The organism is Rhizobium sp. PP-CC-3G-465, from assembly GCF_004343445.1.
Taxonomy (GTDB): domain Bacteria; phylum Pseudomonadota; class Alphaproteobacteria; order Rhizobiales; family Rhizobiaceae; genus Ferranicluibacter; species Ferranicluibacter rubi.
Genome location: NZ_SLYH01000001.1, coordinates 452,961 through 510,631 on the forward strand (window position 1 = coordinate 452,961; position 57,671 = coordinate 510,631).

The 57,671-nt window shown below is 63.6% G+C and carries 48 protein-coding genes and 1 other RNA gene (2 of these 49 cut by a window edge); 36 read left to right on the top strand and 13 right to left on the bottom strand.

The window, feature by feature from the left end; genetic code table 11:
• Window positions 1–845 carry the 5' portion of a DMT family transporter gene (locus C8J33_RS02100; RefSeq protein WP_132662933.1) on the bottom strand. The gene continues 94 nt to the left of window position 1, outside the view, so only the first 845 of its 939 coding nucleotides appear in the window; its start codon is at window positions 843–845; the stop codon falls past the left edge of the window.
• 349 nt (window positions 846–1,194) lie between these two features.
• Between C8J33_RS02100 and C8J33_RS02105 the strand changes: the two genes are divergently transcribed.
• Window positions 1,195–2,487, top strand: coding sequence for a cation:proton antiporter (locus C8J33_RS02105; RefSeq protein WP_245507040.1), 1,293 nt, complete (start codon window positions 1,195–1,197; stop codon window positions 2,485–2,487).
• 68 nt (window positions 2,488–2,555) lie between these two features.
• Here C8J33_RS02105 and C8J33_RS02110 read toward each other — a convergent pair whose 3' ends face one another.
• From C8J33_RS02110 to C8J33_RS02125, 4 genes are all read right to left on the bottom strand, one after another.
• Window positions 2,556–3,815 (bottom strand): lytic murein transglycosylase, encoded by a 1,260-nt coding sequence (locus C8J33_RS02110; protein WP_132662935.1) that lies wholly within the window; start codon window positions 3,813–3,815, stop codon window positions 2,556–2,558.
• Window positions 3,816–3,959: 144 nt separating this feature from the next.
• Window positions 3,960–4,760: a GH25 family lysozyme gene (locus C8J33_RS02115; protein WP_092934446.1), complete on the bottom strand. Its 801-nt coding sequence runs from the start codon at window positions 4,758–4,760 to the stop codon at window positions 3,960–3,962.
• Between the two features lie 243 nt (window positions 4,761–5,003).
• A complete protein-coding gene (locus tag C8J33_RS02120) occupies window positions 5,004–5,654 on the bottom strand; it encodes a class I SAM-dependent methyltransferase (protein WP_132662936.1) in 651 nt (216 codons plus the stop codon).
• Between the two features lie 5 nt (window positions 5,655–5,659).
• Window positions 5,660–6,940, bottom strand: coding sequence for a DUF3419 family protein (locus tag C8J33_RS02125; RefSeq protein ID WP_132662938.1), 1,281 nt, complete (start codon window positions 6,938–6,940; stop codon window positions 5,660–5,662).
• Window positions 6,941–7,174: 234 nt separating this feature from the next.
• Here C8J33_RS02125 and C8J33_RS02130 point away from each other — a divergent pair, with 234 nt between their 5' ends.
• Window positions 7,175–8,578 carry a putative bifunctional diguanylate cyclase/phosphodiesterase gene (locus C8J33_RS02130; RefSeq protein WP_132662939.1) on the top strand — a complete coding sequence of 468 codons (1,404 nt, stop codon included), beginning with the start codon at window positions 7,175–7,177 and terminating at the stop codon, window positions 8,576–8,578.
• A gap of 225 nt (window positions 8,579–8,803) precedes the next feature.
• On the top strand, window positions 8,804–10,168 hold the full coding sequence (locus C8J33_RS02135) for a serine hydrolase domain-containing protein (RefSeq protein ID WP_165929711.1): 1,365 nt from the start codon (window positions 8,804–8,806) through the stop codon (window positions 10,166–10,168).
• Window positions 10,169–10,317: 149 nt separating this feature from the next.
• On the opposite strand, the gene C8J33_RS02140 is transcribed toward C8J33_RS02135, so the two are convergent.
• Together C8J33_RS02140 and C8J33_RS02145 are read right to left on the bottom strand one after the other, a co-directional pair.
• Window positions 10,318–11,352, bottom strand: a complete 1,035-nt coding sequence (locus tag C8J33_RS02140) for a lytic transglycosylase domain-containing protein (RefSeq protein ID WP_132662943.1) — start codon at window positions 11,350–11,352, stop codon at window positions 10,318–10,320.
• Window positions 11,353–11,631: 279 nt separating this feature from the next.
• Window positions 11,632–12,846: a pyrophosphate--fructose-6-phosphate 1-phosphotransferase gene (locus C8J33_RS02145; protein ID WP_110799211.1), complete on the bottom strand. Its 1,215-nt coding sequence runs from the start codon at window positions 12,844–12,846 to the stop codon at window positions 11,632–11,634.
• 336 nt (window positions 12,847–13,182) lie between these two features.
• Here C8J33_RS02145 and C8J33_RS02150 point away from each other — a divergent pair, with 336 nt between their 5' ends.
• The 17 genes from C8J33_RS02150 (at window position 13,183) to murB (ending at window position 31,812) form a co-directional block, all read left to right on the top strand.
• Complete coding sequence (locus C8J33_RS02150; RefSeq protein WP_110734637.1) at window positions 13,183–13,890, top strand: J domain-containing protein; 708 nt, start codon at window positions 13,183–13,185, stop codon at window positions 13,888–13,890.
• Window positions 13,887–14,651, top strand: a complete 765-nt coding sequence (locus tag C8J33_RS02155; protein ID WP_132662945.1) for an N-acetylmuramoyl-L-alanine amidase — start codon at window positions 13,887–13,889, stop codon at window positions 14,649–14,651. The genes C8J33_RS02150 and C8J33_RS02155 overlap by 4 nt, the downstream gene beginning before the upstream one ends.
• A gap of 205 nt (window positions 14,652–14,856) precedes the next feature.
• Window positions 14,857–15,489: a lytic transglycosylase domain-containing protein gene (locus C8J33_RS02160; protein ID WP_245507041.1), complete on the top strand. Its 633-nt coding sequence runs from the start codon at window positions 14,857–14,859 to the stop codon at window positions 15,487–15,489.
• Between the two features lie 55 nt (window positions 15,490–15,544).
• Window positions 15,545–16,726: an NAD(P)/FAD-dependent oxidoreductase gene (locus tag C8J33_RS02165; protein WP_132662948.1), complete on the top strand. Its 1,182-nt coding sequence runs from the start codon at window positions 15,545–15,547 to the stop codon at window positions 16,724–16,726.
• Between the two features lie 64 nt (window positions 16,727–16,790).
• An RNA gene (gene rnpB / locus C8J33_RS02170) (RNase P RNA component class A) lies at window positions 16,791–17,193 on the top strand.
• 439 nt (window positions 17,194–17,632) lie between these two features.
• Window positions 17,633–18,073: a division/cell wall cluster transcriptional repressor MraZ gene (mraZ, locus tag C8J33_RS02175; RefSeq protein WP_245417094.1), complete on the top strand. Its 441-nt coding sequence runs from the start codon at window positions 17,633–17,635 to the stop codon at window positions 18,071–18,073.
• A gap of 14 nt (window positions 18,074–18,087) precedes the next feature.
• On the top strand, window positions 18,088–19,113 hold the full coding sequence (gene rsmH / locus C8J33_RS02180; RefSeq protein WP_132662950.1) for a 16S rRNA (cytosine(1402)-N(4))-methyltransferase RsmH: 1,026 nt from the start codon (window positions 18,088–18,090) through the stop codon (window positions 19,111–19,113).
• A 3-nt stretch (window positions 19,114–19,116) separates the two neighbouring features.
• The gene (ftsL, locus tag C8J33_RS02185; protein WP_110799207.1) at window positions 19,117–19,521 is read left to right on the top strand and encodes a cell division protein FtsL; all 405 of its coding nucleotides are present in this window, start codon (window positions 19,117–19,119) and stop codon (window positions 19,519–19,521) included.
• The gene (locus C8J33_RS02190; RefSeq protein WP_110799206.1) at window positions 19,521–21,272 is read left to right on the top strand and encodes a peptidoglycan D,D-transpeptidase FtsI family protein; all 1,752 of its coding nucleotides are present in this window, start codon (window positions 19,521–19,523) and stop codon (window positions 21,270–21,272) included. Before ftsL ends, C8J33_RS02190 begins: the two co-directional genes overlap by 1 nt.
• 64 nt (window positions 21,273–21,336) lie before the next feature.
• The gene (locus C8J33_RS02195; RefSeq protein WP_132662951.1) at window positions 21,337–22,830 is read left to right on the top strand and encodes a UDP-N-acetylmuramoyl-L-alanyl-D-glutamate--2,6-diaminopimelate ligase; all 1,494 of its coding nucleotides are present in this window, start codon (window positions 21,337–21,339) and stop codon (window positions 22,828–22,830) included.
• Window positions 22,831–22,834: 4 nt separating this feature from the next.
• On the top strand, window positions 22,835–24,271 hold the full coding sequence (locus tag C8J33_RS02200) for a UDP-N-acetylmuramoylalanyl-D-glutamyl-2,6-diaminopimelate--D-alanyl-D-alanine ligase (RefSeq protein WP_132662953.1): 1,437 nt from the start codon (window positions 22,835–22,837) through the stop codon (window positions 24,269–24,271).
• Window positions 24,272–24,345: 74 nt separating this feature from the next.
• Window positions 24,346–25,446, top strand: a complete 1,101-nt coding sequence (gene mraY, locus C8J33_RS02205) for a phospho-N-acetylmuramoyl-pentapeptide-transferase (protein WP_110728203.1) — start codon at window positions 24,346–24,348, stop codon at window positions 25,444–25,446.
• A 4-nt stretch (window positions 25,447–25,450) separates the two neighbouring features.
• A complete protein-coding gene (gene murD, locus C8J33_RS02210) occupies window positions 25,451–26,839 on the top strand; it encodes a UDP-N-acetylmuramoyl-L-alanine--D-glutamate ligase (RefSeq protein WP_132662955.1) in 1,389 nt (462 codons plus the stop codon).
• Window positions 26,840–26,911: 72 nt separating this feature from the next.
• Window positions 26,912–28,066 (top strand): putative lipid II flippase FtsW, encoded by a 1,155-nt coding sequence (ftsW, locus tag C8J33_RS02215; protein WP_110728201.1) that lies wholly within the window; start codon window positions 26,912–26,914, stop codon window positions 28,064–28,066.
• Between the two features lie 226 nt (window positions 28,067–28,292).
• A complete protein-coding gene (gene murG / locus C8J33_RS02220) occupies window positions 28,293–29,417 on the top strand; it encodes an undecaprenyldiphospho-muramoylpentapeptide beta-N-acetylglucosaminyltransferase (protein ID WP_132662956.1) in 1,125 nt (374 codons plus the stop codon).
• Window positions 29,414–30,841: a UDP-N-acetylmuramate--L-alanine ligase gene (gene murC / locus C8J33_RS02225; protein ID WP_132662958.1), complete on the top strand. Its 1,428-nt coding sequence runs from the start codon at window positions 29,414–29,416 to the stop codon at window positions 30,839–30,841. Before murG ends, murC begins: the two co-directional genes overlap by 4 nt.
• Window positions 30,838–31,812 (top strand): UDP-N-acetylmuramate dehydrogenase, encoded by a 975-nt coding sequence (gene murB / locus C8J33_RS02230; RefSeq protein WP_110807538.1) that lies wholly within the window; start codon window positions 30,838–30,840, stop codon window positions 31,810–31,812. The genes murC and murB overlap by 4 nt, the downstream gene beginning before the upstream one ends.
• A 445-nt stretch (window positions 31,813–32,257) precedes the next feature.
• Here murB and C8J33_RS02235 read toward each other — a convergent pair whose 3' ends face one another.
• Window positions 32,258–33,562 (bottom strand): MFS transporter, encoded by a 1,305-nt coding sequence (locus tag C8J33_RS02235; RefSeq protein ID WP_110799199.1) that lies wholly within the window; start codon window positions 33,560–33,562, stop codon window positions 32,258–32,260.
• A 459-nt stretch (window positions 33,563–34,021) separates the two neighbouring features.
• On the opposite strand from C8J33_RS02235, the gene C8J33_RS02240 reads away from it, so the two are divergent.
• The 12 genes from C8J33_RS02240 to C8J33_RS02295 all read left to right on the top strand — a co-directional run bounded on the left by C8J33_RS02240 (window position 34,022) and on the right by C8J33_RS02295 (window position 48,317).
• Window positions 34,022–34,948: a D-alanine--D-alanine ligase gene (locus C8J33_RS02240; RefSeq protein ID WP_110728570.1), complete on the top strand. Its 927-nt coding sequence runs from the start codon at window positions 34,022–34,024 to the stop codon at window positions 34,946–34,948.
• A 47-nt stretch (window positions 34,949–34,995) separates the two neighbouring features.
• Window positions 34,996–35,871 (top strand): cell division protein FtsQ/DivIB, encoded by an 876-nt coding sequence (locus tag C8J33_RS02245; RefSeq protein WP_165906766.1) that lies wholly within the window; start codon window positions 34,996–34,998, stop codon window positions 35,869–35,871.
• Window positions 35,868–37,199: a cell division protein FtsA gene (ftsA, locus tag C8J33_RS02250; RefSeq protein WP_110728194.1), complete on the top strand. Its 1,332-nt coding sequence runs from the start codon at window positions 35,868–35,870 to the stop codon at window positions 37,197–37,199. The genes C8J33_RS02245 and ftsA overlap by 4 nt, the downstream gene beginning before the upstream one ends.
• 87 nt (window positions 37,200–37,286) lie before the next feature.
• Entirely contained in the window at window positions 37,287–39,059 is a 1,773-nt protein-coding gene (gene ftsZ / locus C8J33_RS02255; protein WP_132662960.1) for a cell division protein FtsZ, read from the top strand.
• Window positions 39,060–39,378: 319 nt separating this feature from the next.
• A complete protein-coding gene (gene lpxC / locus C8J33_RS02260; RefSeq protein WP_110728569.1) occupies window positions 39,379–40,326 on the top strand; it encodes a UDP-3-O-acyl-N-acetylglucosamine deacetylase in 948 nt (315 codons plus the stop codon).
• A 207-nt stretch (window positions 40,327–40,533) separates the two neighbouring features.
• Window positions 40,534–41,367 carry an outer membrane protein assembly factor BamD gene (locus C8J33_RS02265; protein WP_245419915.1) on the top strand — a complete coding sequence of 278 codons (834 nt, stop codon included), beginning with the start codon at window positions 40,534–40,536 and terminating at the stop codon, window positions 41,365–41,367.
• Between the two features lie 21 nt (window positions 41,368–41,388).
• Window positions 41,389–43,062, top strand: coding sequence for a DNA repair protein RecN (gene recN / locus C8J33_RS02270; RefSeq protein ID WP_132662961.1), 1,674 nt, complete (start codon window positions 41,389–41,391; stop codon window positions 43,060–43,062).
• Between the two features lie 132 nt (window positions 43,063–43,194).
• Complete coding sequence (gene ligA / locus C8J33_RS02275) at window positions 43,195–45,345, top strand: NAD-dependent DNA ligase LigA (protein ID WP_132662963.1); 2,151 nt, start codon at window positions 43,195–43,197, stop codon at window positions 45,343–45,345.
• 115 nt (window positions 45,346–45,460) lie between these two features.
• The gene (gene panC / locus C8J33_RS02280; protein ID WP_132662965.1) at window positions 45,461–46,336 is read left to right on the top strand and encodes a pantoate--beta-alanine ligase; all 876 of its coding nucleotides are present in this window, start codon (window positions 45,461–45,463) and stop codon (window positions 46,334–46,336) included.
• A complete protein-coding gene (gene panB, locus C8J33_RS02285; RefSeq protein WP_110799194.1) occupies window positions 46,333–47,163 on the top strand; it encodes a 3-methyl-2-oxobutanoate hydroxymethyltransferase in 831 nt (276 codons plus the stop codon). Before panC ends, panB begins: the two co-directional genes overlap by 4 nt.
• A 135-nt stretch (window positions 47,164–47,298) precedes the next feature.
• Complete coding sequence (locus tag C8J33_RS02290; protein WP_132662967.1) at window positions 47,299–47,994, top strand: AzlC family ABC transporter permease; 696 nt, start codon at window positions 47,299–47,301, stop codon at window positions 47,992–47,994.
• The gene (locus C8J33_RS02295; RefSeq protein WP_132662968.1) at window positions 47,991–48,317 is read left to right on the top strand and encodes an AzlD family protein; all 327 of its coding nucleotides are present in this window, start codon (window positions 47,991–47,993) and stop codon (window positions 48,315–48,317) included. Before C8J33_RS02290 ends, C8J33_RS02295 begins: the two co-directional genes overlap by 4 nt.
• A gap of 43 nt (window positions 48,318–48,360) precedes the next feature.
• On the opposite strand, the gene C8J33_RS02300 is transcribed toward C8J33_RS02295, so the two are convergent.
• From C8J33_RS02300 to C8J33_RS26880, 4 genes are all read right to left on the bottom strand, one after another.
• Complete coding sequence (locus C8J33_RS02300; RefSeq protein WP_132662969.1) at window positions 48,361–50,190, bottom strand: aminopeptidase P family protein; 1,830 nt, start codon at window positions 50,188–50,190, stop codon at window positions 48,361–48,363.
• Window positions 50,191–50,650: 460 nt separating this feature from the next.
• Entirely contained in the window at window positions 50,651–51,532 is an 882-nt protein-coding gene (locus tag C8J33_RS02305) for a 50S ribosomal protein L11 methyltransferase (protein ID WP_132662971.1), read from the bottom strand.
• 115 nt (window positions 51,533–51,647) lie between these two features.
• Window positions 51,648–52,247 (bottom strand): SCO family protein, encoded by a 600-nt coding sequence (locus tag C8J33_RS02310; RefSeq protein ID WP_132662972.1) that lies wholly within the window; start codon window positions 52,245–52,247, stop codon window positions 51,648–51,650.
• Between the two features lie 83 nt (window positions 52,248–52,330).
• On the bottom strand, window positions 52,331–52,480 hold the full coding sequence (locus tag C8J33_RS26880) for a hypothetical protein (RefSeq protein ID WP_165929712.1): 150 nt from the start codon (window positions 52,478–52,480) through the stop codon (window positions 52,331–52,333).
• 211 nt (window positions 52,481–52,691) lie between these two features.
• Here C8J33_RS26880 and C8J33_RS02315 point away from each other — a divergent pair, with 211 nt between their 5' ends.
• The 3 genes from C8J33_RS02315 to pncA all read left to right on the top strand — a co-directional run bounded on the left by C8J33_RS02315 (window position 52,692) and on the right by pncA (window position 56,019).
• Window positions 52,692–54,746 carry a methyl-accepting chemotaxis protein gene (locus tag C8J33_RS02315; RefSeq protein ID WP_132662974.1) on the top strand — a complete coding sequence of 685 codons (2,055 nt, stop codon included), beginning with the start codon at window positions 52,692–52,694 and terminating at the stop codon, window positions 54,744–54,746.
• A 2-nt stretch (window positions 54,747–54,748) separates the two neighbouring features.
• The gene (locus C8J33_RS02320; protein WP_092934375.1) at window positions 54,749–55,213 is read left to right on the top strand and encodes a chemotaxis protein CheW; all 465 of its coding nucleotides are present in this window, start codon (window positions 54,749–54,751) and stop codon (window positions 55,211–55,213) included.
• A 116-nt stretch (window positions 55,214–55,329) separates the two neighbouring features.
• Window positions 55,330–56,019 carry a bifunctional nicotinamidase/pyrazinamidase gene (pncA, locus tag C8J33_RS02325; RefSeq protein WP_132662975.1) on the top strand — a complete coding sequence of 230 codons (690 nt, stop codon included), beginning with the start codon at window positions 55,330–55,332 and terminating at the stop codon, window positions 56,017–56,019.
• On the opposite strand, the gene C8J33_RS02330 is transcribed toward pncA, so the two are convergent.
• Complete coding sequence (locus tag C8J33_RS02330; protein WP_132662977.1) at window positions 55,991–56,491, bottom strand: CreA family protein; 501 nt, start codon at window positions 56,489–56,491, stop codon at window positions 55,991–55,993. The genes pncA and C8J33_RS02330 overlap by 29 nt on opposite strands.
• Before the next feature lie 234 nt (window positions 56,492–56,725).
• Between C8J33_RS02330 and C8J33_RS02335 the strand changes: the two genes are divergently transcribed.
• A protein-coding gene (locus tag C8J33_RS02335; protein ID WP_132447522.1) for an SfnB family sulfur acquisition oxidoreductase crosses the window boundary here: on the top strand, window positions 56,726–57,671 show its 5' portion. Its footprint extends 323 nt past the window's final position; only the first 946 of its 1,269 coding nucleotides appear in the window; its start codon is at window positions 56,726–56,728; its stop codon lies beyond the right edge, outside the window.

Consider the following 57,671-nt stretch of genomic DNA (forward strand, 5'->3'; position numbering starts at 1 on the left):
CGCTCGCCGAGGAACACGAGCCCGAAGAGGAGGGCGCTCGGCGGCACCAGCAGGGTGACGAGCGAGGTATTCGTCGCGCCGGCCCGCGCCATGATCCGGAAGAACAGGATATAGCCGTAGGCGGTGGAGACGAGCGCCAGCGCGAGGATGGCGAGGATCGTCGTCATCGGCGGCATCGCCAGCGTCCAAGGATGATCCGCCAGCAGCGAGACGGGCAGCATGATCAGGCTCGAGGCGGTCAACTGCCCGGCGGCGGTGACCGGAGGCGCGAGCGCCCTGAAGCGGCGGCCATAAATGCCCGCAAGGCCATAGCTGATCGCGGCGCCGAGCGGCAGGAGCAAAGCCCAGAGCGGGATGCCGGCGGAGGTTGCGCCGAGATGGCCGAGAGCGCTCGGGCCGATGAGGAAGACCGTGCCGGCAAGGCCGAGTGCGGTGCCACCCAGTTTTCGCGGGCTCAGCTTTTCGTCGTCGGTCAGTGCGTGGGCAATCAGCACGGTCCAGATCGGCGTTGTCGCATTGAGGATGGAGGCGAGGCCGGCACCGATCTGCGTCTGCCCAAGGAAGATCAGGCTGTGCGGGATTGCATTGTTGATGAGCCCGAGGACGAGGAACGCACGCCACCGTGCGATGAGCTGGGCGTAGATGTCGAACCGGCCGCGAATGAAAAGATGGAGTGCTATCGCGGCAATGGAGACGCGCAGGAACACCAGCGTGAAGGCGGGAACGTGCTGAACGGCGATGCGGCCGAAGAAGAACGAGGCGCCCCAGATGAGCCCGAGCAGCGCCAAAAGGCCCCACGTAAGCGGCGTCATCCGCGTTTCCACCGGTGTCATCGCGATCGACATGCTGCTTTCCCCTGCCTCGCCTGAATGTCCGCTCCAGCATTCCTACCGAGGACACGATCCGGGCTGTAGCGCTTTGCGCGTGCGTCCTCCACCCGTTTCTTGCGTTGCTCAGCGTTGCTCGGCAGGAAGGGCAGGAGCATCGGGCCGCCGATGTCCCGATGGGTTGACCTTGCCGGCTTGATGTCGATCATGACGGCATGTTCGCATCGGTTGCCGTATACCGGTGGCGCGCTGAGTCGATGCGCATGGACCGAGGGAGACGACGCTGCAGCCATCATCCGCCGCACACACGGCCGCAGAGGCGGCCGGTCATGGACAGGATCTTGTCTCGATCGCGCTGGTCATCGCGGTGGCCGCCCTTATGGGGCTGGGCTTTTTGCGACTGCGCCAGCCGCCGCTCGTCGGGTTCATCCTGGCCGGCGTCGCGCTGGGGCCGACAGGTCTCGGGTTCATCGCCGATAGCGCCAATGTGACGCTGCTAGCGGAGATGGGCGTGATCGTGCTCCTGTTCTTCATCGGCATGGAGCTCTTCATTCGCGCCTTCATCCTCAGCCTCCGTCAGGCCTTGCTGGTTGCCGGCGGGCAGATCGGTGTTTCCGTCGGGGTGGCTCTGCTGGTCTCGGCGATATCCGGCACGCCGTTTGCCGAAGGGCTCATTCTCGGTTTCGTGGTTGCGCTGTCCTCCACCGTCGTTGCGATGAAGATGCTCGACGATCGCGGGGAACTGCGCAGCGAGACCGGCCGTATCGCCGTCGGCGTGCTGATCGCGCAGGATATCGCCGTCGTGCCCATGCTGATCCTCGTCACCAGCCTCGGCGGTGCGGATAGCGGCGAGATCGGGATGCTGCAGATCGCGGTCAAGATGCTGCTTGCGATCGGGCTGCTCGGCGGTTTGCTCTGGTGGCTCGGGCGTCGGGGCAAGCTGCGGCTACCGTTCAGCGCGGCTATCGAGGACAAGGTGGAGATTCTGGCGCTGGGCGCGCTTGCGGTCTGCTTTTCCGCGGCGGCGCTTTCGGGCGTTGCGGGCATGTCGCCGGCCTATGGCGCCTTTCTCGCCGGCATCGTCATTGGCAATTCGACGCTGCGGTCGCGGGTTATTCCGGTCATTGAGCCGATCCAGAGCGTGCTTCTCGTCGCCTTCTTCCTGTCGATCGGGCTCCTGATCGACCTGACCTTCATGGCCGAGCATCTGTTTCTGGTGCTCTCGCTGGCCATCGTGGTCATCGCGGCCAAGACGGTGTTGAACATCGCGCTGTTGCGCCGCACCGGTTCGCCGCCGCAGGTGGCGCTGGTAGCCGGGCTTTCGATGGCACAGATCGGCGAATTCTCGTTCGTGCTGGCGGCCGCAGGCCTGTCGGCCGGGGCGCTCGATCTCGATGCCTATCGCATCGCCATCGCTGTCACGGCCCTGTCTCTGCTCGTCTCTCCGCTCTGGGTATCGATCATGCATCGGTTGGACGGGCTGGCCGCCGAACACCGGGAGAGCTACCGCCACGCCTTTGCGATCGCCTATGCCCGGGAGCTTGCCGAGGTGTCGCGCGGCGGGGCGGCGCTTGTGGGGATAGGGCGGGCGCTTCGCGTCCGCTATCGCGCGCTGCGGCTTGCCCGGCAGCATCGGCGTGATCGAGCTGACGGGGCGTGATCGCATAACGCGAAACGCCGCGGTCGTTTCCAACACGCGGCGTTTAGTAGCCTCAGGATTGCAAGGGCTTACGGCAGGGCGTCGAGAACGGCCTGCGTCGCCCAGCCATCTGCGGGGATGCCGAGGCGCAGCTGTTCGCGCTGCAGCGCGGCACGGGTGCCGGAGCCGAGAATGCCGTCGATCTTGCCGACGTCATGGCCGATGGCATCGAGCTTGGTCTGCAGCACCTTCATCTGCTCGTCGTTCAGGCCCTGTTCCGGGTTGCGTGCCTCATAGGGCGGCGCGCCGGCGAGGCGGGTGGCGAAGTAGGCAGCCGAGGTCGTGTAGATGAACGACTGGTTCCACTCGAGATAGATGTTGAAGTTCGGGTAGGTCATGAACGCCACGCCCTTGCGGCCCTGCGGGATCACCACCGAGGCGGGGAGGTCGCCGAACTGCGTGTTGCCGTCGCGCGGCTTGACGCCGAGTGCGAACCACTGTCCCGTGGTCATGCCCGGCTGGAGGCCCGTCTTCTCCCAGGGCAGGTTTTCCGGCAGGGTGACTTCCTGGATCCAGGGCTGTCCGGCGGTGTAGCCGAGGCTCTTGATGAACTTTGCCGCCGTCAGGATGGCGTCGGCCGAGCTTTCCTTCAGATTGACGTGGCCGTCGCCATCGCCATCGACGCCCTGCGCGATGATGTCTTCCGGTAGCATCTGGACCTGGCCGATTTCGCCGGCCCAGGCACCCGTCGTCGTCGCCGGATCGAGGTCGCCATGCTGGACCATCTCGATGGCGGCGATCAGCTGCGGGCGGAACATTTCCGGTCGGCGGCAGTCATGGGCGAGCGTGACCAGTGCGTTGCGGGTGTTGAAGTTGCCCTGCACGGCGCCGAAGTCGGTTTCCATCGCCCAGAAGGCGGTGATGACAGGGGCGGGCACGCCGTATTCCTGCTCGGCGCGGGCAAAGACGCTGGCATATTCCTTCATCTTCTTCGCACCGATATCGAGCCGCGCCTTGCTGACGGTGCGGTTGGAGAATTCGGCGAAGGTCTGCTTGAAGACGCCCTGCGCCCGGTCGCGGCCAAGCACCTTCTCGTCGATGACGGCACCGGCCAGTGCGCGGTCGACCACGTCGGCCGGAATGCCCTTGGCGACGGCTTCCGTCTTCACGCCGCTGAGGAAGGCTGCGAGATCGCCACCGCAGGGTGCCGCCGGCGCCGCAGCGGCCGGAGCCGCGACCGGCGGTGTCGCGGTCTGTGCCGATGCCGTTCCCGAAACGGCAGCCGATGTCAGAAGCGCGAGCAAACTGGCGGTGACGAGGCGGGACGAGAGCGGGCGTGTGCTAGGCATAGGTGGGTCCTTAAAGACGGTTCGGGCGATATGACGGCAAACAGGGGCCGCCGATCACAGGACCGGCGGCGTCAGGCCGATTTCACACGGCAATAGGGCGGAATGAAGAGCGGCGGCCAACGAAAAGCAGCAGGCACAGGGCCGTCAGTTTCCGGCCACCTGCTTCGGCTCGGAAACGGCCTTCACCCACTTGCGCCAGTTCTTCTCGGAACCTGCGAAGACGTTGATGTCGGTGTTTCCGGAAATGCCGGGGATCTGGCCGGTGCTGGTATATTGCCAGAAGGCCCAGCGGCGATCCTTGTAGATTTCGACCGGGTGCTTGGCGACGGAGCGCACCCAGAAATGATGCTCGTTGAACTGCCCGACGAGATTGTCGCGGTGGAAATCGACAGAGGTATAGATGATCGGGCGCTTGCCGTAATAGGACTCGAGCCTGTCCATGAAACGCTTCATCTCGCTCTGGACGGTCAGCGGCGAGGGGCGGTAGCGGCAGGTCTTGGACTCGCCGTTCCACTCCACGTCCAGCACCGGCGGCAGGTGAACTGCGCTTCTGGGAACGTTGCGGATGAACCAGTCGGCTTGCTCGTCGGCTGTCGAGCAGAAGTAATAGAAATGATAGGGCGCGTAGGCGATGCCGGCCGCGCGGGCCTTCGGCCAGTATTCCGAGAAACGCGTGTCGACCACGTCCTTACCCTCGGTCGCCTTGATGAAGGCGAAGGACACGCCGGACTGCTTGACGGCTGCCCAGTCGATATCGCCCTGCCACTTGGACACGTCGATGCCGTGAATGCTGTGGTGCTGTGGCGTGCGATCGCCGAAATCCTGCGGGTCCTTGTCGTGGAAACGCGGCGGTATGGATGCCGTCTGTACGAGATCGTAGTCGGTGGACGTGCACGCGGACAGGAGCGTGACGATCGGCAGAAGAGCGAGGAGCAGCCGGCGCATGGAGTTCCCGTTCGTTGATGATGGAACGTTGTGCCTCACCCGTGACTGCCCATTCGTGCTGACCCCCCGGAGACCTTGAACCCCATTTTCATCATATCAACGTAAAAATTGGGTTAGTTTCAAGCCCTGATCGTAGCATAGCGTTCGTGGCTTGTGTCAGACGGCCCATTCGGGCGGCCTGATCCGGCGAGGTTTCCGGCCTTCAGGTGCGTTTTGCGCCGGTCCCGGCGGTTGGGAGAAATGTCATGTGCGCCGGCAGGTGATGAGCCAGGCATAGCCCCGGCCGATGGATCGGGTCTCCGTGATCATGCCGCGCGCATGAGCCTTCGCAGCGACGATCGACATAAGATGCGCCCGTGGCATGACGTGGAAACGGGTGAGCCAAGCCGTGAGGATGCGGCGGGCGATCGGCGGCAGGCCTTCCTGCTGACCGAAATCCGCGATGTGCAGGGCGCCACCCGGCGCGAGCGTGTCGAGCGCGGTCTCCACGGCCTTCTCCCAGTCGGGAATCATCGACAGGGCGTAGGAGATGACGACGTGGTCGAAACCCTCGACTCCGAAGGCGCGTGCGTCGAAATCCGTGGCATCGGCCGTCTTCAGGATCGCATTGCTGTCGGCGAGCGCCTTCTCGGCGGATATGAGCATTTCCGCCGAAATATCGAGGCCATAAAGCTTTGCACGGGGGTAGCGCTTGGCAATCAGCGCCAGATTTCGCCCGGTGCCACACCCCACTTCCAGCACGCGGGCACCGCTTGCGGCGCCCAGCTCTTCGATGAGCGTATCCCGCCCGAAGAGGTAGTATTTGCGCGTGGCGTCGTAGATGTGACGCTGGGTGCGGTACATCCGGTCCATGCGACCGGCATGCGCGCTGTCGGAAACCATGGCGTCGCGCATGCGGCTCACGCCTGCCTGCGGTAGATGTGGAAGCCGCCGTAGATTGCCGAGCGGTCCTTGACGTTCAGGGCGCCAGACCTCGTGCGGTCGTAGTGCCAGTGTGAAAGCAGGCTTTCCGACACGCGGCCTTCGAGGATGCTGCGTTCGGCCGCGGTGCGGAAGATGACGATGGCGCCCGGAGCGGCGGTGCGGGTGATCTCGGTCCAGAGGTCGTTGAGCTGCTGGTCCGTCATCCAGTCCTGCGCATCGAGAAGGACATAGCGATCCACCGTGCCCGACTGCTTGCGCGCGAGGAGATCGGTAAAGCTTTCGTGATGGACGTGCACCCGCTCCGCATTGTCGCGAATCGCCTCGTAGGTCTCCGGCTGGAGATGGAGCGGCAGCATGCCTTCGTGCGGCAAGGGGTAGCGGCGGCCGAAGGCCTGCCAGGCGAAGTAGTTGTGTCGAAGCGGGAAATGGCAGACGAGCTTTTCCAGCCGGTGGCGAAGCACCGGCGCCAGCGTCTTCTCGGTGCTGAGGCTTGCCAGCTCGTCGAACTGCTGCGGCGGGATGCCGAGGCCGAAGAGGGAACTCTTGCGGCCCGTCAGCCAGCGGATCAGCGGACGCTCGAACAGAGGCGCAAGGCGCTCGTCGAAGAACTGGCGTTGCTCGCGCAGGGAGCGGGTGGCGACAAGCTCGGAAGGATCGACGCCATGGGCGCGGGCCAGCATGTGGCTGAGCCAGATGAAGCGCCCGAGCAGGCCGGTGCGATAGAGATTGGCGCCGAAGACGGAGATGCGCCGGCGACCGTTCAGCTTGCGGCCTTCCCAGTAGCTGCGCGTGGACGCATCGAGATGCGGCGCGATGAAACGGTCGTAGGCGGCGACGTTGGACGTTAGCTGTTCGCGGGCAAGGAAGCGGACGAGGTCGCTATGCGCGGGAAGATGGCGGAAGGCGGCAAGCTTCAGCCGGTTCAGCGCCACATGATGCCTGTTCAGATCCACGACATCGATGCGCTCCGGCGTGGCGGAGAGATAGGCGAGCATATTGCAGCCGCCGGAGCCGATGGTAACGATGTGGTGCTCCGGGCGGATCTGCATCGCCTCCATGTCCACGGCGGGGTCTTCCCAGATCTGGGGATAGACGAGGCCGGAGAAGAGAAGACCGAAGAGACGCTCCGACAGTCCGGACGCCGTCAGCGGCTGGTGCTGGATCAGCGCCTTGCGAAGCTTCTGGTTCTTGCGCCCGCTGGGCGCATCCGCAACGCGCGGGGAGGAGACGAGATCGATGGGCGCCAGATCGGTCATGGTTAACAGCCGTTCGTTGAAGATGCGACGCTTCTAGGATGCTTGCGCAACACTTTCGTGACGCGGGCTGTGGACCTCCGTTGCAACGCCCGGATCGTTTACCAAACCTTCAGAGTCCGCTTGGCAGGCCGCTGCAGATCAACCAAAAGTATAGCTTGGCGACGTCTGCCGGTCGTCTAAACGGCTGCGGAGGGTGTGGCGCCCGCGAAGCAGGTGATTCCTTTTGGAAAGAACATGATGTTGACGTGGCTGCAGAAGAGACGATGCGAGCGCAAGAGCGTGAACGACGCACACGGCGACCGCGACACGGCGGCGGCCGGCAACCCGACGGCGTCACCGATCGCACCGATCCTGCACATCGATCATCTCACCGGCATTTCCAACCGTTTCGCGCTCGAACACGACCTGACGGCGGTGTTGAGCCGTCCGCAGGGTCAAGGGCGAGGTGCGCTGCTGCTGATCGACCTCGACAGGTTCAAGTTCATCAACGATGCGATGGACCATTCTGCCGGCGATGAAGTGTTGATCCGCATCGCCAAGCGTCTCTCCAATGTGCTGACCGGCGTCGGAACGATCTACCGGCTGGGCGCGGACGAATTCGCGGTCCACGTTGCCGGATCTCCGTCCCGTGGCAAGATCGAGGATATCTGCGCGACGATCAAAACCGTTCTGGGTACGCCCTTTGAGCTCACGGCCGGCGAGGTCTGGATCGTGGGGAGCATCGGCATCGCCGTGCCGGCCCCCGAGGACGTGTCGATGTCGGCGCTGTTGCGTCGCGCGGATCTCGCCGTGATGAAGGCGAAACAGATCGCCGGCAACAGCCATGTCTTCTACGAAGCCGGCATGTCGGCCGAGGCATCGGCCCGCTCCGAGTTGGAATACGATCTCTCGCGGGCGCTCGACCGGAACGAGTTCTTCCTCGAATACCAGCCGATCGTCTGCTCGGAAACGCGCATGATCAAGGCTTTCGAAGCGCTGATCCGGTGGCGGCATCCGCAGAAGGGCGTGATCGCGCCCGACCAGTTCATCTCCATCGCCGAGGCGACGGGCCTCATCCTGCCGATCGGCAATTGGGTCATTCGCACGGCCTGCGAGGAGGCCATGCGCTGGCCGTCGCCGATCGGCGTTGCCGTCAATGTGGCGGGCGATCAGTTCCGCGATCCGACCTTCCTGCCCTATGTCCGCGATTGCTTGCGCCAGTCGGATCTCGCGCCCGAGCGCCTGACGATCGAAGTGACCGAGTCGATCTTCTCGGTCGATCCTTCCATCATCTCCGACAGCCTGACGGAACTCCGGGCGGAGGGCGTGAAGATCGCGCTCGACGACTTCGGCATCGGCTTTTCCTCGATCAACAATCTGCGCCGGTTCCCTCTCGATCACCTGAAGATCGACCGGTCCTTCACCGCGGCCATGCTGGGCAGCAAGCGGGATGCGGAGCTTGTCGATATCATCCTGAAGCTCGGCTCCACCTTCGATGTGTCCACGACGGTCGAGGGCGTGGAAACGGAACCGCAGCTGGAATATGCGCGCTCGCGTGGCGCCAATGCCATACAAGGCTTCCTCATCTCGCGCCCCGTGGCGGCGGGCGATGTTTCGGCCATTCTGGACCGCAACCGCGTGCACCACGCGAAAGCCTGAGCCAAGCGACCATCGGTCCTGCGGGTTGCGCTCCCCCCGTCGAAACGGCCATAGTGGTAACGGCGTCAGCTTGGGCGCGGCGTCTTGCCGCCGCCCGGCTTCCGCCCGCGCACGTTACCGCTTCTGTCCTGCAGAACGTGACGTCGTGGCAGCTTCATTTGCTGCATGGCCTGCCGTCCTGCCGCTTTGGCCGACTGCGGGCGTGCAGTCATGCGGAACCGGATCATGCGCAGACGCACGTTTCTCATGTCGATGGCCGGCGGGCTGTTCACGCTCGTTGCCGGTGTCGGCACCTGGCTGACGGTCGCTCCCCCAGACCTCCTGAAGCTCGGCGACAGCTATGCGGCAAAGATGGTCTGTTCCAGCCTGTTCGTTGCCGGACGCAATGCGTCGGAGGTTCTCGCCGACGACGTGCAGGCGCCGGGCCATCCCTTGCTGCGCTTCATTCGCGTGTCCGTGGACGAGCAGCGCAAGACCGTGACGGCGCGGATGTTCGGTTTTGCCGCACCCGGGCACGCGATCTTTCGCGACGGCCTCGGCTGCTCCAACGTGACCGACGGGGCCTTTGCGGCCTTCCCCGGCAACCGGTCGCTGCGCCGTCGTAGCGTGGAGCCCGACACAGCGCAGCCCTGGCCGGATGGTGGCGCGCTGGTGGCGGATGCCGGCGTTCAGGCGCTGATCGAGGACGACCAGCGGGCAGGGCCCGGGCTGCGCGGGCTTGTCGTCATCCGCGGCGGGCGGATCATCGCCGAACGCTACGGACGCGGCTTCTATGCCTCCACCCCGCTTCTCGGTTGGTCCATGACGAAGACGGTGACGGCGGCGCTCATCGGCTTGCGCGTCCGAGACGGGCAGATGGCGCTCGACAAGGCCGACCTCCTGCCGCAATGGCGCAACGACGAGCGCAGCCGGATCACGCTGTCGGACCTGCTCGGCATGCAGAGCGGCCTCGGTTTCAACGAGAGCTATGGCAGCGTGACGGATGCCACCCGGATGCTTTTCCTCGAAAACGACATGGCGGCCTATGCCGCGTCGAAGACGCTCGACACGGCACCGGGCACGCAGTTCTCCTATTCCAGCGGCACGTCCGTCATCCTCTCGCGCCTTTGGATGAATTCGTTTGCCAGCCCCCGCGAGGCGCTGACGTTCCCACGCGCGTCCTTGTTCCGGCCGCTCGGCATGAGCAGCGCGATCCTCGAGCCGGATGCGCATGGCACCTTCGTCGGTTCGTCCTACATGTATGCGACGGCGCGGGACTGGGGGCGGTTCGCGCTCTTTCTGCTGCAGGATGGCGTCTGGAATAACGAACCGATCCTGCCGCCGGACTATGTCCGCCTGATGCGCACGGCGACCTCAGCCTCCAACGGCCGGTTCGGCTCCGGGCAGGTGTGGATGAAAACGGGGCCGGAGGCTCAAGGCTTTCCGAGCGACGCCTACTGGATGCGGGGGCATGACGGGCAGTCGATCCTGCTTGTGCCCTCGATGAAGCTTGCCGTGGTCAGGCTGGGCCTGACGCCGCGCCTGATGGGCTATGACGACAGCGTGCTCCATCGCGACATTATCGCCGCGCTCGCGAAGCCGCAACCTTGAGAGGGGCTGTGGCGTTCGGCGTTGACATGCAGGGAGTGAAGGGAGTGCCGAAAGGATCAAGCGGCTGAGCCTGAGATCCGGTGCGATGCTCAGGGGGACGGAAGCGTGAGCCAGCCGTCAACCGCAGGTCGGCCTTCCGGGACGTGCGATCAGCGCATGCCGAGGGTGTCGAGCAGGCCCTTGCGCTTGGCGTGGTAGTAATAGCCGCTGGCATAGAGCTTGACGGCATTGTCGTTCTGGTTTTCAGCCACGACCCAAGCGCCGCGCAGATACTGCGTCGCGTACTTCAGGTTGGTTTCCGCATCGAACAGGCCTTCCGGCGGGCCGTCATAGCCAAGGCCCTTGGCCGTGTTGTAGCGGATCTGCATGAGGCCGTAATTGCCATTGTGATAGGCGCGGGGATTGTAGGTGCTCTCGCGGCGGACGACGCGATGGACCAAGTCTTCCGGGACGCCGTTCAGCTTGGCATAATGTGTGATCAGCTTGTCGAGTTCGGGACGCGAGCTCGTCGGCTTTTCGCGGCCGAGGAGGACGCTGGCTGCCGATTCCATCTTGGAATAGGCGACGGAAATCAGCTGCGGCTTGGCGGCGGGAACGATCATGCGCTTGGCGACGAGCGTTTCCAAGCCGACCGGTTCGCCCGTGTCGAAATCCGAATCCATGGCGCCGGCGCTGGCGATGGTCGGCTGTACCGGAACCTTGCGCACGGTGATCATCGCGTTTGCGGTTTCCGGCAGGGCGTCGGTCGTGGTGCGGGCGAGAAGCGGGTTGGTAGCTGTCGTCGCTTTGGCCGGAGCCAGCGATGCGACCTCGGTATTGGCCAGTGCCGTCATGGCGGACGGTGTGGCCGGCGCAGTCTTTGCGGCCTCTGCCGAAGCGGTGGCCACCGCTGCGTTGGTCGTTGCCGCGGCAATTCCGGGTGCGGTCGCAGAGGGCGTGGCCGAAGCGTTGGCCGTCTGGGCGGCGAGGGCGGCTGCGGCCGTGGTGGCTGCGCCATCCGGCGTCGGAAGAGCGTAAGCCGTCATTTCCGTTCCGGGCTTGGCAAGCGGCGTGACCGACTGCGCTGCCATCAACTGCTCCATCGGGGTGCGCTCGACGCTCGAGCAGCCGGCCATCAAGGTCGCCGAGATCAGTGCACATGCCGTAAGAGATTGTTTATGAACGGAAAGACGTGAAACTGCCATGCTGTCGCTTTCGTGCTTTGTGGCCCCGTAGCCTTACCAGTGCTGCAGCCAAAAGCCGCCATGTCGTGCCCGTCATTAACCTATATGAAGGCCGGTCGCAAGCGAGGGCGGGACATGGGCCCTGTCGGCGGATGTTTCCACAGGCGCGAAAGCCCGGAAATGCGGGCGCCGGAGCCTCTGTTTTTCCAAGCCCCGGCGCCGTATTCTGCCGTCTATCGGCGCTCGGGAGCATGGCGGCGGATCACAAAACCAGCCACCATGCTCCCGGATTTCGTGTCGTCAGTGTGCCGGCTTCCAGCTCTGGCCGATCGCGTCCATCACCTCGCCGAACCATGGCGTGGACGTGTTGAAATGCTTGCCGCCGCGGATGCGGGGGAATTCGATCGTGCGCAGCTTGCCGCCCTGATCTTCGTCATGGCCGGTGACGCCAGAGACCTTGTCGAGGGCGCTCTGGACCGCGAGATCGACCATGCCCTGGATGAGGCGGAGGTCGTCGATATTGGCCGGGGCCGAGCGTGCGTAATAGCCCGACTTCTGCACCATGGCACGCTGGGCACCAAGAAGGTCCGCGAACTGTTTGGAGAACCAGTTGCCGACATTGATGGTGTCGAGCTTGACGTGGCCGAAAGCGTCGCGCTTGACCGTTTCGCCAGCCGCTTCGCGCTCGGCAACGATCGCATCCATGCAGGCGCCTTCGCTGACGAAGAGGGTGACATAGCCGGTCTTCGCCATGACGGCGCGCAGGCGCTCGGCTTCCGCCTGCAGATCGAAGGCTGTTTCCGGGAGATAGAGCCCGTCGATGGTCTTCAGCGCTTTGTTCATCATGAAGCCATCGACGAACTCGGTCTTCTCGACCGTCTGCATGTAGGAACGTGCCGTGGCGGCGGTCAGCCAGCCGCAGTGGCGGCCCATGACCTCGTGAACGATCAGCGTCTTGGGAGCCGCGCTCTGTTCGTTGCTGACATTGTCGAAGAACTTCGCGCCATATTCGGCAGCGGTCCAGGCGCCGAGCGACTGGCGGATCGGCACGACATCGTTATCGACGGTCTTGGGCAGGCCGACGACGGTGAGGTCGTAACCGTTGGCACCGAGATAGGCGGCAAGGTCGGCGGCCGTCGTGTTGGTGTCGTCGCCGCCGATCGTGTGGAGAATCGTCACGCCGTCTGAGGCGAGACGCTCGGCTGCGACCCGCAGCGGGTTTTCACCTTCTTTGACGAGGCCGCGCTTGACGCAGTCGGCGGCATTGGTGAGCTTGACGCGGCTGTTGCCGATGGGCGAGCCGCCATAGCGATGCAGAAGGCCCGCCTTTTCGCGCATTTGCGGCGTGATTTCGATCCGGTCGGCCAGAAGCAAGCCGTGATAGCCGGAGCGGTAGGCCATGAGTTCAATATCGGGGGCGATATCCGTATAACGCTCGATCAATCCGCCTACGGCAGACGACAGGCACGGGGCGAGACCGCCCGCCGTGAGCATTGCGACTTTCTGCTTGGCCATGATTCCTCCTCGGGATATTGCCATTCATCGGGTTCCGCACCTGTCCTAGCCCAGATCCCCCGTAAGTAAAATGACATGAGCCGCACGGCTGCCGAGCGTGGAGCGCAAATTGCAGCATGAAAATAGTGAGGGCCATCACAAAAGTGTCATTCGAGGCCTTGCTCGTCTTGCAATCGCGGGCGACATCTGATCAGACTTCGGCTCCTTGCGGGACCGTGACCGGAGATGTCTGCGGTGCTGATGCAACAAATCGCACGTGCGACGCTTTCGTCCTGACGTTACCGCCGGACGAAACGGGCCTGAAAACAGGCCGGACAAACGGGAAAGATAATCCTCATGTCGATCTGGGATCGCCTCATCGGAATCGTGACATCGACCGGCAATGCGCTGTCGGGTCTCGTCGAAGCGATCCGGACGCTGTTCGAGGGCGACCCGGAGACACGCCGCAAGGTGGCCTTTTCCGTTGCCATGATCGCGCTGTCGGCCAAGATGGCGAAGGCGGATGGCGTGGTGACGGAGGCCGAGGTTTCCGCATTCCGCCAGATCTTCAAGTTCCCGGAAGACCAGGCACAGAACGTGGCCCGGCTCTACAATCTCGCCCGCCAGGACGTGGCCGGATACGAGGCCTATGCCGAGAAGCTGTCGGGGCTCTGCGTTTCCGGCGAAGCCAATTGCCCGGTGCTTGAGGATATCATCGACGGACTGTTCCACATCGCCAAGTCCGATGGGGCGCTGCACGAGAAGGAGCTCACCTTCCTGCGCCGCGTCGCCGAGATCTTCGGCATGGACGATATGAAATTCGAGGCGATCCTCTCGCGGCATGCCTATCTCGAGGGTGTCGATCCCTATGATCTGCTCGGCGTTTCCCGGAAGGACGATTTCTCGACCATCCGCCGGCGTTATCGCGTGCTTGTCTCCGAGTATCATCCCGACCTTCTGGTCGCCCGTGGCGTTCCAGCTGAGCAGCATGCGACAGCCAACGACCGGATGGCCGCCTTCAACGCTGCCTATGAGGCGATCGAGAGAGAACGTCGCGCGGCATGAGCCTTCCCGTTTGCGATTTCCCGACGGCGCGGTTCGTCGCTTCGCCCAATCATAACGAGCGGCTGGGCGTTTCCGGCCCGGATATGATCATCCTGCACTATACCGGCATGCCGACGGCGGCAGGCGCGCTCGACTGGCTGTGTCGCGAGGAGAGCCAGGTCTCCAGCCATTACTTCGTGCATGAGGATGGCCGGGTAGACCAGCTCGTGGCGGAGGACCGCCGCGCCTGGCATGCGGGCAAGAGTGTCTGGAAGACAGAGACAGACATCAATTCGCGCTCGATCGGCATCGAGATCGCCAATGCCGGCCATCCCGGCGGTCTGCCGGACTATCCTGCGATCCAGATCGCGGCGGTCGTCGAACTGTGTCGGTTTTGTGTCAAGCGCTGGTCCATTCCCCCCGAGCGGGTGCTGGCACACAGCGATATCGCCCCTGTTCGCAAGGTCGATCCGGGGGAAAATTTCCCCTGGAAGAACTTGTATGAAAACGGCGTTGGTCACTGGGTGGAACCGGCACCTGTCGGTGGCGGACGCTACTTCCAGCGCGGCGACAAGGGCCAGCCGGTCGAGGCCGTGCAGGGCATGCTCTCCCTCTACGGCTATGGCCTTGAGGTGACTGGCGAATTTTGCGATAAGACCCATGGGGTCGTGGAGGCTTTTCAGCGCCATTTCCGACCGAGCCAAGTCGATGGAATCGCGGATATCTCGACGCTCGACACGCTGCATCGGCTGCTCGGTTCGCTGCCGCAGTTCACGCGCTGACGACAGCCGTCCCATTTACCGTTCCGCAGCAATTTGCTGCATCGCCATATCATGACCATGTTCCACACGGATTTTGACGCCGTACCGAGGGCGGGGTCCTGAGGGTTGCGTACCGTTCCCCGCTGATGACCATGATCATGGATCGGACGAGGCCGGGGCGGGGCGTCCGCTGGCTTCCCGAATCCCAGCGGAGTTTACAACATTCATGAGACGAACGACTGTCGTCCAGGCAGCCGCCTGTTTTTGCGTGCTTTTTTCGGGGGTTCAACCATCTTTCGCCGGTGCTTTCGCGCCGGTCGTGCCGGCACCGGAAGCCGCTTACCAGACTGCATCCACAGACCTTTCCCTTAAATCCTCTCCGACGAGAGCGGCCTCTCTCGAAGACGTCAAGACGTCCGAGATGACGCGTGCACTGCCGGAGATCGGGCGGACGCTCGGCTTTCCGCTCACGAGCTTCGAAATGGACGCTCCGGCCTATTCCGGCCTCATCGCCACCTATGCGCAGGCCTTCGGCGTGCCGATCGATCTGGCGCATGCCGTCATCCGGGTCGAGAGCAATTTCAACCCGAAGGCGCGCGGCAGTGCCGGTGAAGTCGGGCTGATGCAGATCAAGCCGGCGACGGCGCGCATGATGGGGTATGGCGGCAGCCGGGCAGGGCTGTTCGATCCGGAAACCAACATCAAGTTCGGCATGAAGTATCTCGCCAAGGCACATCGTCTTTCCGGCGGCTTCACTTGCGGCACCATCCTGCGCTACAACGCCGGCCATGGCGCCACCCGCATGAACCCGGTCTCCAGGCGCTATTGCGGCAAGGTCCAGACGCTGCTGGATTCGTGAACGACAGGTCTGATGGAGACCCCCCGTTTGAAATTGGTGAAAACCGGAGATGGCGATGAGCGGAACGTTCGACACGATCGTGATCGGCAAGGGCATGATGGGCGCGGCCGCCGCGCGCCATCTGGCGGTGAGCGGGACGAGCGTCGCCCTGATCGGTCCGGACGAACCGCGCGACTGGGCCACGCATGATGGCGTGTTCTCCAGCCACTACGACAACGGCCGGATCACCCGCACCATCGATAGCGACAGCGACTGGGCGCGCATGGCCCGCCGCTCCATCGAGCGCTATCACGGAATCGAAACCCGATCCGGCGTTTCCTTTTATACCGAGGCCGGTTGCCTGATTGCTGCGGCAGATGGAGGTGCCTATCTCCGCAATGTCGATGCTGCTGCAGGAGGCTTAGGCGTACCCGTCGCTCACATGGATCCGCCTGGCCTGCAATCGCGCTTCCCCTATTTCTCCTTCCAGGATCATGAGAGCGGGATCTTCGAGGCGCGCGATGCCGGGCATGTCAACCCGCGGGCGCTGGTTGCCGCGGAAACCGTCTGCGCGGCAATGGCCGGCGCGTCCGTCATCAGCCACGAGGTGACCGGTCTTGCCGAAACGGCAGACGGCGTGACGGTGACCACAGCCGATGGCGCTACCTATCAGGCGCAGACGGTGCTGGTGGCGACCGGCGGGTTCGCGTTGTCGGAGAGGCTTTTGCGCCGCAAGCCTGCCATGCAGGTCCTGGCGCGCACTGTGCTTTTCGCGGAAGTTGCGGTGGGGGACAGGGAGCGCCTGTCGGCGATGCCGTCGCTCATTCGCAACGGGCCGACGGAAGCCGAAAGCTTCTACCTTCTGCCCCCGATCGTCTATCCCGACGGCAAGACCTATATCAAGATCGGTGGCGAACCGGACGATCTTCAGCTTAATGACGAGGCGCAGATCCGGTCGTGGTTCCGCGGCGGCGGACGGGAAGAGGCAGCAGCGCATCTGGCGCGGCATCTTGCCGATATCCTGCCGGACGTCACGCCGACGTCCACGTATTTCTCGCCTTGCGTCGTCTCGCTGACGGAAACCGGCTATCCCTATATCGGCTATGTCGAGTCCGACCGCGTCGCGGTTCTCACCGGCGGCAATGGCATGGCGGCGAAGAGTTGCGACGAGATCGGCCGGCTCGGGGCTTCGCTGATCCTCGACGGCAAGGTGGACGACGACGGCTACAGCCAATCCTTCGCGCCGGTCTTTGCCTGAGACCTTCCTTCTCTATCGTTGATAAAGCTGGCCAAGGCCGGAAGTCTCCGCTATCAGGGCGCTGCCAGTCGGCCGGGCAGCCGCTCTCCGCTATGACCGAAAGGTTGCGGGGGGAGGAAAGTCCGGGCTCCACGGAAAAACGGTGCCGGATAACGTCCGGCGAGGGCGACCTCAGGGATAGTGCCACAGAAAGCAAACCGCCCGCGTCTGACGCGGGTAAGGGTGAAAGGGTGGGGTAAGAGCCCACCGCGCGTCTGGTAACAGGGGCGGCACGGTAAACCCCACCGGGAGCAAGACCGAATAGGGATGACGTGGTTGCCGCAAGGCTGCCGGCCTGTTCCGGGCCAGTCATCCGGGTGGGTTGCACGAGGCGGCGCGCGAGCGTCGTCCCAGATGAATGGCTGCCACGTTCCGGTCCTCAACCGGCCGGAGCCATACAGAACCCGGCTTACAGGCCGACTGGCGCTTTTTCCCTTCCTACCATCCCTGCGTGCGATGCGCCTTATTTCAGGTCACGCCGATTTTCTCCTATGTCGCTGTTCTCTCACGTATTTGAGCTTTCTCGAATGCCTCCTGCGGTATTGGGAATGTTTCCGATCGCGCTTTGCAAACAAAGTGTTGCCTGAGCGATCGTAACCATTTGTTAAACTTAACAGTCTATCAATGATGGGTGGAGGCGGCCCCTCCAGCGACCCAAATCCCATTGACCCCCATATGGTCCCATGCTATCCCAATCATGCACTGCACAGGGGTCGTTGACGGCCCGATCATCGCGAGTTTGGTGGTTGCCCCGACAGGGGTTTTGGAACGGGTTCGTCGCCCGGCGGTGGCGTATTGTGTCTGCTTCCGGGGTTGCTTGCGGGCGTTTTCCGTCGGCGCATTGGATGAAAACGGCTGTTGCGCGTCATGAACCGCTTTCTCTCGCATGCCACGAACCGTATCGATGCGAAGGGACGGGTCTCCGTTCCCTCGTCGTTTCGCGGCGTGCTGGCGAAGCTGGATATTGCGGAGCTGTATTGCTTCCAGGATTTCGTGTTCCCTGCCATCAGTGCGGGCGGGCCGGAATTGCTGGACCGTTTCGAGCGGCAGATAGCGGGCGAGGATCCGTTTTCGCCGCAAGCCAACGAGATGTCGCTCCTCATTCACGGGGGCGGGGTCTTCATGAAGCTCGACCAGGAAGGTCGGTTGATGGTCACGGATTTTATCCGCGACTTCACCGGCATCACCAACGAGGTGACTTTCGTTGGCCGGGCGGATCACTTTCAGTTATGGGCGCCGCAGGTGTTTCAGGAAACGCAGGCGGCGGCACGTCAGGAACGCAGGTTGCGAGGTCTGCGCCCCGGCTAGCATGGAGAGACGGAATGGTGGCGGATCTTGGCGACAGTGCAGCTGGAGCCGATGGCGGACCGGTCCGCCACATTCCGGTTCTTCTCCCAGAGGTTTTGAACAGTCTTCAGCCGGAAACGGGTAAGACGATCCTCGATGGCACGTTCGGTGCCGGCGGATATGCGTCCGCGATCCTTCAGGGTGGCGCCGACGTCATCGCGCTCGATCGCGATCCGAACGCAATCGCTGCCGGACAGGCCCTTGTCGCGGCGAGCGGCGGTCGTTTAACGCTCATTCACGCACAGTTTTCCGAGCTGGCCCGTCATGCGCCCGAAGGCGGGCTGGACGGTGTCGTGCTCGATATCGGCGTCTCCTCCATGCAGATCGACGAAGCGGACAGAGGCTTTTCCTTTCAACGTCGCGGTCCGCTCGACATGCGCATGTCGAGCCATGGCGTTTCCGCGGCGGATGTCGTCAACCGCGCGAAGGTCGGCGATCTCATCCGCATCTTCGGTTTCCTCGGCGAAGAGCCGCAGTCGGGCCGCATCGCGCGCGCCATCGAGAAGCGCCGTGCGGAAACGCCGTTCGAGACGACGCGCGATCTGGCCGGGCTGATCGAGGTGGTGACCCCGCGCAAGGCCAAGGACAAGATCCATCCGGCGACCCGCGTCTTCCAGGCGCTGCGCATTTTCGTCAATAACGAGCTCGGCGAACTGGCCAAGGCGCTGTTTGCCGCCGAGCGCGCGCTGAAGCCCGGCGGGCGGCTGAGCGTGGTGACCTTCCATTCGCTCGAAGACCGGATCGTCAAGAAATTCTTCCAGGACCGGGCCGGCAAGGCTTCGGGTTCGCGTCATCTTCCCATCATGCACGAACGCCCGGCAACCTTCGCACCAGTTGGTAAGGCGATGATTGCTGCCAGCGAAGACGAATCATCCAGGAATCCGCGCGCCCGCTCCGCCAAGCTGCGGGTCGGGGAACGCACGCATGCTCCAGCCGAGGCCGCCGACATGTCGATTTTCGATCTGCCAGACCTTGCAAGTCTTTCGAAGCTGGGAGGCTGACGCATGCTGAGAACGCTCGATATCGTGTTGATCGTCGTCATGACCGGCGCGGCGACCGTGACCTATACGATCAAGCACAAGGCCGAGAACAAGCTCGAGGAAGTCCGCTCGCTCGATGCGCAGATCAAGCTCGAGGAAGACACGATCGACCTTCTGCGGGCCGACTGGGCCCTTCTGACCCAGCCGAACCGGCTCGACCGGCTGGTTACGGCCTATGACAAGGACCTGCAGCTCGTTCCCACGGACCCGACGCAGCTTGCGCATCCCGAAGAGCTGCCGATGCTGAAGGCCGATGTCCCTCCGCCGGAGGAGAAGGACAGCAAGGGCAAGAAGAAGGCCGCTCCGGCCGTCGCCGCTCGCGAAAGCCAGGAGACCGACGAAATCTCAACAGGCTCGGTGGCGCGCTGATGTCGTTTCTTTCCCGCATCATGGTCGTCAAGAGCAAGGCGCACTTCTCTGCCGGCGGTAACAATCATCCCGGCGACCTTTCGCGCGGCGCGCCCTTCGAAGGCATCCGCAAGCGGCGCGGCAACCAGGCCCGCAGCCGCGTCGCCATCGTCATCGCCGGCTTTTCGGTCGTCTACTGCATCATCGGCGGACGCCTGATCCAGTACGGTTTCGCCCAGCCCGAGACGGTATCGAGCATCGGCCGCGCCGACAATCTGATGGCCTCGCGTCCCGACATTCTCGACCGCAACGGCCAGATTCTGGCAACCGACATCCGCACCGTCTCGCTCTTTGCCGAGCCGCACAAGATCGTCGATGCGGACGAGGCTGTCGAGCAGCTGGCGACTGTGCTGCCCAACCTCAACAATGCCGACATCTACAACAAGCTGAAGTCCAAATCGCGCTTCCAGTGGCTGCGCCGCCAGCTGACGCCGAAGCAGCAGAGCGAAATTCTCGCGCTCGGCATTCCCGGCATCGGCTTCCGGCCGGAGAAGCGCCGCTTCTATCCGGGCGGCGTCACCGCCTCGCATGTCGTCGGCCACGTCAACGTCGATAACCGCGGCATTGCGGGCATGGAGCGCTGGATCGACAACCAGGGCCTTGCGGACCTCGCTGCCATCGGCATGACGAGCGATGCGAAGCTGGAGCCCGTGCGTCTGTCGATCGACCTGCGCGTCCAGAACATCATGCGCGATGTCGTCGTCGATGCCATGGTCAAGTTCAAGTCGCTGGCCGCCGGCGGCGTCGTCATGGATGTGAAGACCGGCGAAATCCTCGCCATGGTTTCCTATCCCGATTACGATCCGAACAAGCCGGCCGATGGCGCCAAGGAAGGCTGGATGAACCGCATGTCGAACGGGACGTTCGAGATGGGCTCCACCTTCAAGTCGTTCACCACGGCCATGGCGCTCGACAGCGGCAAGGTCAAGCTGACCGACAGCTTCGACGCGCGTTTCCCGATCCGCATCGGCGGCTTCACCATCAAGGACTTCCACGGCAAGCATCGCGTGCTGACCGTGCCGGAAATCTTCCAGTATTCGTCCAACATCGGCACGGCCAAGATGGCCGATCTCGTCGGTATCGACGCGCACAAGGAGTTCCTGACGCGGATCGGCCTTCTGACGCGGATTCCGACGGAACTGCCGGAGATCAAGATGCCGAGCCAGCCGAAGGTCTGGAAGAAGATCAACTCGATCACGATCTCGTTCGGCCATGGCGTGTCCACCACGCCGCTGCAGACGGCGGTCGCGGGCGGGGCGCTGATCAACGGCGGCAAACTGATCGAGCCGACCTTCCTGCCGCGCACCATCGAAGAGGCCGCTGCCGCCTCCACGCAGGTCATCAAGAAATCGACCAGCGACGACATGCGCTACCTGTTCCGCTGGAACGGTGTCCACGGATCGGGCCGGAACGCCCGCGTTCCCGGCTTCAATGTCGGCGGCAAGACGGGCACGGCCGACAAGGTGGTCAATGGGCGCTATTCGAGCGACGCGAACTTCAACGCCTTCCTTGCCGGCTTCCCGATCGACGATCCGCGCTATGTGGTGCTGACCTTCATCGACGAGCCGAAGACGGACAAGGGCAACGGCGCGGCGCTTGCCGGCAACACGGCGGCCCCGATGGTTCATGACATCATCAGCCGTTCTGCGCCGCTTCTGGGTGTCGAGCCGAAGTTCGGTGTCGATGGTTCCGCCTTGCTTGTGGCGTATTGAGCGGTAAAGGACGGTCACGCGGCCGTGATGGCCCAAGGGAATCGTGTTGGGAAAAGTGCAATCGATGAAGATCAGTGACCTTGCGATGCTTGCAGACGGGTATGACGGAGCGGGCGCGTTGCTGCCGTCAGGTCAGGCCGATGCCGAAATCGGCGGACTGACGGCCGACAGTCGCAAGGTTTCGCCCGGCACCCTGTTCGTGGCGGTTCCCGGCAACAAGGCGAACGGCAGCGTTTATGTCGACGACGCCGTGTCGCGCGGTGCGGTCGCCATCGTGACCGAGGAGGACCTCGGCTCGACCCTTTCCGTGCCCGTCCTTCGCGTCGCTTCCACCCGCACGTTTCTCTCTCGCGCAGCAGCGCGTTTCTATGACGCGCAGCCGGAAACCATGGTCGCCGTCACCGGTACGGCGGGGAAGACCTCGGTCGCTTCGTTTACCCGCCAGATCTGGGCGCATGCCGGGCTTGCCGCTGCGATGATCGGCACGACCGGCGTCGTTGCGCCCGGCCGGAACGACTACGGCTCGCTCACCACGCCCGATCCGGTCTCGCTGCACCAGCTGCTGTCTGAACTGGCTGCGGCCGGCGTGACGCATGCGGCCATGGAAGCCTCCAGTCACGGGCTCGACCAGAGCCGGCTCGACGGCGTGCGCCTCTCGGCTGCCGCCTTCACCAATCTCGGCCGCGATCACATGGATTACCATCCGACGATCGAGCATTATCTCGGCGCCAAGATGCGCCTGTTCGAAGCGCTGCTGCCGAAGGGCGCGCCGGCCATCATCTTCTCTGACGACGAATGGTCGGATGCCGCGATCCGGGCTGCGAAAGCGGCCGGAAGCGACGTGCGCACCGTCGGGCGCAAGGGCGACTATCTCGCTCTGAAGCGCGTCGAGCATTTCCGCCACAAGCAGATCGCCGAAGTCCATGTCGACGGGCGGATCTTCGAGGTGAACCTGCCGCTTGCCGGCGATTTCCAGATTTCGAATGCGTTGGTGGCCGCAGGTCTTGCCCTGTCCACGGGCGTTGATGCGCCCACGGTCATGCTGGCGCTCGAGAAGCTGCAGGGTGCTCCGGGCCGACTGGAGCTTGTGGGTCAGACGCCGGATGGCGCGCTCGCCTATGTTGATTACGCCCACAAGCCGGACGCGCTGGCGCAGGTCCTGTCCTCCGTCCGGCCTTTCACGACCGGACGCGTCGTGACGGTGTTCGGCTGCGGTGGCGACCGCGACAAAGGCAAGCGGCCGCTGATGGGCGAGATCGCGACCCGGCTGTCCGATGTCGTGATCGTGACGGACGACAATCCGCGTTCGGAAACACCGGCGACGATCCGCAGCGAGATCCTGGCCGCGGCGCCCGGCGCGACCGAAATCGCCGATCGCGCGGAGGCCATCCGCCATGCCGTCGGCATACTGGGGCCGGGGGATACGCTGATCGTCGCCGGCAAGGGTCACGAGCAGGGGCAGACGGTCGGCACGGTCACGCTGCCCTTCTCCGATCATGCCGAAATTCGCAAGGCTCTTGGTGCGCAGCAGACGGCTGGCCAGGATATGGGAGGCTGACGACATGGGTTTTCTCTGGACGAGCGCCGACCTGCTGGCCGCCATGCACGGTCGCCCTGTGGGCAACCTGCCGCAGGGCATTACCGGCATCTCGATCGACAGCCGTGCCATGGGCAAGGGCGAGGCCTTCTTCGCCATCAAGGGCGACCGGGTGGACGGGCATGACTATGCCGGTCTCGCCATTGCCAATGGTGCCGCCCTTCTCGTTGTCAGCGAAGGCAAGCTGCCGGCGCTCGGACGCCTGATCGCGCCGATGATCGTCGTGGATGACGTGCTCGCGGCCATGGTCCGACTCGGCTGCGCGGCGCGCGACCGGAGTGCGGCCAAGATCATCGCGGTCACGGGCTCCGTCGGCAAGACGACCACCAAGGAGATGCTGCGGCATGCGCTGTCGCCGAGCGGCCGGGTTCACGCGTCCGTCGCCTCCTTCAACAATCACTGGGGCGTGCCGCTGACGCTCGCGCGCATGCCCGAGGCCACAGATTACGGTGTCTTCGAAATCGGCATGAATCATCCCGACGAGATCCGGCCGCTGGTGCGCATGGTCCGTCCGCATGTCGCCGTCATCACCACGATCGCACCGGCGCATCTCGGCAATTTCCGCGATCTCGACGAGATCGCCACGGCGAAGGCCGAGATCATGGAAGGGCTGGTCGATGGCGGCCATGTCCTTCTCAACCGCGACAATGCGCAGTTCGGCACGCTGGAAAAGGCGGCCGCGATGCTCGGCGTCTCCAGCGTACACAGCTTCGGCGTCGATCAGCGCGCCGATTTCCGGATGATCGAATATGCGGCGACGCCGGAAGGCGGCACGCTCTGGGCGATGATCGACGCTCGCACGCTCGAGATCCCGCTCGGCGCACCGGGCCGCCACATCGCCGAGAATGCGCTCGCCGTGCTCGGTGCGGCGACACTCGTCGGCGCGGACCTCGACACGGTGATATCAGCGCTGGCGACGCTGCAGCCGGAAAAAGGCCGTGGCGAACGCCATCGTCTGTCCGTGGGCACGGGCACGATGACGCTGATCGACGAGAGCTACAACGCCAATCCCGCCTCCATGCGCGCGGCCATCGCGCTTCTCGGAGAGGCCGAGATCGGTGTCGAGGGCGGACGACGGATTGCCATTCTCGGCGACATGCTGGAGATGGGCACGCATTCCACACAGGCACATGCGTCTCTTGCCGGCGCGCTCTCGGAGCAGGGGATCGACACGGTCTGGCTTGCCGGACCCGAGATGACGCATCTGCAGGATGCTCTGCCGGAGACGGTCTCCGTGGTTCATTGCGACGCGGTCGATGATCTGCGCAATCACGCGGTCGCCTCGGTGCGCGCGGGCGATGTCGTCATGATCAAATCCTCGAAGGGAACGGGCTGCGGACGGATCGTCCAGGCTCTTCTCGATACATTTCCGGCGCAGGCCGAAACTGAGCAGGCGCTCTAGCGCTCGCTCCATCTCATTTTCCTCTCCGGTCGGGAGAGGCATATCGATATCGAATTTTCGGGGAAGGGTCCCTCATGCTCATCTGGCTTGTCGAACTGGCGGACCATTTCCAGTTTTTCAATCTGTTCCGGTACATCACGTTCCGCACCGGTGCGGCGCTCTTTACCTCCGCCATGATCGTCTTCCTGTTCGGGCCGAAGATGATTTCGTCGCTGCGCGTACGACAGGGCCGGGGACAGCCGATCCGCGCCGATGGGCCGCAGACGCACTTCAAGAAGGCGGGGACGCCGACGATGGGCGGCCTGATGATCCTCGCCGGCATCGTCGTTTCGTCGCTGCTCTGGGCCGACCTTTCCAGCGTCTATGTGGTCTCGACCCTGCTCGTCACGCTCGGCTTCGGCGCCATTGGCTTTTATGACGACTATCTCAAGGTGACGAAGCAGTCGGACAAGGGCTTTTCCGGCAAGGCGCGTCTCGCGATCGAGTTCGCGGTCGCTGCCGTCGCCGTGTTCTTCATGATGCGGTCGGCGATCTCCGCAGGCACGGCCGGCTCCACCTTCGGCTCCTCGCTGACATTCCCCTTCCTCAAGGATTTCACGCTCAACCTCGGCTATTTCTTCATCCTGTTCGGCGGCTTCGTCATCGTCGGCGCCGGCAATGCGGTGAACCTGACGGACGGGCTTGATGGCCTCGCCATCGTGCCGGTTATGATCGCTGCGGCCTCCTTCGGCGTCATCGCCTATCTCGCCGGCAACGCGGTGTTCGCCAATTACCTGCAGATCCACTTCGTACCCGGTACAGGGGAACTGGCCGTCATTCTCGGAGCGGTCATCGGGGCGGGGCTCGGCTTTCTCTGGTTCAACGCGCCGCCCGCCGCCATCTTCATGGGCGACACCGGGTCGCTGGCGCTCGGTGGCCTCATCGGCACCGTCGCCGTCGCCACCAAGCACGAGATCGTCATGGTCATCATCGGCGGCCTCTTCGTCATGGAGACGCTGTCCGTCATCATCCAGGTCTTCTGGTTCAAGCGCACCGGCCGCCGCGTGTTCCTGATGGCGCCGATCCACCACCATTTCGAAAAGAAGGGCTGGACGGAAAGCCAGGTCGTCATCCGCTTCTGGATCATCGCCGTTATCCTGGCCATGGTCGGCCTTTCCACGCTGAAGCTGCGGTAAGCCGATGATCCCCGTCACCACGCTCAACGGTCGCCACGTTGCCCTCTTCGGTCTCGGAGGCTCCGGGCTCGCCACCGCGCGCGCGCTGGTTGCCGGCGGCGCGACGGTGACCGCGTGGGACGACAATGCCGAGAGCGTGGCGAAGGCCGCTGCCGAGGGGATCGGCACCGGCGATCTGCGGCAGGCAGACTGGTCGGCATTCACAGCTTTCGTTCTGTCGCCCGGCGTGCCGCTCACGCATCCGAAGCCGCACTGGACGGTCGATCTTGCGCGCGGCGCTGGCGTCGAGGTGATCGGGGACGTCGAGCTGCTCTCGCGCGAGCGACGGGCTCTTTCGCCCGAAGCACCGCTGATCGCCATCACCGGCACCAACGGCAAATCCACGACCACGGCACTGATCGCGCACATTCTTGTCGCCAGCGGCCGCGACACGCAGCTCGGCGGCAATATCGGCACGGCGGTGCTGACGCTCGACCCGCCGGCAAAAGACCGGTTCTATGTGGTCGAGTGCTCGTCTTACCAGATCGACCTGACGCCTTCGCTGGAACCGACCGCCGGAATCCTCCTCAACCTCACGCCCGACCATATCGACCGCCACGGGACCATGGAAAACTATGCGGCGATCAAGGAACGCCTGGTCGCTGCGAGCCATACCGCCATCATCGGCGTGGACGATGCCTGGTGCGAAGCCATCGCGGATCGCGTGGCGCTCGCCGGTCGTTCCGTTATTCGCATCGCTCGCCACCGATCGCTCGGCGATGGCTACTACGCTGAGGGCGCCGCCGTGATGCGCGCCGAGGGGGGGCTTGCGGAGGTCTTTGCCGACCTCTCGGGCATCGCGACGCTTCGGGGAAGCCATAACGGCCAGAACGCGGCAGCGGCGATCGCCGCCTGCCTCGCGGTGGGCGCGTCGAAAGCGGAGATCCTGTCGGGGTTCGCTTCCTTCCCCGGGCTCAAGCATCGCATGCAGCCGGTTGCGACCGTCGGTGACGTCACCTTCGTCAATGACAGCAAGGCGACCAATGCGGAGGCCGCGGCTCCGGCGCTGTCGAGCTTCGAGCGGATCTACTGGATTGCCGGTGGCGTGCCCAAAGACGGCGGCATCGCGTCGCTCTCTCCGTATTTCCCGAAGATCGCCAAGGCCTACCTGATCGGCCGCGCGGCAGACGAGTTCGCGGCAACGCTTGGCGATGCCGTTCCGTTCGAGCGGTCGGAGACGCTGGAGAAAGCCGTCGCGGATGCGGCTGCGGATGCGGCACGGGACGGGTTGCCAGCGGCCGTTCTGTTGTCCCCGGCTTGCGCAAGCTTCGACCAGTACAAGAATTTTGAGATGCGCGGGGATGCGTTCGTGGCCCATGTGGCCGCTCTTCCCCGTGTGACCATGCTGATTTGATAGCCGTGGCGGCTCTGTCGCCGCGGCCGGACGGTTTACGGCGCGACTGCGCTTTTTGACGAGGATGAAGACATGGTGAGTCGTGCGGAGCGTGGCCCGGTGGCCGACTGGTTCTGGACCATCGACAGGTTCTTCCTGGCGACGTTCATTCTGTTGATGGGCATCGGCTTCATGCTGTCCTTCGCCGCGAGCCCTGCGGTCGCGGAGCGGCTGGGCCTTGACAGCTTCCATTTCGTCAAGCGCCAGGCGGCCTTTCTCATTCCGTCGCTGGTCGTCATGATCGGCCTGTCGTTTCTGACGCCGCGTCAGGTGCGTCGCACGGCCATCGTCATTCTCGCCGCGTCCATCGCCATGATGATTCTGGCACTGTTCTTCGGTGTCGAGATCAAGGGCTCGCGCCGGTGGTTCTCGATCGGCCCGATCGGCATCCAGCCGTCCGAGTTCATGAAGCCTGCCTTCGTCATCGTCTGCGCCTGGCTCTTCTCCGAACACGCCCGCCAGCCGGAAATTCCCGGCAATCTCTTCGCGATCCTGCTTTACGGCATCGTCGCAACGCTTCTCATCGCCCAGCCCGACCTCGGGCAGACCATCCTGACGACGGCCGTCTGGGGCGGCATGTTTTTTATGGCGGGAATGCCGTGGCTCTGGATCGTCGTTCTCGGCGGCTCGGCCGTCGGCGGTCTCGTCGTTGCCTATACGCTGCTTCCCCACGTCGCCGGCCGTATCGACCGGTTCATGACCGGCGAAGGCGACACGTTCCAGGTGGATACGGCGCGCGAGGCGATCATTCGCGGCGACTGGCTGGGGCAGGGCCCGGGCGAGGGCATCATCAAGCGGATCATCCCGGACAGCCATACCGACTTCATCTTCTCGGTCGCGGCGGAAGAGTTCGGTATCGTGTTCTGCATGGTCATCGTCGCCATCTTCTCGTTCCTCGTCATGCGCGGCCTCAGCCACGCTTTCCGCGAGCGCAACGACTTCAACCGCTTCGCCGTCGCCGGCCTCGTGCTGCAGATCGGCATCCAGTCGATCATCAATGTCGGGGTCAATCTCGAACTGCTGCCCGCCAAGGGCATGACGCTGCCGCTGATTTCCTACGGTGGTTCCTCAATGATCGCGATCTGCGTCACCGCCGGCTTCATTCTGGCTCTCACCCGCCACCGCCCGGAAAAGCGCGCTTTGGAGCGCAGCCTGTTCCGCACCGGTGCACCTGTCGCGGCGGAATAGGATGACGGCATTCCGTGCGCGCTCGTTATGCACGCGGCCGACCAAATGACAGCGTCGCGCGTCCCTCCGACACGCGACGCTGTGGCACTTCAAGCAGCGGCAGAATGGCTGAGGAAACCGGTCCCGGTTTCCGGCATTATGCGCTAGAACATTTCGTCCGTGCTTTTTTGACACATCTTCGCTGCGCTGCTTTGCGCAATACGCTTCGTACTGGAGGTCTCGAGTCTTGACCAAGGGCATCGTCATGCTAGCCGCCGGAGGTACCGGCGGTCATCTTTTTCCAGCCGAGGCGCTCGCGCACGAACTGGCCGCACTGGACTTCACGGTGCACCTAATCACCGACCACCGGGCCGAGCGCTACGCCGGCTCCTTCCCGGCCGAGCGCATCCATGTCGTGCGCTCCGCCACGATCGGCTCGCGCAACCCCGTCAAGGTCGGGTCCTCTCTCTGGCAGCTGTGGAGCGGCCTGCGCGAGGCCCGCAGTATCCTGAAGGAGATAAAGCCGAAGGTGGTCGTCGGGTTCGGGGGCTATCCGACCGTGCCGCCGCTTCTCGCCGCCAGCCGGCTGCGCATCCCCACGATCATCCATGAACAGAACGCCGTGATGGGTCGCGCGAACAAGGGCCTCGCCGGGCGCGTCACCGCAATCGCCGGCGGCTTCCTGCCGGAAACGGATGGACGCTATGCGCAGAAGACGGTGACGACGGGCAATCCCGTGCGTCCCGCCGTGCTTGAAGCCGCCGAGGTTCCCTATGCGGCGTCCGGCCCGGGCGAGACCTTCCGGCTCGTCGTGTTCGGCGGCAGCCAGGGCGCGCAGTTCTTCTCCAAGGCCATTCCGGCGGCGATCGCTCTGCTCGAGCCCGAACTTCGCGCCCGGCTGCACGTGACGCAGCAGGCCCGGCCGGAGGATCTCGACGGCGCGCGGACGGCGATGTCGAAATTCGAGCTGACGGCGGAAATCTCGCCCTTCTTCACCGACATGGCCGGACGGATTGCCGCGGCCCATCTGCTCGTCTGCCGCTCCGGCGCCTCCACCGTGTCGGAAATTGCCGTCATCGGTCGCCCGTCCATCCTCGTGCCTTATCCCTTCGCGCTCGATCACGATCAGGCGGCGAATGCGGCGGCCCTCGCCGAGACCGGAGCGGCACGGCTCGTGCCGCAAAAGGACCTGACGCCGGAGGTTCTCGCTGGCTTCATTCGCGACGCGATGAACAACCCTGAGAGCATGACGGAGATGGCGACCAGCGCCAAGGCCGCGGGCCGGCCGGATGCCGCGCGCTTGCTTGCCGGCATGGTAGCGGCTATTGCCAGCGGCCAGACGATTGCCCAATTCAAGGAAAAACGCTCATGAAACTGCCGCAGACGATCGGCCTCGTCCATTTCATCGGTATCGGCGGGATCGGGATGAGCGGCATTGCGGAAGTGCTGCACAACCTCGGCCACCGCGTCCAGGGCTCGGATCAAGCCGAAAGCGCCAACGTCCAGCGGTTGCGCGAGAAGGGCATCGAGGTCTTCGTCGGCCACAAGGCTGAGAACCTCGGGGAGTCCGAGGTCGTCGTCGTGTCCACGGCGATCAAGAAGACCAATCCGGAACTGATCGCGGCCCGCGAGAAGCTGCTGCCCGTCGTGCGCCGCGCCGAAATGCTGGCCGAGCTCATGCGTTTCCGCAGCTCGATCGCCATCGGCGGTACGCACGGCAAGACGACGACGACGTCGATGGTTGCGGCCCTGCTGGAAGCCGGCGGTCTTGACCCGACCGTCATTAATGGCGGCATCATCAATGCCTATGGCACCAATGCGCGCATGGGTGCCGGCGAGTGGATGGTGGTGGAGGCCGACGAATCGGACGGTACTTTTCTCAAGCTTCCGGCCGATGTGGCCGTCGTCACCAATATCGACCCGGAGCATCTCGACCATTACGGCACGTTCGACCAGGTGCGGGCGGCGTTTCGCCAGTTCGTCGAAAACGTTCCGTTCTACGGCTTCGGTGTGATGTGTCTCGACCATCCCGAGGTCCAGACGATGGTCTCCAAGATCGAGGACCGTAAGGTCATCACCTATGGCGAGAACCCGCAGGCGGACGTGCGCTTCTTCAACATCCGCATGGATGGCGCGACCTCGATCTTCGACGTCGCCATCCGACGTCGCCGCACGGGACAGTTGATCGAGCTGAAGGACCTGCGCCTGCCGATGCCCGGCCGCCACAACGTTTCCAACGCGACGGCCGCTATTGCGGTCGCGAACCGGCTCGGGATGAACTCCGAGGATATCGCCAAGGGCCTTGCGGCCTTCGGCGGCGTCAAGCGGCGCTTCACCTTTACCGGTGAGTGGAACAACGTTCGGATCTATGACGACTATGGGCACCACCCGGTCGAGATCAAGGCCGTGCTGCGCGCCGCGCGCGAGGCCAGCCAAGGCCGAATCATCGCCGTGCATCAGCCGCACCGATTCTCTCGCTTGCAGAGCCTGTTCGAGGATTTCGCGGCCTGCTTCAATGATGCGGATACGATTCTTCTGTCGCCCGTCTACTCGGCCGGCGAGGAGCCGCTCGAGGGGATCACCTCGCAGGAGCTGGTTTCCCGGATCAAAGCGGGCGGACATCGCGATGCCCGCTATGTGGAAGGGCCGGAAGCCCTTGCGCCGCTGGTCTCCACCATTGCACAACCCGGTGACTTCGTGGTTCTTTTGGGCGCCGGCAGCATTACCTACTGGGCTGCCGCGCTGCCGAAGGAATTGGCCGACATCACAAAGCAGGGGACAGGACAGGACGCATGAAACAGGTCGACGGAACAAAGCTGCTCGCATCGCTCGGCGAGGGCGTCAACGCGCTTCGGGGACGGCTGACGCCGGATGCGCCCATGGACCGCGTGACGTGGTTCCGCGCCGGCGGGCTGGCCGAGCTGATGTTCCAGCCGCACGACGTCGATGATCTCGTCACCTTCCTGAAGCTCGTTCCCGAGGAAGTGCCGGTGATGGTGGCCGGCGTCGGCTCCAACCTGCTGGTGCGCGACGGCGGCATTCCCGGTGTCGTGATCCGTCTCTCGGCCAAGGGTTTTGGCGATATCGAACTCGTGGGCGACAACCGCGTGAAGGCCGGCGCCATCTGCCCGGACAAGAACCTCGCGGCCATGACGCTCGATCACGGGATCGGTGGCTTCTTCTTCTATTACGGCATCCCCGGCACCGTCGGCGGCGCGCTGCGCATGAACGCGGGCGCCAATGGCGGCGAGACGCGCGAGCGGGTGGTCGAAGTGCATGCCGTCGACCGGCAGGGCGAAAAGCACGTGCTGAGCAATGCCGACATGGGCTACAGCTATAGGCATTCGAGCGCCCCGAAGGACCTCATCTTCACGCATGCGGTTTTCGAGGGTTATCCGGAAGACAAGGCGAAGATCCGGGCCGACATGGATGCCGTGCGGCAGCACCGCGAGACCGTTCAGCCGATCCGGGAGAAGACCGGCGGCTCGACCTTCAAGAATCCGGAAGGGCATTCCGCCTGGAAGCTGATCGACGAAGCCGGCTGCCGCGGCATGATGATCGGCGGTGCGCAGATGTCGCCGATGCACTGCAACTTCATGATCAATACGGGGCAGGCGAGCGGCTACGAGCTCGAATATCTCGGCGAAACCGTGCGCCAGCGCGTGATGGAGCATTCCGGCGTCAAGCTGGAGTGGGAGATCAAGCGGATCGGTAAGTTCATGGCCGGTTATGAGGTGCGAGAGTTTCTCGGCCGGGCGACGGTGTGATGGCGAGCGGTAGCGATTCGCCTCTCGTTCACAATGAGCGGGTGAAGCTCGCTGCCAATTCGATCGGCCGCCTCGCGACGGCGTCCATTGCGGCTGGGTTCATAACGCCGGTTGTGTCGCTTGCGAACGGGCAAGTGCTGTTCGGTCTGTCAGCGCCGCTTGCTATTTCGACGATCACTTGGCTTTTGACAGCGCTCGCATTACATTGGGCAGCAAGACATATGCTCGGGAAACTTAAGCCGTGACATTCGGGACCATCTTTTACCTCTATCTTCTGCCCGTTTTGCTGGCAGCTTCTGTGTGGGGTGCGATCTGGATTTCCGAGTGGAGATCCGGGCGTCGTGACAGGCTGCATCCCGGGGAGTGACCTTCCGCCCTATCATATAAAAAGGCCGCGATGTCAGTGACATCGCGGCCTTTTTGTTTGTTCTGATTCCGCTTGAACTTAAACTTCGTTTTTGCCCGAGAGCAAAATGCAGATGAGTGTGATGACGGTTGCGAACAGGAGGTAGTAGCCAACGGCGGTCATGCCGTAGGTCGCTTGCAGGTAGGTGGCGATGTAGGGCGCCAGCGAGGCGCCGAAGATGCCGGCGAAGTTGAAGGTGATCGAGGAGCCCGTGTAGCGCACATTGGTCGGGAAGGGCGCGGCCAGTGCCGTTCCGATCAGGCCATAGGTGATGCCCATCAGCGCCATGCCGATGACGACGAACAGGACGACGCTCGCTTCACCGCTGGTCAGAAGACCCGGCAGGAAGAAGGAGAAGATGCCGATCAGCACGGTGACGCCGATCAGGATCTCGCGGCGGCCGAAACGTTCGGCAAGCTTGCCGGCGATCGGGATGAAGATGCCGAAGAGAACGGCGCCGAGCAGCTGGATTTCCAGGGCATCGACGAAGGGCAGCTTCAGGACCTTGATGTTGTAGGACAGGAGATAGGCCGAGCCGATGTAGAACAGCACGAAGGTGGCGAGCGCCACGAAGGTGCCGAGAACCAGGCTGCGCTTGTGGTTGCGGAAGAGTTCAACGACCGGAACCTGAACGCGCTCTTGTTGGTCGATGGTCTTCTGGAACGCCGGCGTCTCGGTGATGGAGAGGCGGACCCAGAGACCGACCGCGATCAGCAGGATCGAGGCGATGAACGGCACGCGCCAGCCCCAGCTGAGCAGCGCTTCCTGCGACATCACATGCAGCAGCAGCCAGAAGACGCCGGAGGAGAGGAAGAGGCCGACGGGCGCGCCGAGCTGCGGGAACATGCCGTACCAGCTCTTCTTGCCTTCGGGCGCATTTTCCGTCGCCAGCAGAACGGCGCCGCCCCACTCGCCGCCGAGGCCGAAGCCCTGACCGAACCGGCACAGTGCCAGAAGCAGTGGTGCGAGAACGCCGATCGATTCGTAGGAGGGGAGAAGGCCGATGATGACGGTGGAGATGCCCATCGTCAGGAGGGCTGCGACCAGCGTGGTCTTGCGGCCGACGCGGTCTCCATAATGGCCAAAGACGACGGCGCCGAGCGGGCGAGCGAAAAAGGCGATGGAGAAGGTGGCAAACGATGCCAGCAGCGCCGTCGTCGGATCGGTGTTCGGGAAGAACAGCGTCGGGAACACCAGGACGGCAGCCGTTGCGTAGACGTAGAAGTCGAAGAATTCGATGGTGGTGCCGACGAGGCTCGCCAGGAGCACGCGAGCCGGGGAATTGGTAGCGCGTGCGTCCAAGACATCTGCCTTCGACGATACCGGAGATATCGCGTTGCTCATGATCTTGTCCGTGTTGAGGATCCGCCACCCTCATAGGCAGCTGACGGCTTCTTACGGCAAGTTAATGTCGGAAGAAACCCTTTTTGCGCAAGAATATGACGCGATTTCCGGCTGTTTCGCATCAGATGAGACGATGTCGCATAGCCTCGTCATAAGTCGCCTTACCGCTGCCTTGTCTTTGGGCGAAAGCATGGTGGGGGACGGACTCCTCGACCGGAAAGCGTCTCGGAACCCGCTTCAGCCATGCAGGATCCGCACCCGTGCCATTTTGAACACAGAGGCCATTTGCTGTGCCGAAAGTCCCTGCCTGATACGCCGCTCACCGCTCCGGGTTAACGAAAGTAAACGGTTCGTTAACCTTAATGACGCTTTAGTGAGCGCAGGCAGGCAAGCTTTGAGTCGGGATTCGGCCCGGTCGCTTCGCTGCCGCATGATGGATCAGAAAGGTCGGGGGTTTTCATGAGTGGCAAACACGTCGCAGTGCTGATGGGGGGCTTCTCGTCGGAGCGGCCGGTCAGCCTGTCTTCGGGCGCCGCCTGTGCCGATGCCCTGGAAGCCTTCGGCTATCGCGTCACCCGCATTGATGTCGAGCGGGATATTGCGACGGTTCTCGGCGCTCTGCGCCCGGATGTGGCGTTCAACGCGTTGCACGGCCCCTTCGGCGAAGACGGCACGATCCAGGGCATTCTGGAATATCTCGAAATCCCCTACACGCATTCCGGCGTGCTGGCCTCGTCGCTCTCCATGGACAAGGGACAGGCAAAGATCGTCGCAAAGGCCGCAGGCATTCCCGTCGCCGAAGCGAAGGTCATGGACCGGCACGATTTCGGCCAGGATCATCCGATCCCGACGCCCTATGTCGTCAAGCCGGTGCGCGAAGGGTCGAGCTTCGGCGTCGTCATCGTCCAGAAGGACCAGTCGCACCCGCCGCAGATCATCACATCCAGCGAATGGCGCTATGGCGATCTCGTCATGGTCGAGCGGTACATTCCCGGGCGGGAGTTCACCTGCGGCGTCATGGGCGGCGAAGCTCTTGGCGTGACCGAGATCATTCCGCAAGGCCATGCCTTCTACGACTTCGATGCGAAATATGCAGCCGGTGGATCGAAGCATGTCATTCCAGCGGAAATTTTACCGAATATTTACCAAAACATTCAAAGACTGGCCGTTGCGGCACATCATGCGATGGGGTGCCGTGGTGTCAGCCGCTCCGACTTCCGTCTCGACGAAAGTGCATCTGGAGAGGGTGAACTGATCTGGCTCGAAATCAACACGCAGCCGGGCATGACCCCGACATCGCTGGTTCCTGAAATGGCGGTTCATGCCGGCCATTCCTTTGGTGAGTTCCTCAGCTGGATCGTGGAGGATGCGTCGTGTTTGCGTTGAGAGGTCGTTTCCAGGAGCGCGTCCGTGCGCCGCAGGAATTCCGGGACATGGATGGCCATGTGGTCCTGCCGCGTCCGCTGCGCCGCGTCGTCCGCTTCTTCGTTGCGCTCGGCACGGGCCGGATCCATTTCGCTCCTTATACCGGGACTGTCTCTGCGCTGGCCCTGTTCGCCGCAACGGGCCTCTACGGCATGGCGATCGGCGGGCACACGCCTGAAGTCGCAAAGGCAACCACGTCGGCTGCCGGCTTTGCCATCGAGGACGTGAAGATTGCCGGCAACGATCAGACGTCGGAAATCGACATTCTCCAGGAGATCGGTCTCGATGGTGCGACGTCGCTTGTCGCGCTCGACATCGATGCCGCCCGCTTGGCGATCGCCAAGATGCCCTGGGTGGAAGAGGTGACGGTCCGCAAGGTCTATCCCGGCACCATCGAGGTCAACCTCAAGGAGCGCAAGGCCTTCGGGATCTGGCAGCACGGGTCCGACCTGTCGCTCATCGAAAAGAGCGGCAGCGTGATCGCGCCGCTGCGCGACAACAAGTTCGCCGAATTGCCGCTGTTCGTCGGCCGCGATGCGGAAACGGCTGCGGCCGACTTCTATGCCCGCTTTGCCGACTGGCCGGAAATCGCCGGCCGCGTGAAGGCTTATGTCCGCGTCGCCGGTCGTCGTTGGGATCTGATTCTCGACAACGGCGTCATGGTGAAGCTTCCCGAGCAGGATCTCGACCGCGCCATGCAGGTGCTGTCCACAATGGAAGAGGGCCAGCAACTGCTGGAACGCGACATCGCCGCCGTCGATCTTCGTCTCGAAGACCGCACCACGATACAACTGACCCCCGGCGCCGCAGAGCGCCGACAGGTCGCCCTTGAAGCCCGTACCAAACAGCTCAAGAAACTCGAGAGCCAAGAGGACCGCATATGAGCCTGTTCGGTTCGTCGCATTTCGGCCTGCCGCGTCTGAAGCCCCTGTCGGCGAAGCGATCCCACATCGTTTCCGTTCTCGACATCGGTTCGACGAAGGTCGTCTGCATGATCGGCCGCCTGACACCGCGCGCCGAAAGCCAGATTCTGCCCGGTCGTACGCATGCGATCGAGGTCATCGGTCTCGGCCATCACAAGTCGCACGGCATGAAGAACGGCGTCATCGCCGATCTGGATGCTGCCGAAAGCGTCGTACGGCTTGCCGTCGATGCCGCCGAGCGCATGGCCGGGCTGACCATCGACAGCCTGATCGTCAACGTCTCCGCCGGCCGCCTGCAGAGCGACATCTATACGGCCTCCGTCGATCTCGGCGGCCAGGAAGTGGACGGGGCCGACCTGAAGCGGGTTCTCGCCGCGGCCGGTCAGCGCTCGCAGCGTCAGGACCGGGTGATTCTCCATTCTCTGCCGACGGGCTTCTCGCTCGACGGCGAACGCGGCATCCGCGATCCGCTCGCGATGTTCGGCGATACCCTCGGCGTCGACATGCATGTGCTGACGGCCGAGCGTGCGGCGCTGAAGAATCTCGAGCTGTGCATCAACCGGGCGCACCTCTCGGTCGAGGGCATCGTGGCGACGCCTTATGCCAGCGGCCTGTCCGCACTGGTGGACGACGAGGTCGAACTCGGCTGCGCCTGCATCGACATGGGTGGTGGGACGACGACGATCTCGGTGTTCGCAGAAGGCAAGCTCGTGCATGCCGATGCTGTCAGCCTTGGCGGCCATCACGTGACGACGGACCTTGCACGCGGTCTCTCGACCCGAATCGAGGATGCCGAGCGGCTGAAGGTCGTGCATGGCTCGGCCATGCCGAACGATGCCGACGAGCGCGAGATGGTCACAGTTCCCCCGATCGGTGAGGACGACCGCGATCAGCCGACTCACGTGCCGCGCGCCCTCGTTTCGCGAATCGTCCGCGCCCGCGTCGAAGAGACGCTCGAACTCATTCGCGACCGCATCCAGCGTTCCGGCTTCTCGCCGATCGTCGGCAAGCGCGTCGTTCTGACCGGCGGCGGAAGCCAGCTGACGGGCCTGCCGGAAGCGGCGCGCCGTATTCTCGCCCGCAACGTGCGGATTGGTCGTCCCCTCGGTGTTTCCGGCCTTCCGCCGGCCGCCAAGGGCCCGGCCTTCTCCACGGCTGTCGGCCTGATGATCTATCCGCAGGTCGCCGAAATGGAGACGCATGCCGCCCAGGGCGGGATGCTGTCTGCGCTCGGCGGCGGCGACAGCCGCTTTGCTCGAATGGGGCAGTGGCTGAAAGAGAGTTTCTAGGTTCGCGTAAGGTAGAACCGCCATAAGGGTAAATTGAGATCTGGCCGGCTCGGCAAGGCGACCAGAAACCAGGAAGGAACGGGTAAAATGACCATCAACTTGCAGAAGCCGGATATCACCGAGCTCAAGCCCCGCATCACTGTCATCGGTGTCGGCGGCGGCGGCGGCAACGCCGTCAACAACATGATCACCGCAGGTCTCCAGGGCGTCGACTTCGTCGTTGCCAATACGGACGCCCAGGCGCTGACCATGACCAAGGCTGAACGAATCATCCAGATGGGTGTGGCCGTTACCGAAGGTCTCGGCGCGGGTTCGCAGCCGGAAGTCGGTCGTGCGGCCGCTGAAGAGTGCATCGATGAGATCATCGATCACCTCTCCGGCACGCATATGTGCTTCGTCACCGCCGGCATGGGCGGCGGCACGGGTACGGGTGCTGCTCCGGTCGTCGCACAGGCGGCCCGCAACAAGGGCATCCTGACCGTCGGCGTCGTCACCAAGCCGTTCCACTTCGAAGGCCAGCGCCGCATGCGGCTTGCCGACCAGGGCATCGCCGAACTGCAGAAGTCGGTCGATACGCTGATCGTCATCCCCAACCAGAACCTCTTCCGCATCGCCAACGACAAGACGACGTTCGCCGATGCCTTCGCAATGGCCGACCAGGTCCTGTATTCGGGCGTTGCCTGCATCACCGACCTGATGGTCAAGGAAGGCCTCATCAACCTCGACTTCGCCGACGTTCGTTCGGTGATGCGCGAGATGGGCCGTGCGATGATGGGCACCGGCGAAGCCTCGGGCGATGGCCGCGCCATGGCTGCTGCGGAAGCCGCGATCGCCAACCCGCTCCTCGATGAAACGTCGATGAAGGGCGCACAGGGCCTCCTGATCTCGATCACAGGTGGTCGCGATATGACCCTGTTCGAAGTCGATGAAGCCGCGACACGTATCCGCGAGGAAGTCGATCCGGACGCCAACATCATTCTCGGCGCGACGTTCGACGAAGAGCTCGAAGGCATGATTCGTGTCTCCGTCGTTGCAACCGGAATCGATCGTACGGCCGCGGAGGTGGCCGATCGGACTTCCAGCTTTCGCCCGGTAGCATCCAAGCCACGTCCGGCAGCACCTGCCGCTGCGCCCGCCATGCAGGCCCAGCCGGCACCCGTCATGCAGCAGGCGGCGCCCCAGCCGCAGGCACCGCAGGCCGACCATATCGCCGAAGCCATCCGCCAGGCCGAAATCGAACGCGAGCTCCTGATCCAGGCGCGCGCTGCCGAAAAGGCTCAGGACGACTTCCGTCCGCAGAGCAAGCTGTTTGCCGGTGCACCGGAAACCGCACCCGCCATGCGGGCTCCGGCTCCCATGCAGCAGGCTCCGGTCGAAATGCCGGTCTACCAGCAGCAGCCGATGCAGGCCGCTCCGATGCATGCCCAGCATGCTCCGGCGCAGCACATGCAGCATGAGCCGATGGTTCAGCGTCACGAGCCCGCTCCGATGATGCGCCAGCCGGAACCCGTGCGCATGCCGAAGGTCGAAGACTTTCCGCCGATGGTGAAGGCCGAAGCCGAACACCGGTCCCAGCCGGCCGCCGCGCATCACGAAGAGCGCGGTCCGATGGGCCTTCTCAAGCGAATCACCAATTCGCTCGGCCGCCGCGAAGAGGAAGATCATTCCGTCGCGTCGGACATGACCTCGGGAGCGCCGAGCGCTGCATCGCAGCAGCGCCGTCCGCTGTCCCCCGAGGCGAGCGTCTACGCACCGCGTCGCGGTGCGCTCGACGAACGCGGCCGCGTGAACCCGCAGCCGCGTGCGCAGGACGACGATCAGCTCGAAATTCCGGCGTTCCTTCGCCGTCAGTCGAACTGATTTTCCACCCGCCTTCTACCTTGCCGGAACGCCTGGGCCCCAAGCCCAGGCTTTTCCGTTTTTTCTAAGCTTTGCAGTGACATAGAGGGTGAGGAAGAAGCGTTACAAAGCGAAAGAAACAGTGATTTGGAATGGCTGCTCGCGGGCCTTATCTTCGGGCTTGAAAGTTTGCGGATATCAAGGCTCCCGATCGTGTCGAAGGCTGGGGGCGGCAAGTTGGACTTGCCGTCGAGAGGTTGACCTGGGGCTCAAAGACGTATCTTGCAGACACGGAATAAGGCGGTTCGCCGCCAGAATTGTGAAAGTGAAGAGCATGGGACTGGGAATTGGACTTCTGGGGTTTCAGACGACGATCGCCGATGACGTAACCCTGACCGGCACGGGCGTACATTCGGGCGCCGACGTTTCGATCACCTTCCATCCGGCTGAAGCCAATACCGGTATCGTCTTCCAGCGTCTCGACGGCGAGCGGGTTCTCGGCGAATACCTTGCCGTGTCCTCCAATGTCGGCAATACGGATCTCTGCACCATTCTCGGCACGTCGCCGGCCACATGGATCGCCACGATCGAGCATGTCATGGCGGCAATCTACGCCGTCGGCATCGACAATCTGCTGGTCGAGGTTCACGGCGCGGAAATGCCGATCATGGACGGCAGCTCGGCGCCCTTTATCGAGGCCATCGAACAGACGGGCATCAAGGCGCTTGCCGTGAAGCGCCGCTACATCCGCATCCTAAAGCCGGTGCGCATCGAACACGGCGCCTCCTGGTCGGAGTTCGTGCCTTATGAAGGCGGTATGCGCTTCGAGGTCGAGATCGATTTCGATACGCCGCTGATCGGCCGCCAGTCATGGCAGGGCGACATGACGGCGGCGACCTTCAAGAACGAGCTGTCGCGGGCCCGCACCTTCGGTTTCATGCGCGATGTCGAGCGGATGTGGGCGGCCGGTCGCGGCCTCGGCTCCTCGCTTGAAAACTCGGTCGTCATTGCGGATGATCATACGGTCATCAACGTCGAGGGCCTGCGCTACGCCAAGGACGAGTTCGTCCGTCACAAGACGCTGGACGCCGTCGGCGACCTCGCTCTGGCCGGCCTGCCGTTCATCGGCTGCTACCGGTCCTATCGCGGCGGTCACAAGATGAATGCCAATGCCTTGCAGGCTCTGTTCAGCGATCCCACAGCCTACGAGATCGTGGAAACGGCGATGCCGCGCACGCGCGTTGCGCGCGAGAAGCAGGTCGCAGGCGCGTCCGAGCTTTCCGCCTGACGCACAATATACATAAAAATTGCCTTAAAGCCGGTCATATGACCGGCTTTTTCATGGACGCAATGCCACAAAATTGCGTTAATCGGTCACCATGACGTTGCGGACTTGTTCTAGTATGATCTAGAACCGCATGGTCGGCGGCGGGGCAGCTGCCACTCGAGTTGGGATGTTCTGATGGTTTTTGCAGACGGCTTCGAATGGAAGACGATGGCGCGTGTGGCGATGGTCACGCTTGTAGCGGCGACAACCAGCGTCGTCGTGACCGCCTGCCAGAACGACCCCGACATCGACATCACCAAGCTGACGGCCGAGACCGATCCGCCTGAGGTCCTCTACAATCAGGGCCTTGCCAACCTGAATGCCGGCAAGACGACGGAAGCCGCGCGCAAGTTCGATGCCATCGACAAGCAGCAGCCGTTCTCCGAATATGCCCGCAAGGCGCTGGTGATGAAGGCTTTCGTCAACTACCGGCAGGGCCAGACACAGGACGCGATCAACGCGGCCACGCGCTATCTCAACCTCTATCCCGAATCGGAAGATGCGGCTTACGCCCAGTACATTCTGGGTCTTGCATATTCCAAGCAGATCCCGACGGTGACGCAGGACCAGAAGCCGGCCTTCAAGACCATCGAGGCCATGCAGGTCGTGGTCGATAAATATCCGAAATCCGAATATGTCGAGGATGCGCAGGCGAAGATTCGCTTTGCGAAGGACCAGCTGGCCGGCAAGGAAATGCAGGTCGGGCGCTACTATCTGGAACGTAAGGAATATCTTGCGGCCGTCACGCGTTTCCGCACCGTGGTCGAGCAGTATTCCGGCACGAACCAGGTCGAGGAAGCGCTGGCCCGTCTCGTCGAGAGCTACTTCGCCATGGGCATCACCAGCGAAGCGCAGACGGCTGCCGCCGTTCTCGGTCACAACTATCCTGACAGCCAGTGGTATGCCGACAGCTACAAGCTGCTGCAATCCAATGGGCTCGAGCCGCGCGAGAATGGCGGATCCTGGATTTCCCGGGCCGGCAAGAAGATCCTCGGCGTCTGATCCGAAAGAACAGAAGACCGGATGCTTTCACAGCTCTCGATCCGCGATATCGTCCTGATCGAACGGCTTGACCTGTCCTTCGATGCCGGCCTGTCCGTGCTGACCGGCGAAACCGGGGCAGGCAAGTCGATCCTGCTCGACAGCCTGTCGCTGGCGCTCGGTGGGCGTGGCGATGGTTCTCTCGTGCGCCATGGCGGGACCAAGGGGCAGGTGACGGCGGTCTTCGATGTCGCGCTGGATCATCCCGCCCGCGTGCTGGTGCGCGAAAACGGCATTGATGACGATGGCGACCTGATCTTCCGCCGCGTGCAATCCTCCGACGGACGCACCAAGGCTTATGTCAACGACCAGCCGGTGTCCGTGCAGCTTCTGCGCCAGGCGGGGCAGATGCTCGTCGAAATCCACGGACAGCATGACGATCGCGCGCTGGTCGATACCCATGCCCACCGCCTGTTGCTCGATGCCTTCGGCGGACTGACGGCGGAGGCTGAAACGGTCGCCGATCTCTTCCGCATCTGGCGTGATGCCGAGCGTGGCCTGAAGCGTCACCGCGAGAAAGTGGATGCCGCCGCCCGCGAAGCCGACTATCTGCGCGCCGCCGTGGAGGAGCTTGAAGCTTTGGCGCCGCTGGATGGTGAGGAAGACGGGCTTGCCGAACGGCGGGCGACGATGATGAAGTCCGAGCGCATTGCCTCCGATATCAGCGAGGCCAGCGATTTCCTCAACGGCAATGCATCTCCCGTACCGCAGATCGCCTCTCTGGTGCGCCGTCTGGAGCGCAAAAGCCACGAGGCGCCGGGCCTGCTGGAGGAAACGGTCAACCTGCTGGATGCGGCACTGAACCAGTTGTCCGACGCGCAGATGGCGGTGGAGGCAGCGCTTCGGCGCACCGAATACGATCCGAAGGAACTGGAGCGGGTGGAAGAGCGGCTGTTCGCGCTGCGCGCCGCCGCCCGCAAATATTCGGTTCCCGTGACGGAGCTTCCGGCACTTGCCGTCCGCATGATCAACAGCGTGGCCGACCTCGATGCCGGCGAAGAGAAGCTGAAGCAGTTCGAGGCGCAGGTCGCCGTTGCTCGGACGGATTTCGATGCGGCTGCTGCAGCCCTGTCGTCCAAACGGCACAATACGGCAAGCGCGCTTTCCGAGGCCGTGATGGCGGAGCTGCCGGCGCTGAAGCTGGAGCGCGCGCGCTTCATGGTGGAGGTCGCGAGCGACCCGACGCAGCTGACGGCCGAAGGCATCGATGTCGTCGAGTTCCATGTGCAGACCAATCCGGGTACGCGACCGGGGCCGATCATGAAGGTCGCGTCGGGCGGCGAGCTTTCGCGCTTCCTGCTCGCGCTCAAGGTGGCGCTGGCTGATCGCGGCTCCGCACCGACGCTCGTCTTCGACGAGATCGATACCGGTGTGGGTGGCGCCGTTGCCGATGCCATCGGGCAGCGGCTGAAGCGGCTGTCGAAGACGGTGCAGGTACTCTCCGTCACCCATGCGCCGCAGGTTGCCGCCCGGGCTGCAACCCATCTCTTGATTTCCAAGGGGCCATCGGAAAAATCCTCGGAGATGATCGCGACGCGCGTGGCGCGTATGAACGACAAGGACCGCACGGAAGAGATCGCCCGCATGCTGGCCGGCGCCTCGATCACCGAGGAGGCGCGGGCGGCGGCGGCGAAGTTGCTGGCGGGTGGCGGCTGAGGCGGGAACCGCTCTTCCGTGCGTTCGTAAGCGGAACAACCGGGCACGAGATGAGCTTGGGATCACCGGCTTCGTGCTCTTCTCAAAAGGACGATTTTCGCTAAAACACTCCCGACAGCAGGAGTGACCGCCATGACCGATATCAAGCCCGTGGATGCGCTGAGCGAAGCCGATGCCGTGGAAGAGTTGGCGTTTCTGGCCTCCGAGCTTGCCCGTCACGATGCGCTCTATCATGGCAAGGACGACCCTGAGATTTCGGATGCCGACTATGATGCGCTGAAGCGGCGCAATGGCGAGATCGAGGCGCGGTTTTCGGATCTCGTGCGGCCCGACAGCCCCTCCGGCAAGGTCGGCGCCGCCCCCTCTGGCCTTTTCCAGCAGGTCACGCACGCCCGTCCCATGCTGTCGCTCGACAACGTGTTTTCCGACGAGGACGTCAGCGATTTCATCGCCAGCGTCTACCGCTTCCTCGGCCGTCTGCCGGATGATTCCATCGCGTTTACGGCAGAGCCGAAGATCGACGGCCTGTCCATGTCGCTGCGATACGAGAACCGCAAGCTGGTCACGGCCGCCACGCGGGGCGATGGCACGACGGGGGAGAACGTCACCGCCAATATCCGGACCATTGCGGAGATACCGCAGACGCTGCCCGACGGCGCGCCCGATGTGGTGGAGGTGCGCGGCGAGGTCTATATGGCCAAGAGCGACTTCCTCAAGCTGAACGCGCAGATGGAAGAAGAGGGGCGCCAGACCTACGTCAATCCGCGCAACACGGCCGCCGGTTCGCTGCGCCAGCTCGATCCCACCATCACCGCCACCCGCAAGCTGCGCTTCTTCGCCTATTCCTGGGGGCAAATGTCGGAGATGCCGTCGGATACGCAGTCCGGCATGGTCGAGGCGTTGAAGGGCTGGGGTTTCCCGGTCAATCCGCTGACGCAGCGGCTGACATCGGTTGCCGCCATTCTCGACCATTACCGGCAGATCGGCCTCACGCGGCCGGAGCTCGACTACGATATCGACGGCGTCGTCTACAAGGTCGATGACCTCGTGCTTCAGGGTCGGCTGGGCTTCCGCTCGCGTTCCCCGCGCTGGGCGACGGCGCATAAGTTTCCGGCCGAACAGGCCTTTACGATCCTCACCGCCATCGACATCCAGGTCGGGCGAACCGGGGCGCTGACCCCCGTCGCGCGTCTCGTACCGGTCACCGTCGGCGGGGTCGTCGTGACCAATGCGACGCTGCACAATGAGGACTACATCAAGGGTATCGGCAATGCCGGGCAGCCACTGCGCGAAGGGCGCGATATCCGCATCGGCGATACCGTCATCGTCCAGCGAGCCGGCGACGTCATTCCGCAGATCGTCGATATCGTCGAGGAGAAGCGTGAAGCAGACAGCGCGCCTTACGTTTTTCCGAAGACATGCCCGGTTTGCGGCAGCCACGCGGTGCGGGAGGTCAACGAGAAGACCGGCAAGGTCGATTCGGTCACGCGCTGCACGGGCGGCTTTGTTTGCCGGGCGCAGGCGGTGGAGCATCTGAAGCATTTCGTTTCGCGCAACGCTTTCGATATCGAAGGCTTCGGAGCAAAGCAGATCGACTTCTTCTTCGCTTCCGAAGACCAGACCCTGTCGATCCGCACCGCGCCCGACATCTTCACGCTGGAAGAGCGCCAGCAGGGCTCGCTTTCCAAGCTCGAAAACATCGACGGCTTCGGCAAGGTCAGCGTTCGCAAGCTCTACGAGGCGATCAACGAACGGCGTCAGGTGGCACTCCCCCGTTTCATCTACGCGCTTGGTATCCGCCATGTCGGGGAGACCACGGCGAAGCTGCTGGCGCGATCCTATGGAAGCTACGGCGAATTCGACAAGGCGATGCGGGCGGCGGGCGAGCCGGGGGCGGAGGCCTGGGACGACCTGAACCGGATCGACGGGATCGGCGACGTCGTCGCGCGCGCCATCGTGGAGTTCTACAAGGAAGACCGTAATGTCGCAGTGGTGGACCGGCTGCTCGAACAGGTAACGCCGCTCGATGCGGAGGCACCATCAGGCGAGGGCAGCCCGGTTGCGGGCAAGACGGTGGTCTTCACCGGCTCTCTCGAAAAATTCACGCGCGACGAGGCCAAGGCGCGGGCAGAAAGCTTGGGGGCCAAGGTTTCCGGCTCCGTTTCCAAGAAGACGGATATCCTCGTTGCAGGCCCGGGTGCGGGCTCGAAGCTCGACAAGGCGCGGGAACTCGGCGTCCAGACGATGGACGAGGACGAGTGGCTGGCATTGATCGGCGGCTGATTCCGTCGATCGCTGTCCGTGTATGAGCGGTTTATTTTGCACCTGCTTCGTCTTTGAATTGTCTTTTTGCACCGCACACGATACCGGATGCCGCATAACGGAGGGGAGATCCGGGATGGAGACAGTTTCGACAATCGTGAGCCTGCGCCAGTTGCTGGGTGAACATCGGCGGGCAGGGCGCTCCGTTGGCCTTGTGCCCACCATGGGCTATCTTCACGATGGGCATATGGAACTCGTGCGTCGGGCCCGTGCGAGCAACGACGTCGTCGTCGCCAGCATTTTCGTCAATCCGCTGCAGTTCGGCGCCGGCGAGGATCTTTCGCGCTACCCGCGCGATCTCGCGCGCGACCAGGCGATGCTGCTGGAGGGTGGCGTCGATATCCTGTTTGCGCCCGGCGTTTCCGATATGTATCCGCGGGCGATGGAAACGGTGGTCGATGTGCCCGCGCTCGGGGCCGAGCTTGAGGGCGCGGTGCGTCCCGGCCATTTTGCGGGTGTGGCAACCGTGGTGACGAAGCTCTTCAATCTCGTGCAGCCGGATCGCGCCTATTTCGGCGAGAAGGATTTCCAGCAGGTACAGATCATCCGCCGCATGCTGGAGGATCTCGCCCAGCCGGTCGAGGTGATGGCGGTGCCGACCGTGCGCGAGGCTGACGGGCTCGCCTTCTCCTCGCGCAATGTCTACCTGTCACCAGCCGAGCGCCGCGCGGCCGTGATCGTGCCGCAGGCACTGGAAGAAGCGGCCCGGCTGCTGGGCTCCGGTATCGCGTCTGCGAGCGAACTGGAGCAGGTGATTGCCGACTTCATCCGCCGCGAACCGCTCGCCGTGCCCGAGGTCGTTGCCGTTCGCGATCCGGAGACGCTGGCGCCCATCGATACGGTTCAGGGTCGCGCCGTTCTGGTTCTTCTCTTCGTCCGGTTCGGCGCCACGCGGCTCCTCGACAATCGCGTCTATCTCCCGTCCTCTTCTTCCGAAAGCCGCCCGTCATGAGCGTTCAGCCCGGTTCCCCCTCCCGTCGTCGTCTGACGCCCTCCGCCATTCAGGCGCTGAAGGGCGAGCGGCCGATCGTCAGCCTCACGGCCTATACGACGCCGATTGCCCGGCTGCTCGATCCGCACGTGGATTTCCTGCTGGTCGGCGATTCGCTCGGCATGGTGCTTTACGGCATGGAGTCGACGCTCGGTGTCACGCTGGAGATGATGATTGCGCACGGTCAGGCCGTCATGCGCGGAACGTCTGCTGCGTGCGTCGTCGTGGACATGCCGTTCGGTTCCTATCAGGAAAGCCGCGAACAGGCGTTTCGCAATGCTGCCCGCATCCTCAAGGAGACGGGGTGCAGCGCGATCAAGCTCGAAGGCGGGGCGGAGATGGCCGAGACGGTGGATTTTCTGTCGAGCCGCGGAATTCCCGTCCTCGGACATGTCGGGCTCATGCCGCAGCTGGTGAATACGACGGGCGGGTATCGCTCGCTGGGGCGAACCGAACGCGAGGCGGCGAAGATCCGCCGGGATGCCAAGGCCATCGACGATGCCGGCGCCTTTGCCATCGTGGTCGAGGGAACCGTCGAGCCGCTCGCGCGCGAGATCACCGGCTCCCTGAAGGCGCCGACGATCGGCATCGGCGCATCTCCGGCCTGCGATGGCCAGATCCTCGTGTCGGATGACATGCTCGGTCTTTTCAACGACTTCAAGCCGCGTTTCGTCAAGCATTTCGCCAATCTCGCGCCGCAGATTTCGGCGGCGGCCGAAGCCTATGCGGCCGAGGTGAAGGCGCGCAGCTTCCCGGGGCCGGAGCATACGTTCACGGTGAAGAGCTGAGGGACGCGCGTCCACCTTTCCATGCATGACGCGGCTTGATCGGGCCATCAGCGGAATTCATTTGCTGCCGATGCTGTCCGTGGCTAAAGCCGGGGCCTCAAGCCGCAGGCCCGGCACTTCCCTTGGATCTTCATTATGGCATCTCGTGATTTCTGGGACGGCGCACGCCGTGGCGTTCCGATCGTGCTTTCCGCATCTCCCTTCGGCGCCCTGTTCGGTGCACTGGCGATCGACAACGGATTCAGCATCGTCGATGCGATGTTCATGAGCGCGACAGTGTTTGCCGGTGCGAGCCAGATGGTGGGGCTCGATCTCTTCGGTCATGCCGTCCAGCCGTGGCTCATCGTGCTCTCGGTCTTTGCCGTGAACTTCCGCCACGTTCTCTATTCCGCCTCCATGGCGCGGCACATCGCGCATTTCACGCTTCTCCAGAAAGGGGCTGCGCTGTTCCTGCTGACCGATCCGCAATATGCGGAAACGGAGAAGCGGGGCGAGCGCGGGGAGCCGGTGACCTTCGTCTGGTACATGGGGCTCGGCCTGGCGATCTACCTGCCGTGGCTGCTTGCGACCTTGCTCGGAGCGGTGTTCGGGGGGCTGATCGGCGATCCCAAGGCGATCGGGCTCGATGTTATGCTGCCGATCTATTTCATGGCGCTGGTGCTCGGCTTCCGCAGCCGCGACAACTGGCTGCCGGTGGTCGCTGTCAGCTCGGTCGTGTCCGTGATCGCGATGCATCTGGTCGGCTCGCCGTGGCATGTCAGCATCGGGGCGCTGGCCGGCGTAGTGCTGGCCGCCTGCCTGCCGGTGAAATCCGGGGAGAATGCCCGATGAGCTTCGACCATTTCCTGCCGCAGGATCTCCGCCTGATCGGCATTATCATTCTCGCGGCCCTCGCCACCTATCTCACGCGCATCGGCGGTGCGATCATGATGGCGCGGATGGAGCGCATTCCGCCGCGCATGGAAGCCGCGCTGAACGCCGTGCCCGCAGCCGTCCTCTCCACGCTGGTCGCACCGGCGCTCTTCTACGGTGGAGCGGATGTCACGATCGCGATCTTCGCCGCCTTCCTCGTCGGCCTGCGGTTTTCGGCACTGCCCATGCTGTTTGCCGGATGGGTCGTGGTGATGGTGCTCAGATATACAGGGCTGTTCTGATCGGGCCGACGAGCATGTCGCCTGTCGGCCCTCCCTCGCTTCCCTAAAGTGCCGCCGTCGCAGCTTCCAGCCAAGCCTTCACATCGGCGCCGTCGATGAGCGGCGTCAGCTTCTCGCGCGTTTCGGCGTGGTAGGCATCGACCCAGGCGCGCTCCTCCTCCGTCAGAAGCTCGGGCAGGATGAGGCGGCGGTCGATGGGGCAGAAGGTCAGCGTTTCGAAGCCGAGCATCGTCTGGTCGCCGCCCTCGATGGCGGCTGCGTCCAGCACATGCAGCAGGTTCTCGATCCGGATGCCGAAGGCGCCGGGGCGGTAGTAGCCGGGTTCGTTGGAGAGGATCATGCCGGGCAGAAGCTCCTGCATGCCGGCGCGCGAGATACGCTGCGGCCCTTCGTGGACGGAGAGGTAGGAACCCACACCATGCCCGGTGCCGTGCCCGTAGTCGGCGCCAGCCTTCCAGAGCGCGATACGGGCCAGCGGATCGAGTTCCACGCCGCGCGTGCCCTTGGGGAAGCGCGCTGTGCTGATCGCGATCATGCCCTTCAGCACGAGCGTGAAGAAGCGCTTCTGCTCCTCCGGCACGTCGCCGATGGCGACCGTGCGGGTGATGTCGGTAGTGCCGTTGACATATTGCCCGCCGGAATCGACGAGGAACATGGTTCCCGCTTCGAGCGGCTGGTCGCTTTCCGTCGTCACGCGGTAATGCATGATCGCTGCATGCGGACCCGCCCCGGCAATCGTGTCGAAGGACACATCCTTCAGTGGGTTCTGCAGACGTTCGCCGCAGGCGATCCGCACGGCTTCCAGCTTTTCCGTCGCAGCGATTTCGGTGATCGTGCCGGGCGTCGTTCCATCGAGCCAGGCGAGGAATTCGACCATGGCCGCCCCATCCTGCAGGTGGGCGCGGGCGGAGCCTTCGAGCTCGACCGGGTTCTTGCGCGCGCGCGGAAGCCGGGCCGGGTCTGCCGCCTCGACCACGGTGCCGCCGTCCTTGCGGATGCGGTCGGCGAGCGCGACGGCGGCGTGGTCGGGATCCAGCATGAGCCTGACGCCGGATGTTGCCAGTGCCGACACGCGGGCTTCGAAGGTTTCCGGCGCTGCGATCTCGGCCATCTGGGTGAGGTAGGCTTTCTCCTCGATGCCGGTCTTGCGGGCGTCGAGGAAGATCTCGGCTCCGCCATCGGCATGGATGATCGCACGGGCGAGGGGATGCGGCGTGTGGGGCACGTCGTTGCCGCGCAGATTGAACGTCCAGGCGACGGAGGAGGGGTCGGTGAGGATGACGGCAGCGGCCCCGGCTTTCACAACCGTCTCGGCCATGTCGGCGATCTTCTCGGTTGCGAGGATGCCGGCCTGTTCGATCTTCTGGATGACGACGCGTCCGAGCGGCGCGTCCGGCCGGTCGGTCCAGAGGCGGTCGAGGGGGTTGTGGTCGAGGTGGACGAGGGCACCGCCGATCTTCGTCAGGGCGGTTTCCAGCTTGCGGACGTCCGCGCCCGTGTGAACCCATGGATCGATGCCGAGGCGGAAGCCCTGTGGCGCGTGGCGCTCGATCCAGAGGTGTGGCGGCTCGCCGATCAGGTCGCCGCCGGTAAAGACTGTGCTGTCCACCTGTTCGGCCAGCTGCGTGACATATCGTCCATCCACGAAGACCACCGCCGTCTCGCGCAGAATGAGGGCGATACCGGCCGAGCCTGTGAAGCCCGTGAGCCAGGCCAAGCGCTCGGCGGACGCCGGAACGTACTCCCCCTGGAACTCGTCGGCCCGCGGCACGAGGATGCCATCGATGCCGAGCGCATCGAAAGAGGCCCGGAGACCGTCAGCCCGTGCGCGACCGAACTGCGGTGTGGAGGTGACGTCGAAGGACTGGAACATGATGTCTTCCTGCATGCGGATGAGATGGAACGTTCCGCTTTATAGCAAATCCGGGCCCAATGTCCCATCGGTGCAGGCGGTGACCAAAGCGCCGAGACGCATTCATCATACTTATGCAGATTCCGCATGGCACCTATTCGCGCCAGCCCCTAGCTACCATCGGGCAATGCGTTAAAAGCGCCGCCAACGGACGGGCCGCGAACACCCCGTTGCCGCAGATGCCGCAAGGCAATCTTCTGAGTGATCCGTTCGATCGGTTGCCTTCTCCTCCTCCCTCCGGGCGCCGTTTTTGGGATCACGCAGAGTCCGCTTGAGCGATCCTCCTCCTTTGGCTCGCGGACATTGGCCGGCTTGCCGGTCACGGGCGATGCTTCGGCATCGCCTTCGTTTACGAAAAGGCCGTCCCATGCTCCCGCATCGGACGGCCTTTTTCGTTATGCCCTATGCCGTTACCCGCGCCTCAGGCGCGGCTGTCGAGATGGATGGTGACCCAGCCGTTGCGCCAGAGCGTGCGGACATGGCGCAGCTTCTGGGCGTTGTAGGCCGACAGGACCTTCCAGCGCTGTTCTGCCAGGATGCCCGAGAGGATGACGGAGCCGCCGGGCACGAGGTGGCGGGCGAGGTCCGGCGCCATGCGCATCAGCGGGCGGGCGAGGATGTTGGCGATGATCAGGTCGAAGGGCCCGTGTTCGGCGAAGGCCGGCGACTGAAAGCCGGTGGCGGTGACGGCCGCAATGCCGTTGGCGATGCCGTTGCGGCGAACGTTTTCACGGGCGACGCGGGTGGCGATCGGATCGATGTCCGTGGCCAGCACCGGCACGGTCTTGATCTTGCGCAGGCCGATCGCGAGAACGCCGCTGCCGGTTCCCAGATCCAACGCATTGGTGACGGTGCGCGAGCGCACGACGCTTTCGATCATCTCCAGGCAGCCGGCCGTGGTGCCGTGGTGGCCCGTGCCGAACGCTTCGCCGGCGTCGATCTCGATGGCGATCTGTCCTGAGCGGACCTTGTCCCGGTCATGCGAGCCGTGGACGAGGAACCGGCCGGCGGCAACGGGGCTCAGGCCCTCGAGCGACTTCGCAATCCAGTCGATATCCGGAATTTCCTCGCGCAGGATCTCGGTGCCGGGCTTCCAGCCGTCCACGATCTCCGCGAAGCGTGTCCGAATCTCGTCCTCCTCGGCAAAGTCGAGATAGACGGAAGCCTCCCAGATGTCGCGCTTCTCGTCGATCTCCATCGTGGCGATGGCATAGCCTTCGTCCTCGAAGACGTCCGTCATCAGAGCGAGAACACTGTCGGCACCTTTTTCGGTGGTGGTGAGATAGAGGCGCAAATCAGCCACGGGCGGTCCTTCAGGTCTCTTGAGCTTCGGATGAGCGCTTTACCACGACCACACGGCATTGCACGGCCAAAATGCCGTTTGCGGTCAAAGCCTATGCCCGCAGGGGGAAAGACGCTCAGCTCTTGGTCAGGTTTTCGAGCTTCTGGACGGCCGTGTCAGTGTTCTCGCCATAGGCGATGGTACCGCGGAAACGACCTTCGGCGTCCAGCAGGAAGACGGAGGCCGAATGGTCCATCGTGTAGTCGCCATCGGGTTTTTCCGCATCGAGCGGGACCTTTTTGGCGTAGACCCGGAAGCCCTTGACCATCTCCATCACCTTGTCCGGCGGGCCGGAAATGCCGGTGACGCGGGCGGAGACGTTGGAGACGTATTGCCCGAGGATCTCCGGCGTATCGCGTTCGGGATCGACGGTGACGAAGAAGGCGTTGAGCTTCGTGTTGTCGGGATCGACCTTGGCAAGCCAGCCGTTCATCTCGAACAATGTTGTCGGGCAGACCTCCGGGCAATGGGTGAAGCCGAAGAAGACGGCCGAGGGCCTGCCGGTCAGGGCCTTCTCGGTGATCGGCTGGCCGTTCTGCGACACCAGCGTGAAGGGAACCCCGAACGGCCCGCCCACGGCGGCCTCCTTGGTTTCCGTCATCTTGTAGGTGAGGAACCCCAGCGCCGAGGCGGTGGCCAGAACGGCAATCCAGAGGACGATTCGAAAGAGTTTCATGTCAGGCCCGTTTCACGTCCATGCCGCTGCGCTTGATGTCACAGCCAAGGCTTACTGCATAATTCCTTCTATCGGAATCGATTTCAGACGCAGAGCGACAGGCTGCCGGCGGCAAGCGCCATATCCGGACCAAATGTCACACAGCCGAGCATGCCGGCCCAACCAGCCAGCGGAAGGCCTGCGGCGGCGAGGGCGAGCCGGGTGGCGTTGCCGGGCGAGATGCGATCCATCACGGGGTGCTTATAGCCTGTTTTTGTCTGCGTCAGATGCGGGAGGCGAGGTTTGTTATCTTTACCGGATCTTTAACGCATCGCTGTTATGCTTCTTTTCCGTGCAGGTCTTGCCGCGCGTCGACATGAGGTCGGCCGTTCCCGCCATCGCCATCTGTGAACGCTGCTCCTCCATCTGCGCGCGACACGATTCGCGCCATCCCGGACCTCGATCATGCATCATGAGACCCGCCAAAGATCCCTGACCGTCAGCCAGAGGCTTGCCACACTGGGCGTCGTTACCTTCGTCGGAATCAGCGCGATTCTCGCCACGGGATGGTACGAGCAACAGCAGGTCGAGCGTGTTCTCGCCGAAGCGAGCGTCGCGAAGTCCGTCGAGAACAGGGCCATCGAGCTTCGGGTTACCAGCCTCGACCTCGTGCTCGCGGCCATGGACACGATCGTCGACAAGGGCGACAAGGTCATCGCGCCGGATCGTATGAAGGAAATCGATACGGCAGTGGCGGATCTCAAGAGCGCGAGCGGTGACGTTGCGGGTCTCGCCGTCGCCGTCGGCAAGCCCGACCTGGGTGCCGGGGTTCCCGAGATGATATCGCAGCTAAACCAGTCCATCCAGACGGACCTGAAGGTGCTTGTCGAAGCCGGCGCCGACCAGACCGCGTTCGACGCCATCGACGACCGGATCGATACGGCAGGGTCGCAGCTCACGGAACGTTTTGCGAGCCTTGCGGAAGCCGGCATGGCAATGACACAGATGCGTGTCGAAGAGGCGGGCGCGATTTCGCGCTCGGCCTTCGTCTGGCAGTTCGTCTGCGGCCTCGGTGCGATGGTGGTCGTTCTCGGGCTTCTGACAATTCAAGGTAATATCCTGCGCCGCGGCATCCTCGGCGTTCGCGACAGCATGCAGCGCATTCATGGCGGCGATTATGCGACGCCGGTCGGCGCGGTGGAGCGCAGCGATGAGATCGGCGACATGGCGCGCTGCGTCGATCGCTTCCGCACCGACGCCATCGACAAGCAGCGGCTGGAGCGCGATGCCGCCGACAGCCGCAGCCACAACGATACCGATCGTCGCCAGCGCGAAGTTGCAGCCACCGAAGATGCCCGCCAGGTTCAGGTCGCCGTGAGCGCGCTCGGTCAGGCGCTGAACAAGTTGGCGGACGGCCAGTTGACGGTCGCCATCGACACGCCGTTCCGGGCCGATCTCGAATCACTTCGTCTCGATTTCAACCAGGCTGTCGAGAAGCTCCGCAACGTTCTCTCCGGTATGCGCGACAACAGCGCCTCGATCACGGCCAACGGACGCCAGATGCGGTCTGCGGCGGACGATCTTGCCAAACGCACCGAAAAGCAGGCGGCCTCCCTCGAGCAAACCTCTGCCGCGCTCGACCAGATCACCGTTACCGTTCGCACCGCGACGGACAAAGCGGAAGAGGCAAGCCAGATGGTCAGCCGCACGCATGCCAATGCCGAGGAGTCCGGCCGGATCGTCGGCGAGGCCGTGGCGGCCATGGCGCGCATCGAAGATGCATCTGCCGAGATCGGCAAGATCATCAACGTCATCGACGAAATTGCCTTCCAGACCAATCTTCTTGCCCTGAATGCCGGCGTCGAAGCCGCGCGCGCCGGGGAGGCGGGCAAGGGCTTTGCCGTCGTCGCACAGGAAGTCCGCGAACTGGCGCAGAGAGCGGCCGGTGCCGCCAAGGACATCAAGGGTCTCGTCAACCGGTCCTCGACCGAGGTCGGCACCGGTGTGCGGCTGGTGCAGGAAACCGGTGAAGCGCTCGGCCGCATCGGTACGGACGTCGACCAGATCAACGAGCATATGCGCACCATCGTGGTTGCCGCCCGGGAGCAATCGACGGGGCTAACCGAGATCAACATCGCCATCGGCCAGCTCGACCAGATGACGCAGCAGAATGCGGCCATGGTCGAGGAGACCAATGCTGCCAGCCATACGCTGGCGCAGGATGCCGAGAGCCTTTCGAGCCTGATCGCCCAGTTCGCCATCGGTGGCGCCGCGGCGTCCTACGCATCGGCGTCGTCGCCGCGCACAGCGACGACGTCGTCGTCAGGCTATCGCCCTGCGGCGGCGAAGACTTCGTCCTCCGCCAAGAGCCCCATCGCCATCCGTCCCGCGACCATAAAGCCGGCTGCCGCCCATTCGCGCCCGGCGCCGTCGCCCGCCAAGGCGCTCATGGGCAAGCTTTCCGGCGCGTTCGCAACGCCGTCGACCTCCAGCTCCAACGATCAATGGGAAGAATTCTGATCATGAACATCACCTCCAAACAGTCGGGAAGCTCGATGGAAATCGTGTCCTTCCATCTCGGCAACCAGGAATTCTGCATCGACATCATGGCGATCCGCGAAATTCGCGGCTGGGCGCCGGTCACGCCGATGCCGCACACGCCGCCTTACGTGCTCGGCCTCATCAACCTGCGCGGCGCCGTCATCCCCGTGATCGACATGGCCTGCCGCCTCGGGATGAACATGACGGAACCGTCGGAACGCTCGGCCATCATCGTGACCGACATCGCCGGCAAGCTGGTCGGCCTGCTGGTCGAGCAGGTTTCCGACATGATGACGATCCGTAGCGAGGACCTGCAGTCGGCACCGGAGATCATTCCTGAAGCCCAGCGCGCCTTCTGCCGCGGCATCGTGGCGCTGGAAAAGACCATGGTCTGCTTCCTCAACCTCGACACCGTCATCGCCGACGAACTCGCTCAGGCGGCCTGATTGGCCGGCCTGGTCGAAGGTCTCCCATTCTGACATCTGCATGCCGGGCTAGCCCGGCATGCAGGGCCGGTCTATGCTTCTTCTCAACAGCTCATGTCTTGGGAGACGCCCGGCCGATGAAATGCCTTTTGCTTGTCGATATCCAGAACGGCTTCTGCCCCGGCGGCCATCTTGCCGTGCCCGGTGGCGATGCCGTCGTGCCTGTTGCCAACCGGCTGATGGCCAAGGGCGGCTACGATCTCATCGTCGCGTCGCAGGACTGGCATCCGGCCGATCACGGCAGTTTCGCTTCGCAGCATGAGGGCGCTGCACCCTTCACGATGGGAACGCTGAACGGCCAACCGCAGATGCTGTGGCCGGACCATTGCGTCGAGGGTACAGAGGACGCGGACCTCCGTCCGGATCTCGACCAGAGCCGTATCGACACGATCCAGCGCAAGGGCCTCGACCGCAACGTCGACAGTTACTCCGCCTTTCGCGACAACGATCAGACGGCGCTGACGGGACTCTCCGACCTTCTTCTCGCACGCGGCGTGACGCGGCTCGATGTCTGCGGACTGGCGACGGATTACTGCGTGAGATTTTCAGCGCTCGACGCACGGGCCATGCTGCCGGAGGCGCAGATCCGGTTCATCGAGGATGCCAGTCGGGGGATCGATCCAGAGGGTGTTCGCACCGCGATCGACGAGATGACGAAGGCGGGCATTGCCGTGGTCACCTCGGATACGGTTCTGAGCGAGACGCGGTCTGACGCGGCTCTCGCTGAAGGCGCAGGCCTTATTGCGGCGCGCCCTTTTTCCACGTGACCTGCTGGTTGAAGAGGGGAACGGTCGAGATCGACATCTTCGCCGAACCTTCGACGACCTGGCGGGAATGCGCGAGATAGATCAGCGTGTTGTTCTTCCGATCGTAGATACGGGTGACCTGCAGCGACTTCCAGATCAGCGAGAGGCCCGAGCGGAACACCTCTTCGCCGTCCTTCGAGAGGTCGATGTCGTCGATGACGACGGGGCCGGTCTGGCGGCAGGCGATGGAGTTGTTGGATGGGTCTTCGAACCAGTTGCCCTTGCGCAGGCGATCGATGACGCCGCGGTCGAAATAGGTCACGTGGCAGGTGATGCCCTCAATCTTTGGATCGCTGACGGCGTCCACGATGATATCGTTACCGGTCCAGTCCACGCCGACCTCGCCGACGGTTTCAGCCGTGGCCGGCCCCGAAAGGGCGGCGAAGCTCAGCAGGGCGGCAGCGGCGGCGAGGCGGATTTTGGGCAAGGGCATCGGCAGATCTCCGGAACGGGTTCACAGCCGAAATAAGCGTCCGGGAATGCAATGCAAGCCGTCGGTGATGAATATGCTGTTCCCAAGACATGCGTATGTCCTCTTCCGACGACAATTCGGGAGATTGGCGATCGGGTAGGGATTTCTCACGCATAGGACAATATTAATATATAATTTCTATATAAAAGATAGATTACTCCGCACTCTGTCGTTGTTTCAACAAGGAGCGCCCCTATGGGAGTGATCGAACCGCAGTCTATCGACTACACGCAGCACCCGCGCGTGAATTCCAGCGATCCTGTTCCGCCGCGCGGGCGGCCGACACAGGCTGCGCACGTCATTGCCAGCGACGAAGAGGCTCTTGCTGTCGCTCACCAGCTCGCTGCGCAGTTTGCGGTCGGCGCCGCTTTACGTGACCGGGAGGGCCTGCTGCCGATCGCGGAGATCGACGCCTATTCGCAAAGCGGCCTCTGGGGGATCAATGTGCCCAAGGCCTATGGCGGAGCGGGCGTTTCATACCGGACGCTGGCGCGTGTCATCGCCATTCTCGCCGCCGCCGACCCGTCCATCGCACAGATCACGCAAAATCACCTCGCGATCACAGGTCATATCGATCTCGACGGCACAGACGAGCAGAAGAAAGAATTCTTCGCCTGGGTTCTGTCCGGCCTGCGCTTCGGCAACGCCTTCTCCGAACTGAACAGCAAAACCGTCGCAGCTTTCGAGACACGGGTCGTCCGCGACGGCGACGATGTGGTCGTCAACGGCGAGAAATTTTACACGACGGGTGCCTTGCTGTCGCACATCATCCCCATCGTGGCCGTCGATGAGAACGACCAGGGGGTCCTCGTCTTCGCCGACCGGGAGGCGCCCGGCATCACGGTCACGAACAACTGGTCGAGCTTCGGTCAGCGAACGACGGCCTCGGGTTCCGTCAAGATCGAGAATGTCCGCGTTCCGAAACATCGTCTCCTGCCGATTGCTGCTTTTGATCGTCCGACGATCGCCGGCCCCGTTTCGCAGATTATTCAGGCGGCCATCGACGCCGGAATCGCACGAGGGGCCATCGATGCAACGATTGCCTTCGTCAAGACGCATAGTCGGCCCTGGGTGGACAGCGGTAAGGAAACGGCCGGCGAAGATCCCTTCACGATTGCCGCTATCGGCGACCTCAAGATCA

Coding starts and splice junctions, on each gene's coding strand:
- C8J33_RS02150 (WP_110734637.1), top strand. CDS start 13,183: ATGTCGATCTGGGATCGCCTCATCGGAATCGTGACATCGACCGGCAAT.
- C8J33_RS02165 (WP_132662948.1), top strand. CDS start 15,545: ATGAGCGGAACGTTCGACACGATCGTGATCGGCAAGGGCATGATGGGC.
- ligA (WP_132662963.1), top strand. CDS start 43,195: ATGACCGATATCAAGCCCGTGGATGCGCTGAGCGAAGCCGATGCCGTG.
- mraY (WP_110728203.1), top strand. CDS start 24,346: ATGCTCATCTGGCTTGTCGAACTGGCGGACCATTTCCAGTTTTTCAAT.
- C8J33_RS02265 (WP_245419915.1), top strand. CDS start 40,534: ATGGCGCGTGTGGCGATGGTCACGCTTGTAGCGGCGACAACCAGCGTC.
- C8J33_RS02155 (WP_132662945.1), top strand. CDS start 13,887: ATGAGCCTTCCCGTTTGCGATTTCCCGACGGCGCGGTTCGTCGCTTCG.
- C8J33_RS02330 (WP_132662977.1), bottom strand. CDS start 56,491: ATGCCCTTGCCCAAAATCCGCCTCGCCGCCGCTGCCGCCCTGCTGAGC.
- C8J33_RS02190 (WP_110799206.1), top strand. CDS start 19,521: ATGTCGTTTCTTTCCCGCATCATGGTCGTCAAGAGCAAGGCGCACTTC.
- murD (WP_132662955.1), top strand. CDS start 25,451: ATGATCCCCGTCACCACGCTCAACGGTCGCCACGTTGCCCTCTTCGGT.
- C8J33_RS02120 (WP_132662936.1), bottom strand. CDS start 5,654: ATGCGCGACGCCATGGTTTCCGACAGCGCGCATGCCGGTCGCATGGAC.
- C8J33_RS02295 (WP_132662968.1), top strand. CDS start 47,991: ATGAGCTTCGACCATTTCCTGCCGCAGGATCTCCGCCTGATCGGCATT.
- C8J33_RS02320 (WP_092934375.1), top strand. CDS start 54,749: ATGAACATCACCTCCAAACAGTCGGGAAGCTCGATGGAAATCGTGTCC.
- ftsW (WP_110728201.1), top strand. CDS start 26,912: ATGGTGAGTCGTGCGGAGCGTGGCCCGGTGGCCGACTGGTTCTGGACC.
- C8J33_RS02110 (WP_132662935.1), bottom strand. CDS start 3,815: ATGCCTAGCACACGCCCGCTCTCGTCCCGCCTCGTCACCGCCAGTTTG.
- murB (WP_110807538.1), top strand. CDS start 30,838: ATGAAACAGGTCGACGGAACAAAGCTGCTCGCATCGCTCGGCGAGGGC.
- C8J33_RS02240 (WP_110728570.1), top strand. CDS start 34,022: ATGAGTGGCAAACACGTCGCAGTGCTGATGGGGGGCTTCTCGTCGGAG.
- C8J33_RS02290 (WP_132662967.1), top strand. CDS start 47,299: ATGGCATCTCGTGATTTCTGGGACGGCGCACGCCGTGGCGTTCCGATC.
- C8J33_RS02140 (WP_132662943.1), bottom strand. CDS start 11,352: ATGGCAGTTTCACGTCTTTCCGTTCATAAACAATCTCTTACGGCATGT.
- C8J33_RS02130 (WP_132662939.1), top strand. CDS start 7,175: ATGATGTTGACGTGGCTGCAGAAGAGACGATGCGAGCGCAAGAGCGTG.
- mraZ (WP_245417094.1), top strand. CDS start 17,633: ATGAACCGCTTTCTCTCGCATGCCACGAACCGTATCGATGCGAAGGGA.
- C8J33_RS02245 (WP_165906766.1), top strand. CDS start 34,996: ATGGATGGCCATGTGGTCCTGCCGCGTCCGCTGCGCCGCGTCGTCCGC.
- C8J33_RS02135 (WP_165929711.1), top strand. CDS start 8,804: ATGCGCAGACGCACGTTTCTCATGTCGATGGCCGGCGGGCTGTTCACG.
- C8J33_RS02160 (WP_245507041.1), top strand. CDS start 14,857: ATGAGACGAACGACTGTCGTCCAGGCAGCCGCCTGTTTTTGCGTGCTT.
- C8J33_RS02115 (WP_092934446.1), bottom strand. CDS start 4,760: ATGCGCCGGCTGCTCCTCGCTCTTCTGCCGATCGTCACGCTCCTGTCC.
- panC (WP_132662965.1), top strand. CDS start 45,461: ATGGAGACAGTTTCGACAATCGTGAGCCTGCGCCAGTTGCTGGGTGAA.
- murC (WP_132662958.1), top strand. CDS start 29,414: ATGAAACTGCCGCAGACGATCGGCCTCGTCCATTTCATCGGTATCGGC.
- C8J33_RS02200 (WP_132662953.1), top strand. CDS start 22,835: ATGGGTTTTCTCTGGACGAGCGCCGACCTGCTGGCCGCCATGCACGGT.
- ftsL (WP_110799207.1), top strand. CDS start 19,117: ATGCTGAGAACGCTCGATATCGTGTTGATCGTCGTCATGACCGGCGCG.
- C8J33_RS02300 (WP_132662969.1), bottom strand. CDS start 50,190: ATGTTCCAGTCCTTCGACGTCACCTCCACACCGCAGTTCGGTCGCGCA.
- recN (WP_132662961.1), top strand. CDS start 41,389: ATGCTTTCACAGCTCTCGATCCGCGATATCGTCCTGATCGAACGGCTT.
- ftsA (WP_110728194.1), top strand. CDS start 35,868: ATGAGCCTGTTCGGTTCGTCGCATTTCGGCCTGCCGCGTCTGAAGCCC.
- C8J33_RS02235 (WP_110799199.1), bottom strand. CDS start 33,562: ATGAGCAACGCGATATCTCCGGTATCGTCGAAGGCAGATGTCTTGGAC.
- C8J33_RS02125 (WP_132662938.1), bottom strand. CDS start 6,940: ATGACCGATCTGGCGCCCATCGATCTCGTCTCCTCCCCGCGCGTTGCG.
- ftsZ (WP_132662960.1), top strand. CDS start 37,287: ATGACCATCAACTTGCAGAAGCCGGATATCACCGAGCTCAAGCCCCGC.
- C8J33_RS02145 (WP_110799211.1), bottom strand. CDS start 12,846: ATGGCCAAGCAGAAAGTCGCAATGCTCACGGCGGGCGGTCTCGCCCCG.
- C8J33_RS02195 (WP_132662951.1), top strand. CDS start 21,337: ATGAAGATCAGTGACCTTGCGATGCTTGCAGACGGGTATGACGGAGCG.
- pncA (WP_132662975.1), top strand. CDS start 55,330: ATGAAATGCCTTTTGCTTGTCGATATCCAGAACGGCTTCTGCCCCGGC.
- panB (WP_110799194.1), top strand. CDS start 46,333: ATGAGCGTTCAGCCCGGTTCCCCCTCCCGTCGTCGTCTGACGCCCTCC.
- rsmH (WP_132662950.1), top strand. CDS start 18,088: ATGGTGGCGGATCTTGGCGACAGTGCAGCTGGAGCCGATGGCGGACCG.
- C8J33_RS02315 (WP_132662974.1), top strand. CDS start 52,692: ATGCATCATGAGACCCGCCAAAGATCCCTGACCGTCAGCCAGAGGCTT.
- C8J33_RS02310 (WP_132662972.1), bottom strand. CDS start 52,247: ATGAAACTCTTTCGAATCGTCCTCTGGATTGCCGTTCTGGCCACCGCC.